This window comes from Mycobacterium sp. NPDC050041 (assembly GCF_049541695.1).
Lineage (GTDB): Bacteria > Actinomycetota > Actinomycetes > Mycobacteriales > Mycobacteriaceae > Mycobacterium.
On record NZ_JBMVDG010000003.1, the window covers coordinates 1 to 57055 of the forward strand.

Here is a 57055-nt window from a genome sequence, read left to right on the forward strand (position 1 = left end):
GTTGTTGATGACCGGTGTTGATGTTCCGGCTCAACCTCCGCTAAAACTGCTCTGATCTGCGGTTATAGGAGTGGAGCTAAGGGGATTCGAACCCCTGACCCCCACACTGCCAGTGTGGTGCGCTACCAACTGCGCCATAGCCCCTGAAGTTGTGCCCACCGAAGTTACACCACGCCCGGCAGCCGCTCAAAATCGCAGGTCACGGCACCTCGCCACCGGCTTCCGGGCCGAGCGGCCGGGCCGGCCCGTGTTCCCTCGTCGGCCGCGGCCGGGTCTCCGGAGCGAACGTCCAACTCACCGCCGCCACCACCAGGATTACCCCCGACACCACGAACGCCCAGCCGAAGGAGAAGTGCTGCGCGATCAGCCCCACCAGCAGCGACCCGCCGATCGAACCGACGTCGGCCATCATCTGGAACGTCGCCACCGCCGTCCCGCCACGCGCTTTGTTGCCGATGATGTCGGCCACCGCGGCCTGCTGCGGCGACGTGAAGATGCCGGTGGCGAATCCCGCGACGACGGCGCTGACCAGGAACAGCGGCAGCCCGTCGGTGAACCCGACGAGAGCGGTCGCCACCCCCGCCGCCGCCAGGCCCACGATCAGCAGCATCTTGCGGCCCACCCGGTCGGACAGGTAGCCGCTCGGGATCACGGCCGCGACGTTGCCGATCGCGAAGGTCGCCAGCGCGAGCCCGGCGACACCCGCCCCGCGGTGCAGCACGTCGGTGACGAACAGCGGTACCAGCGCGATGCGCAGCCCGAATGCCGACCACCCGGTGGCGAAGTTCGACAGCAGCGCGGCGCGGTAGGCCCGGTTGCGCCAGGCGACCCGCACCGTCACCTTCTCCGTGGCCTCCGCTTCGGGAGCGGCCAGCGAGGAGTTCCGCAGGCTGATGAAGACCACCGCCGCGGCGACCAGCAGCGCGCCGCCGTAGATGAGGAACGGCGCGCTCAGCCCCAGTCCCGCGGTCAGGCTGCCCAGCACCGGTCCGCCGACCGAGCCGACGAGGAACGCCGAGGAGAACATCCCCGCCACCCGGCCGCGGGCGTTCTCCGGGCTGATCCGGATCATCAAGCCGAGCGCGGAGACGAAGAACATGGTCGACCCGATGCCGCCGAGCGACCGGAAGATCAACAACTGCCAGTAGGTCTGCGCGAATGCGCACGCAGCGGTGGTGAGCGCGACGATGACCAGTCCGCTGGTGTAGATCCGCCGCTCCCCCAGCCGCTGGATCAGCAGTCCGGTCGGCCACGCGAAGCACAGCCGCGTCAACGCGAAGGCGGTGATCACGAAGGTCGCGGCGCTGATGCTGACGCCGAAGTGGCGGGCGTAGGCCGGCAGCACCGGCGCGACGACGCCGTAACCCAGTGCGATCACCGCGTTCGAGACGATGAGCACCCAGACTTCGCCCGGCAACTTCTCCTTGGCGACGGCTTGCGAACAGTCGCCCTCCGCAGAGGCACTCACGAGATGACTGTATTCACCACCTCGCGCGCGGCCTCCTGCACCTCCGCCAGATGCTCGGGCCCCTTGAACGACTCCGCGTAGATCTTGTAGACGTCCTCGGTGCCCGACGGCCGCGCGGCGAACCAGGCGTTCTCGGTGGTCACCTTGAGGCCACCGAGCGCAGCGCCGTTCCCGGGAGCGGTGGTCAGCTTCGCGGTGATCGGCTCCCCCGCCAGCTCGGTGGCGCTCACCTGTTCGGCCGACAACTTCGCCAGCCGCGCCTTCTGCTCACGGTCGGCGGGCGCGTCGATACGGGCGTAGGTCGGCGCGCCGTACTTCTCGGCCAGCGCCTGGTAGCGCTGCGACGGTGACTGCCCGGTCTTGGCCAGGATCTCCGACGCCAGCAGCGCCAGGATGATGCCGTCCTTGTCGGTGGACCAGACCGTGCCGTCCTGCCGCAGGAAGGACGCACCGGCGCTCTCCTCACCGCCGAAACCAATTGTCCCGCCGAGCAACCCGTCGACGAACCACTTGAAACCGACCGGCACCTCGAGGAGCTCGCGGCCCAGCCCGGCCACCACCCGGTCGATGATCGAGGAGCTGACCGCGGTCTTGCCGACGGCCGTCGAACCCGGCCAGTCCGGGCGGTGGGTGTAGAGGTACTCGATGGCCACGGCGAGGTAGTGGTTCGGGTTGAGCAGGCCGCCGTCGGGGGTGACGACGCCGTGCCGATCGGAGTCGGCGTCGTTGCCGGTGGCGATCTGGTAGTCGCCGATCTTGGAGATGAGCGAGGCCATCGCGTTGGGCGAGCTGCAGTCCATCCGGATCTTGCCGTCGGTGTCGAGGGTCATGAACCGCCACGTCGCGTCGACGAGCGGGTTGACCACCGTCAACTGCAGGTCGTGGCGTTCGGCGATCGCCGCCCAGTAGTCGACGCTGGCGCCGCCGAGCGGGTCGGCGCCGATCCGGATGCCCTCGGCGCGGATGGCGTGCACGTCGACGACGTTGGGCAGGTCGCTCACATACGCGTCGAGGTAGTCGTGCCGCTGCGCGGTCTGCAGCGCCCGGGTCAACGGGATCCTCTTCACCGCCCGCAGGCCGTCGCGCAGGATCTCGTTCGCGCGTTTGGCGATCACCCCGGTGGCGTCGGTGTCGGCGGGGCCGCCGTTGGGCGGGTTGTACTTGAAGCCGCCGTCGCGCGGTGGGTTGTGCGACGGCGTGACGACGATTCCGTCAGCGAGGTCGGCGTCCCGGCCGCGGTTGAACGCCAGGATCGCGTGGCTGACCGCGGGGGTCGGGGTGTAGCGGTCGGCCGAGTCGATCATCGCGACGACGTCGTTGGCGGCGAGCACCTCGATCGCCGACGCCCATGCCGGTTCGGACAGCGCGTGGGTGTCACGGCCGATGAACAGCGGTCCGGTGGTGCCCTGCGCCGCGCGGTACTCGACGATGGCCTGTGTGGTGGCCAGGATGTGCGCCTCGTTGAAGGCCGTGTCCAGGCTCGAACCGCGGTGCCCTGACGTGCCGAACACCACCTGCTGGGCCACGTCGTCGGGATCGGGTTGCTTGGTGTAGTACGCCGTGACCACCTGGGCCACGTCGATGAGATCGTCGGGTTGCGCCGGTTGACCGGCACGAGGGTTGGCGGCCATGGTTCGATTCTGCTCCCGGTGCGCGCGGCGTTGACGGGCGGCCGGGTGAACAGCCGCGATACTTTGCATCGTGCCCGGATTCGACCGCCGCGAACTGGCCGCCGTGTTCGTCGGCGGCGCGCTCGGCACGCTGGCCCGCGCGGGGCTGGAGACCCTCGCACCTGCGGATCCCGGCCGGTGGCCGTGGCCGACGTTCACGGTCAACATCGTCGGCGCGTTCCTGCTCGGCTACTTCACCACCCGCCTTCTCGAACGCCTCCCGGTCTCGGCCTACCGCCGCCCACTGTTGGGCACCGGTCTGTGCGGCGGGCTGACGACGTTCTCCACCATGCAGGTCGAGACGCTGCGCATGCTCGAACACGGTCACCTCGGCCTGGCCGCCGGCTACCTGGCCACCAGCATCGCCGCGGGCCTGCTGGCGGTGTACGTCGCCACGGCGCTGGTCCGCCGGGCCAGGCTGCGGTGACGACCGTCGCGGTGTGGGCGGGCGTCGTGCTGCTCGGCGGCGTGGGCGCGGTGCTGCGCTTCACGGTGGACCGCACCGTCTCGACCCGCGTCGGCCGCCCGTTTCCGTACGGCACCCTCGCGGTCAACCTGACCGGTGCCTGGCTGCTCGGCCTGCTCGGCGCGCTGGCCCTCGCGCCGCACCACGCCCTGCTGGCGGGCACCGCGTTCGTCGGCTCCTACACCACGTTCTCCACCTGGATGCTCGAGACGCAGCGCCTCGGCGAGGAGCGGCGGGGGTGGCCCGCCGTCGCCAACATCGTCGCCAGTCTGGTGCTGGGGCTCGCCGCGGTGTGGTCCGGCCACTGGCTCGGGGGGCGGCTGTGACTGAACTGCACCGGCTCACCGCCTTCTTCGGCGAACGGGCCCGTCACGACGGCCGGTTCGTCGCCGACGCCCTGCTCGAGGTCGGCGCCGTGGAGGCCGCGGTGGTCCTGCGCGGAGCCGCCGGATTCGGTCCGCGCCACGACATCCGGACCGATGTGACGCTGAGCCAGTCCGAGGATCTGCCGATCGCGCTCGTCGCCGTGGGCGACGCCGAGCGCATCGCCGCGTTCGCCGCACGGGCGACGGAGGTGGTTTCGCGGGGCACCCTGGCCGTGGAGCGGGTGCGGCATGCCGGTGACACCGTGACGGCGGATCACGTGGAGTTGAGGGTGCTCACCGGGCGTGCAGACCGGCTGAACGGGCGACCGGCCCACAACGCGGTGTGCGATGTGCTGCGACGGGGCGGATTCGTCTCGGCGACTTCGTTTCTCGGCGTCGACGGCGTCACCGCTGGACAGCGCCGCCGCGCCACCTTCTTCGGGCGCAACGCCGCGGTTCCGGTGCTGACGGTCGCGGTCGGATCCGCCTCGGCCGCCGGCGACGCGGTCCGCACTCTCCGGCCGCTGCTGCCGTCGGCCTTGATGACGGTCGCGCCGGTCCAACTGTGCAAGGGGGCGGGTGGTCCGGTGAGCCGTCCGGCGCCGGTGCCCGCGACCGACGACGTCGGACTGGCTCGGTGGCAGAAGCTGACGGTGTACACCTGCGAGGCGGACCTGCACCGCGGACTGCCCGTGCACCGGACTCTGCTACGCCGCCTACGGGAGTCGCCGACGACGGCCGGGGTGACGGTCCTGCGGGGCGTGTGGGGTTTCACCGGCGACGCAGAACCCGGTGGCGACAGGCTGTTTCAGCTCGGCCGCCACGTGCCGGTGACGACCGACTACGTCGACACACCGGATCGGATCGCGGCGTGCTTCGACCTCGTCGACGAGGTGACCGAGGGGCAGGGCGTGGTGACCTGCGCGGTGGTTCCGGCGGTCGTCTCGATCGACAGCGGCCTGCGGCGCGGCGGCATCCGGCCGGCGTCAGCGCCCGAGATGTAAGCCTAGCCTAAGTTTAGTACGCCGTGTACCGTCCCACGTCATGCAGCCGACTACCCCTGATGCCGTGAGCGCCGCGCTGTCCGAAATCCTGCGTGACGACATGAACGTCGATATCCGTCGTGTCACCCGAGATTCACGCCTCATCGACGACGTCGGCCTCGACTCCGTGGCGTTCGCGGTCGGCATGGTGGCCATCGAGGACAAGCTCGGCGTCGCACTGACCGAAGAGGATCTGCTGAGCTGCGACACCGTGGGTGACCTGGAAGCCGCGATCCTGGCGAAAGTCCCGGCGGCACAGAGCAACCAGTGAACCCTCTGGCGGCGGCCCTCGCCGAAGCCCTGACCTCCGCCGGTCACCACCTGGTCGTCTTCGACCATCCCAGTCAGACCTGGACCCCGCATCCGTGGGCCGAGGTCTATGCCCGCGCGGAGAATGTCGCGACCCGCATCCTCGACGACGACGCCCCGGCCGTCGGCCTCGTCGGTGACCCCACCGTCGAGCTCATCTCGGCCGTCTTCGGCGGGATGATCGCCGGCGCCGCGGTGTCGCTGCTGCCCGGCCCGGTCCGCGGCGCCGACACCGCGCAGTGGGCGCAGGCCACCTTGCGACGCTTGCGCGCCATCGGGGTGAGCACGGTGTTCAGCCACGGCGAACAGCTCGAACTGCTACGCGCGGTGGACAGTACGGTGGCCGTCCACGACGTCGCCGCCGTCGGCCATGCCCGTCGTTCCGTGACGTTCGTGGCTCCGTCCGGCCGCGGTGAGGTGGCGGTGTTGCAGGGCACGGCCGGATCGACCGGCTCGCCGCGCACCGCACAACTGTCGCCGCAGGCGGTGCTGGCCAACCTGCGCGGCCTGGTCACCCGGGTCGGCGTCACCCGCGCCGACGTCGGCTGCTCCTGGCTGCCGCTCTACCACGACATGGGACTGACGTTCCTGCTCACGATGGCCCTCGGCGGTGGCGATCTCTGGCAGGCGCCGACCACCTCGTTCTCGGCGTCGCCGTTCAGTTGGGTGCAGTGGCTCAGTGACAGCCGTTCGTCGATGACGGCGGCGCCCAACATGGCCTACAACCTGGTCGGCAAGTACGCCCGGCTGATCGACGGCGTCGACCTGGGGACGTTGCGGTTCGCGCTGAACGGAGGTGAACCCGTCGACTGCGACGGCACCCGGCGGTTCGCCGACGAGATGGCCCGCTTCGGCTTCGACGACGCGGCGCTGTGCCCCTCCTACGGTCTGGCCGAATCCAACTGTGCGGTCTCGGTTCCGGTGCCCGGAACGGGATTGCTCGTCGACGATATCCGCGTCACGACCCAGGGTAGGACGGTCGTGCGGAAGCAGGCCCTACTCGGTGAGGCGATCCCAGGCGTACAGATCCGGATCACCCCGCTCGAGCAGCGCAGCGACGGCATCGAGGACCGCGAGGTCGGCGAGGTCGAGGTCCGCGGCTCGTCGATGATGACCGGCTACCTCGGCGAGGCGCCGCTGTCGGCCGACAGCTGGTTCTCCACCGGCGATCTCGGCTACTTCGTCGACGGCGGGCTCGTGGTGTGTGGTCGCGCCAAGGAACTCATCACCGTCGCCGGGCGCAACATCTTCCCCACCGAGATCGAGCGGGTGGCCGCCCAGATCGACGGGGTCCGCGAAGGTGCCGTGGTGGCCGTCGGCACCGGCGAGACGTCGGTCCGGCCCGGTCTGGTCATCGCCGCGGAGTACAAGGGATCCGACGAAGCTGACGCCCGCAGTGCCCTGGTGCAGCGGGTGGCCACCGAATGTGGCGTCGTACCGTCCGACGTCGTGTTCATGGCGCCGGGCTCGCTGCCGAGGACCTCGTCGGGCAAGCTGCGCCGCCTGGAAGTCAAACGAAATCTGGAAGCGGTGACACCATGACCTTGTCCCTGACGACCGTCGAGGACTACCGCACGCTGCTCGACCGCGTCTTCGACGAGCAGGTCACGGCGTGGACGGCCGAGGCGGAGGAGACCGAGCGCTTCCCCCGTCAGCTGATCGAGCATCTCGGTCGTTCCGGGGTGTTCGCCGAGAAGTGGGGCGACGCAGCACAACCCGACGTGGCCAAGCTGGTCGCACTGGCCACCGCACTCGGCGGCCTCGGCTCGGCCGGCATCGGAGTCGGGGTCAGCCTGCACGACTCGGCCATCGCGCTGCTCCGCCGGTTCGGCCGTTCGGACTATCTGCGCGAGATCTGTGAGCAGGCCATCCGCGGTGAAGCGGTGCTGTGCATCGGCGCGTCGGAGGAGTCCGGCGGTTCCGACCTGCAGATCGTCCAGACCGAGGTGCGTTCCGCCCGAGACGGTTTCGAGGTCCGCGGCGTCAAGAAGTTCGTATCGCTGTCGCCGATCGCCGACCACATCATGGTGGTGGCGCGCGGCATGGACCAGGATCCGACCAGCAGGCACGGCAACGTCGTGGTGATCGCCGTACCGACCAGCCAGGTCGAGGTGCAGACCCCCTACCGCAAGGTCGGCGCAGGCCCGCTGGACACCGCCGCGGTCCACATCGACACCTGGGTGCCGGCCGATGCGCTGGTGGCCAGGGCCGGCACCGGGCTGGCCGCCATCTCGTGGGGACTGGCGCACGAGCGGTTGTCGATCGCCGGCCAGGTCGCCGCCGCCTGCCAGCGGATCATTGGAATCACGCTGGCGCGCATGATGAAACGTCGCCAGTTCGGGCAGACGCTGTACCAGCACCAGGCACTGCGCATGCGGATCGCCGACCTGCAGGCGCGCGTCGACATGCTGCGCTACGGGCTGGCCGGGATCGCCGCGGAAGGCCGGCTCGACCTCCGCGCGGCGGCCGCGATCAAGGTGAGCGCCGCCCGCCTCGGTGAAGAGGTGTTCTCCGAGTGCATGCACATCTTCGGCGGCGCAGGCTATCTCGTCGACGAGACCCCGCTGGGGCGGTGGTGGCGGGACATGAAGCTGGCCCGGGTCGGCGGCGGCACCGACGAGGTGCTGTGGGAGCTCGTCGCCGCCGCGATGAAGCCCGACTACGAGGGCTACGCCGAGCTGATCAACTCCCCCGACTGGGACTACTGACCCGGCACGTCCTCGGGCGTGCGGGGCAGGGCGTACAGCGCCATCCGGCGGTTCGACATCTGGTGCTCGCCGAGGAAGGCGCAGCCCGCGAATTCGCACAGCCGCCGGGCGCCGGAGTTGCGGTGGTCCGGGTCGAACATGATGCGCCGGCACCGCGGCTCGATGTCGAAGATGCTGGCGACGAGGCGCGGCAGCAGGATCGGGGCGAATCCGCGGTTGACGAACCGCAAATCGGCGATCGCCGCATGCAGGCCGAGATCGTAGGGGTCGGCGGCATAGCGCGGCGCGATGGAGTCCTTGGCCGCGCGATACACCTCGACGTAGGCGAGTTCGGTGCCGCGGAAGCTACCGATCAGCGGTCGGGAGTACTCGCCGTCCAGCTGGGCCTGAAGGTAACGCCGCCACCGATCGGGCGGCCACGGGTACTCCCAGGCCTCGACCAGGTGCGGCCGGTTCATCCACTCCGAGATCATCTCTGCGTCCCGATCGGCGTCCACGAGGCGGATGGAATACGGCTCGGCGAGCGTCGGCATCGGTGGCGCGGGCACCGCTCGGATCTCGTCGGCGATCGACGTCAGCTCACGGGGCAGGACGGGCTTGATCGCCTCATCGGTGTCGGTCATCGAGCGACGAGCCTACCGCAGCAGATGAGGGTAGGTTTACCTACCTAAAAGCCGTCCGCGGCTTCACTCCAGCAGGGTCACGCCCGCGGTGAGCAGCGCCACGACCTTGCCGATCTCCAGGCCGATGTAGAACCAGTGCGCCCGCGATCGCGGACCCTCCCCGCCCGCCAGCACCGCGTCGGAGCGCCGGGTCAGCGCAGGCCGTACCACCAGCACCTGCGCCAGGAGGGCCACCACCGCCGAGGCGACCGCGAGCGCCGGGACCATCGACGGGCGGTCGAATGCGAACGACGCCGTGACAACGGCGCTCAGCGCGAGTTCGCACACATTGAGGGCCCGGAACACCAACCGGCCGATGCCCAGCCCCACCTGCAGCGTGACGCCCGGGGCGCGAAACTTCAGCGGCGCCTCGAGGAATGAGATCGCCAGGACCATGCCGAGCCACACGAAGACCGCGGCCGCCGCGACCGCCTGCGCTGCACCCACGTCAGCAGACTATGACAGCGTGTCATCGTGGAGACATGACCCGCGCACCCGACGATCGAGACCGCGTGGCGGAACTGCGGCGCTGGCAGGATTCCGGCGCGGTGTGGCGGGTGGACGCCCGCACTCGAGACGCGGTGACGATCGCGCTGTTGCAGTGCGACGGCGGTGAGGAGGTCGAGCGGTTCCGGTCCGACGACCCGGATCTGCTGGCGTTCATCGGCAACCGCTTCAGCAGCGAGGAGGAACCCTGACCGTCGACGATGACCGAATCCAGCTGGGCACGCTGACGTTCGCCCCGGCGACGGGACGGCTGGACCTGTTGGCCGAACCGGTGCGCCGGCACATCGAACAGCACGGTGGCGCCGGTGTGTGGGTCGCCGAGATCGACGCGTCGCTGGCGGACACCGCCGCCTTCTGCGCGCATTACGAGGTGGCGCTGGAGGCTTCGGCCAACTGCGTGGTGGTGGAGGCCAAACGCGCCGACCGGGTGTGGCACGCCGCCTGCGTCGTGTTGGCCACCGCACGCGCCGACGTCAACGGCGTGGTCCGCAAGCACCTCGGCGCGCGGAAGATCTCGTTCGCCCCGATGGACACCGCGGTGCCGCGCACCGCGATGGAGTACGGCGGCATCACCCCCGTCGGACTGCCCACGGACTGGCCGATCCTCGTCGACTCCGCGGTCGCCACGCAGCCGCACCTGGTGGTGGGCAGCGGTATTCGCGGCTCGAAGCTGCTCGTCACACCCGATGTGCTGGCCGGCCTGCCCGGCGCGCAGACCATGGAGATCGCGTCGGCACCGTCCTGACCTCAGTCGAACAGGTCGTCGAGCGCGTTGCGCTCCAACTCCTGCCACCGGCCGACATGGCGGCGCACCTCGCCGATTTCGTCGTCGTCCAGATGGTGGGCGCCGTCGGGCGTGATGCGGCAGAGGTCCATCGGACCGCCCACGCTGGGCGAGGACAGGTCGAGCGCGTCGAGCACGCGTAACGCGGCCACCACCCCGTAGTCGACGCCGCGCTCCGTCATGCGGAAGTTGGCCAGCAGCGCATAGGCCTGCTGCGCCATCGGTGCGCCGCTGCCGACCGCCTGGAACCCGATGTCCTCGTAGTGACCGACGAGCCCGTGCGGGTCGACGTCGACGATGAACGGGTTCTCACCGGCGTAGCCCGCCGCCAGGACGTATGTGGCGGGAGTCGCACCGGGTTTGGCCTCGGGCACGTCGGAGATGAAGTTCGTGTAGTGGTGCTTGAAGATCGGCAGCACCCGTTCCTGCACGGCCCGGCCGACGTCCTGCGCCTCGACGACCGCGTCGGGTTCGGCGTCGAACAGCCGCTGGATGTCGTGGAGCACCGCCCGTGAGCCACTGCCGCCCCAGGCGGCGTGCGAACCGAGCGGGTGCAGTTTCTGCGCCGGGTAGGACAGTCCGCGACCGGGATCGGTGATCTGCGAATCGGAGGCGAGCACCAGGCCGTCGGCGCAGCGCAGGGCGAGGACGACGGTCACGGCACCAACGATAGAGACTCAGCCGAGCCGTGCGGGCTCGTCGCGCCGATCTTCACTGGTGCTGGTGAACAGATCGCCGCTGACCAGCGCCATCAGCGCATCGGTCTGCGCCTGGCGACGACCGTGGTCTCCGACCGCACCGACGCGGAACGCCATGCCGCTCAGCACCGCGTGCAGCGCGTCGACGACCGACGCGACGTCGACGTCGGCCCGCAGCTCGCCGTCCTCCAGCGCGGTGGCCACCGACGCGGACAGGAAGTCCCGCAGCGCCGAGGCGACGTCCCAGCCGTCGGCGCGCAGTTCGGGGTGCCGCTGACAGTCCAGTTCGGCGACGGTGAGGAAGCCCGTGGCGGCGCGCACGTCGGGGTCGGTGTCGGCGGAGATCATGAGCGTTCTCAACCGGCCGCGCAGGCTCCGCTCACCCGCCGCCTCGCCGATGGCCCGCCCGAGGATCGCGAGATTGGCCTCGACCACGGTGCGGAAGAGTTCCCGCTTACTGGTGAAGTGGTAGTTGATCGCGGGGCGGGTGAGACCCGCGTGCGTCGCGATCTTCATGTTCGTGGTGCCCTCGTAGCCGAGCTCACGGAAGACGTCGCGCGCCGAGCGCAGAATGCCCTCGCGGGTGTCGGTGCTGTCCGAGGCGCGGGGCCGGCCGCGAAGACGTGGCTGTCTCAGTTCGGTGTACACAACAGTTCTTCGTCACCGTGCGGCGACCGGATGGATGTGATCTGACTCACATGGCTGCGTGGCCGTCGGCATCGGCCGGCTGGTCGTGACGCAGCGGTCCGCATCGGATGTCGAAGCGTTCGCGGACGGTGTCCAGCGTGCGACGCTGATGCTCGCGTTCGCGGCGGTGGGTCAGCATGAACTCGACCATTCGGACCAGCCTGCGGTGCGGCGGATAGTGCCGGTCGAAGTCGAGACCACAGTCGGTGAACACCTTCGTGGGCAGCGCGTCGTACATCAGGCCCAGGTTGTACTGCGCCACTGTGAGCACCGCGTACGGGAATGCCGTCCGCGACCGGTGCACCATCTCCTGGAAGTCGAACTCATAGAGCGGCGTCTCGTCGAACTTGTCCAGCATCAGCAGATGGGTCATGAAGTAGCCCATATAGGTACTCAGGTGCAGGGTGGCCGACCGCGTCTGAATGGACACGACCGAGCCCCCGGGCGATACGTACGGTTCGTAGGGATGGTCGCTGCCGGTGACGTAGCCCGTGCAGTTCACGATCCAGGATCCGGCAGGCACCGTCGTGGTGTCACCGCTGCGGAACTGCAACTCGACGCCGCCGTCCCGGTCGACCGCGTCGACGAGGTAGTCCATCGCGACCCGGTTGAGCCCGTTCCTGATCGTGCGACTTTCGTCTTCGGACAGCACACCCAACAGGAAGCTGGCAGCGTCCGGGGTGACCCAGGTGCCGATCATCCCGCGTTGCCAGCGCCACACCTCGTCCTCGTTGGTGCCGTCGAACCGCCGGCACGCCTCACCGGCGAACGAACTGACCGGCGTGCCCCCGTACCAACGCCGCAATCCGTCCGGGAAGGCGCGATCCCGGATGGTGAACAGCGTGCCGCGGCCGGCGACCAGGTTGACCTCACGCCCGGGGCGCGCCGTGATCAAGGCATGCGCGGTGTCCATCGCCGTCTTGCCGCCCCCGATGATCCACACGGGTGCGTCGTCGGCGGCGAGGTCCCCCGTCCGCACATCACAGGTGTCCGGCGACACCGACCGCGCCCGGGTGCTCGACAATGGCAGCGGGTCGTTCGGGGTCACCCGGAAGCCGTAGGCCTTGACCACCTTGCGGGCCTCGACCACGAGTCGCTCCCCGGTCGACGAGCGACAGGTGACCTGCACGCGGCCCGGGTGTTCGTCGACCGATTCCACGTCGTGGCCGAAGAAGGTGTCGACGCGGACCGAACGGCGGATCTCGTCCAGGCAGTGCTCGAGGTGGTCGAGCACCTCGTCCTTGTTCGCGAGATACGAGCGTTCGCGTCCGAGCGTCCATTTGACATTGCCTGCGGTGAACATGCCGTGCGGCTGGTGCAGCCGGACGTAGGGATAGGTGTCGACCCACATGCCGCCGACGCGTCCGCGCCGGTCGACGAGGATGATCCGCTGGCCGCGGGACAGGTGGCGGCTGGCCGCGAACGCGGCGTTGAGCCCGGCGACTCCCGCTCCGACGATGCAGACGTCGCAACGCTGCACCGATGTCGAGCTCACCGGTTCGGTCATCTCTGAAGCGGTCATGCGCATCCCCCTCGAACCGTCCCATTATCGGACGGGACCCGACCAAGATCACGCTTTTTCGCGCTACGCCTCAGCCGGCGGTTGCAGGCGCAAGCAACTGTGGCGCGTTCAGCGTGGCGGCGCCGTCGTGCCGCGAACGATCAGCCGCGGTGCAACCACGTCGTCGCCCACTTGCGGCTGCGCGGCGTCCAGGCGGGCGACCAACCGGGACACGGCGAGATCGGCGAGGCGGGCGGTGTCCTGTCCGACAGTGGTCAGGTCGATGTGGGAGAACCCCGCCAGCGGGCTGTCGTCGAATCCGATGACGGACACGGCCTCGGGCACCGCGATGCCCGCGCGGATGAGCACGTCGAGCACGCCGAGCGCGCAGCGGTCGTTGAACGCGAACACCGCCGTGGGCAGCGCGTCCGATGCCACCAGCGTCGCGGCGGCCGCCGCTCCCTCACGCTCGGTCAGTCCCCCGGGCACCACGGTCGCCGACATCCCGCGACGACGGGCGGCCGCGCGGAATCCCCGCCGTCGGTCCGCGGCGCCGGGTGCACGGGCGGCGTCGACGTGAACGGCGGCCAGGTGGCCGAGATCGGCGAGATGATTCACGGCGATTCCCGCTCCCCCGGCGTCGTCGCTGCGCACCGACGCCACGCCGCGCACCCGGCGGGCGACCGACACCACCGGGATGTCGAGCGCGGTCAGCACCGATGCGGACAGCTCGGTGCCGATGAGTACGAGCCCCTCGCAGCGGTCGTCGAGGAGCGTTTGCACTGCGCGTTGCTCGTCGCGGTGCGGCGTCACACAGCTGAGCAGTACGTCGTACCCCTGCTCCTCGGCGGCCCGGTACACACCGTCGACGAGGCCGGCGTGGAATTCCTGGCCGGCGGTGAAGACGAGGCCGAGCAGCCGGGTGCGCTGCGAACGCAGCAGCCGCGCGCGCGAATCGGGCCGGTAACCGATCTCCTCGGCCGCCTTGCGCACGCGGGCCCTGGTGGCCGCGCTCGCGCCAGGGACGTCGCGCATGACGATCGAGACGAGCGCCCGGGACACCCCGGCTCGGACGGCGACGTCCTGCAGGGTGGTTCTGCGCGGCATGTCAGACAGCCTAGAACGTTCTAGTACCGCTCTTGACCGACACGCGCGCGAACCGGTTTACTGATGCGGCCTAGAACGTTCTAGTAGGGAGTCCGATGAGCCTGTTCGACCTCGCCGTCTGCGCGGAGATGGTGTTCGTCGATCTCGACATCGCCGACCGTGTGCGCCGCATCGACGAGCTCGGTTTCGCCGTCGAGATCTGGAGCTTCGACGACAAAGACCTCGACGCGCTGGCGGCGACGGGTGCGCGGTTCTCCTCGATGACGGGGTATCTGGCCGGCGACCTGTGGGACGCCGACGGGGCGGCAGAGGTGGTGCGCACCGCCGAGCAGGCCGCCAAAGCCGCTGCGGTGTTGGGTGTCCCGCGGCTGGTGGTACATCCGGGTCAGCTCGTCGCAGGACAGGCCGCGCGCCCGCGTCATCGTGTCGACGGCACGATGTGGGCGTCGGCGCTGCGCGGTCTCGAGGGACTCGGCCAACTCGGCGCCGCGGCCGGGGTGACCTTCTGCCTGGAGAATCTGAACACGATCGTCGACCACCCGGGCGTCCCGCTGGCACGCGCGAAGGACACGCTGGCGCTGGTCGAGGCCGTCGGCCATCCGAACGTGAAGATGATGCTCGACCTCTACCACGCGCAGATCGGCGAGGGGAATCTCATCGACCTGGTGCGCCGGTGCGGCGACGCCATCGGTGAGATCCAGGTGGCCGACGTGCCCGGCCGCTGCGAACCGGGAACGGGTGAGATCAACTACCGCGCGGTCGCAACCGCGCTGCGCGACAGCGGGTATCGCGGTCCTGTCGGCATGGAGGCCTACGCCGCGGGCGACGATGTCACGGCGCTGGAGTCGTTCCGCTCGGCGTTCACGTTCGAATGACCCGGCCGGTCCGGAAGCAACTGGTCCGTCAGACCCCGGAGGTCTGCCGCATCGACTCGAGCCGGCGTCTCGATGCCGGAGTCTGCACGCGCTGAGGCCACCAGAACCATCGGCCGAGCAGCGCCGCGATGGACGGCGTCATGAACGACCGGACGATCAGGGTGTCGAACAGCAGCCCGAGCGCGATGGTGCTGCCGACCTGCGCGATGCTCAGCAGGTCACCGAACACGAACGATGCCATGGTCGCTGCGAAGACCAGTCCGGCCGAGGTCACCACCGAACCGGAGCCGGCCATCGCCCGGATGATCGCGACCTTGAATCCGTGGTGGAGTTCTTCCTTGAAGCGGGAGACGAGCAACAGGTTGTAGTCAGAACCCACCGCCAACAGCAGGATCACCGACATCACCAGCACGATCCAGTGCAGGCGGATACCCAGGATGTGCTGCCAGACGAGGACGGACAGCCCGAACGAGGTGCCGAGCGAGAGCAGCACCGTGCCCACGATGACGGCCGACGCCACCACGCTGCGGGTGATGATCAGCATGATGATGAAAATCAGTGCCACAGCCGACAATCCAGCGATCAGCAGGTCGTAGTTGGAGCCGTCGCGCATGTCCTTGTAGGTGGCCGCCGTGCCGCCGAGATAGATCCGCGATCCCTCCAGCGGGGTGCCCTTGATGGCTTCCTTGGCCGCCAGCTTGATCGCGTCGATGTGCTCGATGCCCTCCGGCGTGGCGGGGTCGCCCTCGTGCTCGATGGTGAACCGCACCGACTTCCCGTCGGGCGAGATGAAATTCTCCATCCCCTTCTTGAAGTCGGCGTTGTCGAACACCTCGGGCGGCAGATAGAAGGAATCGTCGTTGCGGGACTTGTCGAACGCGTCGCCCATCGCGTTCGACTTGTCCTGCATCGCCGACTGCTGATCCTGCTGACCCTTCTGCGACGCATGCATCGTCAGCATCATGGTCTTCATCGACTTCATCGTCTCGATCTGCTGGGGCATCAGCGAGATGAGTTGCGGCATCAGCGAATCGAGCCGCTCCAGCTCGGGCACCAACTCCTGGATGTCGTCGGTCAGCGTGTCGATGCCGTCGAGGGTGTCGAAAACCGACCGCATCGACCAGCACAGCGGGATGTCGTAGCAGTGCGGTTCCCAGTACAGGTAGTTGCGCAGCGGCCGAAAGAAATCGTCGAAATCGGCGATGTGATCCCGGAGTTCGGCGACATCGATCGACATGTTCTTGGTCTTGGCCACCATCGAGTGGGTGACCTCGGACATCTGGCCCATCAGAGCCGACATCCGCTCCATGGTGTCGATCGTGCTCTGCATCTCGTCGGCCTGCACCAGCATGTCGGACATTCGGTCCTGCATGTACTTCTCGTTCATCTGCTGATTCGTGCCCTGCATGCTGAGCAGGAACGGGATCGTCGAGTGCTCGATCGGCTTCCCGTCGGGACGGGTGATGGCCTGCACCCGGGCGACCCCCGGCACGTGGAAGATGCCCTTGGCGATCTTGTCGATGACGAGGAAGTCGGCGGAGTTCCGCAGGTCGTGGTCGCTCTCGACCATCAGCAGTTCCGGGTTCATCCGGGCGGCGTCGAAGTGCCGGTCGGCGACGTCGTAGCCGATGTTGGCGGGGGTGTCGGCCGGCAAGAAGTGGCGTCCGTCGTAGTCGACCTTGTAGCCGCCCAGCGCCAGCAGCCCGACCAGCGACAGGGCGATCGTCGCGACCAGAACCGGTCCCGGCCAACGCACCACCACGACGCCCACCCGGCGCCACCCGCGGGAGTTGATCGCGCGCTTGGGTTCGAACAGGCCGAACCGGCTGCCCACCACGATCACCGCGGGGCCCAGCGTCAGCGCGGCGATGACGGCGACGAGGATGCCGACCGCGCACGGCACCGCCATCGTCTGGAACCACGGCAGCCGGGTGAACTTGAGGCACAGCAGTGCACCGGCGATCGTGAGACCCGAGCCGAGCACCACGTGGGCGGTGCCGTGGAACATCGTGTAGTACGCGGTCTCCCGGTCCTCGCCGTCTCCCCTGGCCTCCTGGTAGCGGCCGATCAGGAATATCGCGTAGTCGGTTCCTGCGGCGATGGCGATCAGCGTCAACAGGCTGGTGGCGAAGGTGGACAGGCCGATGACCCCGGTGTTGCCGAGGAAGGCGACGATCCCGCGGGAGGCGCCGAGTTCGATGAACACCATCAACAGGATCAGGACCATGGTGGCGATCGACCGGTAGACGATCAGCAGCATCACGGCGATGACGACGAGCGTGACCACCGTCGCCTTCATCGCACCCTTGTCGCCGGCGACGCGCTGGTCGGCGTTCAGCGCCGCCCCCCCGGTGGCATACGCCTTCACACCGGGCGGAGCCGGGGTCTCGGCGATGATGTCGCGCACGGCGGCGACCGATTCGTTGGCCAGCGTCTCGCCCATGTTGCCGCGCAGGTAGAGCTGTACGTACGCGGATTTGCCGTCGGCACTCTGGGCGCCCGAGGCGGTGAGCGGATCGCTCCAGAAGTCCGCGACGTGCTCGATGTGCGCAGGGTCGGCCCGGAACTTCTTGATCAGCTCGTCGTAGTAGTGGTGTGCGTCGGCGCCGAGGGGCTGCTCGCCCTCCATGATCACCATCGCGTTGCTGTCGGAGTCGAACTCCTCGAAGTTCGCCCCGACCCGCTGCATGGCGATGAACGCCGGCGCGTCGTGGGCGTTCATCGAGACGGTGTGAGCCTCGCCCACCTTCTCCAGCGACGGCACGAAGACGTTCGTCACGACCGTGAGCGCCACCCAGCCCAGCAGGATCGGAACCGCGAGGATCCGGATGGCGTGCGCGATCTTCGATCGCTGCGCCGGAGGGGAGCCGGCCGAACCGGTCCGCTCCACAGCGGGCAGGCTGCCGCTCATCCCAGCGTCCCCACTTCGCCCCCTCGATCAGGCCACACCCGGCCCGCTGGGGACCGCACGCGTGACACAGACAGTCGCGCGTGTCATATATCTAGCCTGTCAAACTGACCACTGTCAATCTGAGAGTTGCCAGCATCTTCACAGGTCGAGACCGCGAGGTTTCTCAGGATCCGAAGTCGACGATGTTCTGGTCGAGGATCAGCTGATCGGTGTGCTCAGCGCGATCCACGCCCGGCACGGTGACCAGCGGAACGCCCTCACCCTCGGCGGCGTCGAAGTCCGCGGTACTGGCCACCTGCCCGGACAGCGAGAACCGGTCGTAGAGATAGGGCAACCCCTGCGCGGCGAGCGGCGAGGGCCCATCCATCACGTGCAGGTGGAGGTGCGGCGCGACCGAATTGCCGGTGTTCCCGACGAGACCGATCACGTCGCCGCGGGCCACCCGCTCCCCGACCTCGGGCCGGACGCTGCCCGGTTGCATGTGCGCGTAGTTGACGTAGAAGCCGTCACCGATGTCCAGCACCACGAAATTGCCGTCGGCCTCCTCGATCGGGATCCCGGCGGGGTACACCCCGGGCGTCTGTTCCGGTAGGTCGTTGCGGGTGCCGACCACGGTGCCGTCGGCGACGGCCAGCACCTCTTCGCCGTAGATCGCGTAGCGGCCCGGGTCGCGCGGATTCCCGGTGAAGATCCGGTTCTGTGCGTCGGCCTGTTCGTAGTCGATCGCGTAGCGCTGCGCGAGGTACGGCCGCCCGTTGACGGGCAGCAGTGCGCGGGTGTGCCGGACGGCGTCGCAGCAGGCGTCGGCGGCGATGAACCGCTCGCCGCGCAACGGCGCCGACACCACCGGCAGTGTCCGCTCGTCGACCGCCGTGGTAGCGATCCGCTCAATGATCCGGTTCCCGTCGGTCGGTATCGCCGCGCCGGCGACCGCCACTTCGTGCGCGAGGGTGGTGTGAGCGGTGGCGTCGTCGAGGATCAGGTGGATGAAGATCGTTGCGGCCTGACCTGGTTCCAGGTGATCGGCGCCCTCGCGGCTGCCCGCCGGCTGCATCCGGTCCCGCAGCGTGGCGGTATCGAGGTCACCCAACACAGCGCCCGTGGAATCGTCGAGCACCCTCAGTCGGTCCACCGTCAGCCGAGCACCGGTGAAATTCGTGACGGCCAGCTCGTAGACCATGTGCGTCTTGCCGTCCGAGCCGGCGAACGGAACAGGCGCGAAGGGCACCGATCCCACCAGCGGCGTGATCGCGTCAGGACGCGGCGCCGCCGCGGTGGTCTGCTGCGGGCTCTGCGGTTCGGCGGCCGGGGCGGCCTCGGGGCCGGCGCAGCCGACGGAGGCGACGATGAGGACGGCGCCCATCGCCGGCGCCAACGATCGGCGGAGGGTGGTACGCACGTTGTACATCCGGTCAGCCTGGCAGACGCCGGCCGGGCGGGCAGCCGAACGCGGGCAGCGTCAGGCGGATTCGTCAGCGGATCACAGAGAGAAGTGGTCCTCGATGACGCCGAGCCACACCTGGGCCGCGTCGATCGCGACCTTCTCACTGATGAAGGCGTGCTGGGTCCCGGTGTAGATGTCGCGGAATCCGCGTTCGAGTCGGCTGCCCTCCCGGATCGAGGTGGTGCCCGCCGCGAGGTGCGCCCACTCCGCCGCGGCCCTGGCGACGCCGGTGGCGTACACCGCCGCCACCCGCATGTCCGCGCGATGCGTCGGCGTCAACTCCCCGCCCGCGTCGACGGCCGCCTCAGCCGTGCTGAAGGTGTCGAGCACGAGAAGGCGGGCGGCGCGCCACGCCGCGACATGGTGGGCGAGATCCTTTTGGAACGTGGGGCGGCTGGCGAGCGAAGCCATGTCCGACATCCGGAACTTGGTGGCCGCCAGCGACTCGACGTCGTCGAGCGTGCTCTTCGCGACGCCGAGCGCCCAAGCGGCATGCCCGGCCGCCGTCACCGGCATCATCCCCATCCGGCCCGCGGCGAAGGTACCGCGCAACGGTTCCCGGGTGAACAGCCGGAACGTTCGCGACGCCGGCACGAACAGGTCGGCGACGTTGTAGTCGTAGGAGCCGGTGCCCTTGAGTCCCTGCACGTGCCACCCATCGGTGAAGTTCACCTCCTCGCGGGGGACGACGGCCACCATGAGCTCCGGCTCGCCTTCCCGGATCCACCGCATCTCGCCGTTCTCCATCGGGATGAAGCCCGCGGCGATGTAGGCGGAATGCCCGGTGCCGGAGCCGAAGTTCCACGCTCCCGTCAGCCGGTAACCGCCGTCGGTGACGATGCCCTGGCCGTTGGGCGCGAACTGCCCGCCCATCGTCACGCGGTTGCCGTTGGCCGTGAAAACCTCGGCGAAGCCCGCGTCCGGCAGATAGGCCGCCGCGGCGAACGACGACGGCAGGTTGGCGATCCCGATCCAGCCGAACGACCCGTCCTGCCAGGCCATCTCGATCCAGGTCTCGATCATCTCGGCGACAGACGGCTCGACGCCCCCCGCGGCCGCCGGATTGAACGCCGTCATCAGCCCGCTGTCCCACATCGCCTCGACGACGGGTGGTGACAGGGTGCGGGCCCGCTCGCAGGCGGCCGCTTCCCCGGCGACGAGGTCTCTCATGCCCCTGGCCAGATCGACGGGATTCACCCGCACCGGCGTCGTCGTCATCGGAACTCCTCTACCTCGTCAGCTGTCGTGAGCGCACGGTTGTCGTACGCGTCGATCGGGAAAGTGCGCGAACTTGCGTGCGCTCGCCGTATGTTGGCCGCTGTGAATAGATTCGAAGCCAAGGGTGTCCTCGTCACCGGCGCGGCGTCGGGAATCGGGAAGGCCACCGTCGAACGGCTGCTCGCCGAGGGCGCCGGCGTCGTCGGTGTCGACATCGCCGAGGGGACCGATGTCGCGAACGACCGGTATGCGTACCGGCAGGCCGACGTACGTGACGGTGACGCCGTCGGCGCGGCGGTGAGTGCGGTGGTGGACGCAGTCGGCCGCCTCGACGGGGTGGTGCACGCGGCGGGCGTGGCCGGTGGTGGCCCGGTGCACCTCGTGCCCGACGAGGAGTGGGACCGGGTGGTCGACGTCAACCTCAAGGGCACGTTCGTCGTCACCCGCGCCGCGCTGCGGCAGATGATCGCGCAGGACAGGGTCGGCGGCGAACGCGGTGCCCTCGTGCACCTGTCCAGCGTCGAAGGGCTGGAGGGCACCGCGGGGGGCAGCTCGTACAACGCGGCCAAGGGTGGAGTCGTGCTGCTCACCAAGAACGTCGCGATCGACTACGGGCCGAGCGGGATCCGGGCCAACGCCATCTGCCCCGGCTTCATCGAGACGCCGCTGTTCGACTCCGTGGTGGGCATGCCGGGTATGGAACAGGCCCGCGAAGGGCTCCGCCACGAACACAAACTGCGCCGCTTCGGGCAGCCCCACGAGATCGCCTCCGTCGCAGCCTTTCTGCTGTCTGCAGACGCGAGCTTCGTCAGCGGACAGGCGATCGCGGTGGACGGCGGCTACACCGCGGGGCGCGACCACGGCGTCACCGAGTTGATGGGGCTGGGCGAGCAATAGCGAAGCGGCTCACGTGATCCACTCCGGCTGCGGCTCGGTCTCCACCGTTGCGAAGTCCTTGTGGCCCAGCCCGGCGATGCATCCGCCGTCGACGACGAACTCCGAGCCCGTCGAGTAACTCGACTCGTCGCTGGCGAGATAGACGACGAGGTTGGACACCTCCACCGGCTCAGCGGCGCGCCCCAGCGCGGTCTGGAAGATGTCGTCGGGCACCCAGTCGGTCATCGGCGTCTTGATCAGCCCGGGATGGATCGAGTTCACCCGGATTCCGCTGGGCCCCAGTTCCAGTGCGCACGACTTGGTCAGCCCGCGGACCGCGAACTTCGTGGCGGTGTACCCGTGGCAGGCGGCGGTGCCCGCCATTCCCTCGATGGACGAGATGTTGATGATCGAGCCCCGACCGGCACGCTTCATCTGCGGCGTGACAGCGCGGATCCCGAGGAACACGCCGGTCAGGTTCACATCGATGATTCGCTGCCATTCCGACAGCGGATAGTCCTCGATGAGTCCGATGTTCAGGATGCCCGCGTTGTTGACCAGGATGTCGACCGATCCGAAGTGCTCGACCGCGGCGGCCACGACGGCATCCCAGTCATCGGGTCGGGTGACGTCGAGGTGGACGTAGCGGGCGTGGTCGCCGACATCGCGGGCGACCTGTTCGCCGTCGTCGTCGAGGATGTCGCCGAACACCACCTTGGCGCCCTCGGCCACCAGCGCCCGTACGTGCGACGCACCCATCCCCCGGGCTCCGCCACTGACCACGGCCACCTTGCCGGCCAGACGTCCTGCCATCTATTCCTCCTGTTTCCAGTAGTTTTCAGCGTGCGCCGCGCACCAGCCGACCGGGGCGGGCCCCGGTGTCGGCACCGTCACGTCGGGTCACCACGCCGCTGACGACGGTGGCGCGATATCCGGACGCGCCCTGCACGAGCCTGTGCCCGCCTGCGGGCAGGTCGTAGGCCATCCTCGGCGCGTGCAACGTGAGCGCGTTCATGTCGATCACGTTCAGGTCGGCCTTCTTCCCGACCTGGATGACGCCGCGGTCGGTGAGCCCGAAAAGTGTTGCAGTGTCGTGGGACTGCTTGCGCACGACGTACTCCAGCGGCAGCCGCTCCCCGCGGTGCCGATCGCGCGCCCAGTGGGTCAGCAGGAAGGTCGGATACGACGCATCGCAGATCATGCTGCAATGCGCACCGCCGTCGGACAGTCCCAGGACGCCTGCGGGATGGGTCATCATCTCGCGGATCGCGTCGTGGTTGCCGTCGGAGTAGTTGAACATCGGCAGCATCAGCATCGTGGCGGCATCGCCCTCGAGCATCAGGTCGTACATGGTGGTCAGGACGTCCTCGCCGCGGTCGCGGGCGATCGCGGCGACCGTCCGGTCGGCGGTCGGCTCGTAGTCGGGCGGCTCTCCGATGGCGTACAGCCGGTCCGCTGAGTACTGCGCCAGGGCGAACATGCCGTCGAACAACACGTCCGGATTGATCGGCAGATCCTCTTCGACCAGGATCGCCGCGCGCACAGCGGGTTCGGCCAACCGGGCGGCCAGCTCCTCGCGCGTGCACTGGGCCTCGAGCCGCCGGTAGGTCGGCCGGTGGGTGAAGGCGTGGTGGCCGGGGAACCCGAGGAGCATCCCGAACGGCCGGGCGGCGACCTGCGGGTGCAGCCGGCTGCCGGCCTCGTGCGCGGCCGCCGACATGTCGAGTTGCTCACGCCACAGATTGGGGTCGGCGTCGACCTGGATGAGCGCGAAGCTCAGCGCGCAGTCGATCTCGCCGCCGAGGCGCCGCATCCACTCGAGTTCCTTCTTGGGCGCGACGATGTCCTCGCCCGCCGCCCCCTGCGGCGCCAGTTCGAACACCGCTCCTCCGCCGGCCGCCATCGCCCGGCCGAGCGCGAAGAGTTCGTCCTCGGCCGCGAACGTGCCGGGCACCGGCTCACCGTCCATGGCGCGGTGGGCCAGCGTCCGCGACGACGAGAAGCCCAGCGCCCCCGCCTCGGCCGCCTCCCGCACCAGCCGGCTCATCGCCTCGATGTCCTCGGGAGTGGCGGCCTCGTTGCGAGCGCCGCGTTCGCCCATCGCGTAGGCGCGCACGGTGCCGTGTGCGACCTGGCTGCCGACATCGACCGCCAGGTCGCGCCTGCCGATGACGTCGAGGTACTCGGCGTAGCTCTCCCAGCCCCACGTGATGCCCTCGGTGAGCGCCGACCCCGGGATGTCCTCGACGCCTTCCATCAGTTCGATGAGCCACTGCTCCTGGCCCGGGCGCACGGGTGCGAACCCGACACCGCAGTTGCCGGTGACGACCGTGGTCACCCCGTGATTGCTCGACGGCTCCAGCAGGCTGTCCCAGGTGACCTGACCGTCGTAGTGGGTGTGGATGTCCACGAACCCGGGGGCGACGACGGTTCCCGTCGCGTCGATGGTCTCGGCCGCCTCGCCTGCCAGCGTCGGGTCGTTGGGACCGCGGCGGCGAACCTCGACGATCTTGCCGTCACGGACGGCCACATCCGCCAGATAGCGGTCTGCGCCCGTGCCGTCCACCACGGTTCCACCGGTGATCTTGAGGTCGAACACGAATCACTCCCTCGCGAGGCTGCCAGCCGTTACCGTGGCGAATGTAACACCGTTACAGAGCGGGGAAAGGCGAATCGTGGCGGACAAGAAACGGGAATCGGTCAACGCCGACGCGATCCTCGACGCCGCCGCGCACCTCATCGAATTGCACGGCGTCGGGGCGTTCACCATGCGCAGCCTCGCCGAGGCGCTGGGAGTCGCGGTCACATCGATCTACTGGCACGTCGGCGGCCGGGACAAGGTGTTCGACAGCCTGGTGGAGGGACTGCTGGGCCAGATGGCGAACCTGCCGACAGAGGGCCGGAGTCCGGTCGATCGCATTGCCTCCCTTGCCCGTTCGCAACGCCGGGTACTCATCGAGCGCCAGCATCTACTGAGCATCGCCCACGAGCGCGACCGCACGCCCGCACTGTTCCTGCCGGTGCAGCAGACGCTCGCAGCGCAGCTGGCCGAACTGGGCGTGACCGGGGCGGACGCGGCCCTGGTGCTGCGTGCGATCCAGGTCCACGTCATCTCCTCGGCGGTCATGCAGTTCTCCGCCGTGCGTGGGGCCAAGCACGACGAAGAGGACCCGTCGCTGTGGACCGACGACTGGCCGGACCGGGCGCTCGTCGAGGCGTTGCAGTCACCCACCGACTACGACGCGGTGTTCGAATACGGGCTCGACGCGCTGCTGGCACCGCTGCGCGCAGGCACCGCGACCATCGGTCGGTGAGCCGGCCTCAATTCGGGGTCAGCGGTCCGACCGGTCGCGTGGCGGTCGCCGCGACCAGCAGTTGCGCCAGATCGCCCGGCCGGCTGAGGAACGGCGAGTGCGACGCGTCGATGGTCAGCGGTTCGACGCCGAGGCGGTGCGCGACAGTGTCGGCCAGCCACCGTGGCATCGCCCGATCCTGTTCGCAGCGAATGAAACTGCGGGGCAGATCAGCCGCCCAGAAGCCGGGCGTCGACACCGGGGCGACCGTCGTCTCGCCGAACCGTTCCGGGCCCAGCCGGTCGAAGGCCCATCGCGCCGTCGGCTCGTCGCAGTCGTGGTAGAAGTATTTCCACGCACCCTCGAAGTCCGCGAACGTCATCGCGCCGTCCTCGTCGAAGTGCAGGTAGCTCAACATCTCTCCGACGTCGCCGTCGAGATCGCCGTCCTCGGCGTTGGTCATCGTCATGGCCTCGGTGTAGCTGCGGCCCTCGCGCGGCAGGGCGGCAGCGAGGTAGATGACGTGGCTCACCTTGTCCGGCACCGAGTCGACACCCAGCGTGGCGTCGAATCCTCCGCCGGAGTGGCCGACCACGACGTCGCCGCGCTCGATGACCGTCGCGACCGCCTCGCGCCGATTCGCCAGCGTGGACTCCTCGTCGACGCGCGAGCCGTGGCCGGGCAGATCCACGGCCACCGCGTCATGGCCGAGCGCACGGAGTTCGTCGATGGTGTGCGACCAACACCATGCGGCGTGAAATCCCCCGTGTACGAGTACGAAACGCACGTCGTCCTCCCTTGGGTGCATCGTGCGGTTGCGCCGAGGCGGCGGGGCCGAAGATTACGCGAGGCGGCCCGTCGGTGGTGAGCTTTCGGGTCAGGTCGCGACACGGTCACGGATGCGCATCCATTGACCCTCGGATGCCAGTAGTTGTCACTCCAGTCACTATCGTCACAGTGTCTACTGCTGACGTCATCGCGGCGTCCCGCCCCTCGAGAGGTGTGACATGTCGCTGCGTCGTCGATTGTCCACGGTGTCAACCGCATCCATGGCGTCCGCAGCAGTGGTCGGACTGACACTGGCGATCGGCGTCGCCCCGACCGCATCCGCCGAGCCCTGCACCGGGGCCGCGGCGGCAGCCAAGCCGCCACCGACTCCCAGCGGCGCCGCGGCGCCCGCCCTGCCCGGCTCCGACATTCCGCCCCGGGGACACCGGCCCGCAGGCACCGATGACGACGCCCCACTGCCGAGGATGGGCCAGTTCTCCCGGGCGATGCTCGACGCGGTGTCGCCCCAGCCCGGCCGGCTCGAGCAGCAGGCGCGAGCGGTGCCTGCGCCCGCCCCCGCACCGGGCACGGCGAATTCGCCGTCGGCGCAGACCGACACGCCGGCCCAGGCGGCCGCTCCCCCCGCACCACCACCGGCGCCACCCGGGACCTCGCTCGTGGGCTGGGTGACCGGACCGGACAGCCCGAACCAGACCGTCAACCGGTTCGCCATCACCGGCACCGACCTCGGGATCATGTGGGACAACGGCGATTCCTCGAACCGCCAGGTGCTGATGGCATTCGGCGACACCTATGGCTACTGCAGTGTCCGCGGTCAGCAGTGGCGGTACAACACCCTGTTCCGCAGCCAGGACGGTGCACTGTCGAAGACCGTGGCCGTGCCCAACGCGGGCTTGTCGAACCGGTATTCCGGCGCACCGATCTGGCCGTCGGGGATGGCCAAGCAGGTCGTCAACAGCCCGAAGTGGGCGGAGACCGAACGTGGCATCATCCCCACCGCCGGGGTCGCGATCGGTAACACCCAGGTGATGAACCTGATGTCGATCCGGAGCTGGGACAGTGACGGCCGCTGGACCACGAACTTCTCGGCGATCGCGGCGTCCTCGGACAACGGTGAGAACTGGACGGTGCACCCGGGCACGGTGAGAGCGGCGCGAGCGGACGGCGTGCCCGGCGCCCGATTCGCGCCGGGCAACGAGAATTTCCAGCAGGGCGCATTCCTCAAGCCCGGTCCGGGTGACCCGTACCTCTACTCCTTCGGCACCCCGGCCGGCCGCGGCGGTGCGGCGTACATCTCCCGGGTCGCCCAGAACCAGGTGCTCGACCTCGGCAGGTACGAGTACTTCAACGCGGGGCAGAACGCGTGGGTGCCGGGCAACCCCGCGGCCGCCACGCCCATCATCCCGGGCCCGGTCTCGGAGATGTCGGCGCAGTACAACACCTATCTCAAGCAGTACCTCGTGCTGTACGGCAACGGCGCTGACGACATCGTGGCCCGGACGGCGCCGGCACCGCAGGGCCCCTGGGGACCCGAACAACTGCTCGTCCGGTCCGCCGACATCCCCGGCGGCATCTACGCCCCCTATCTGCACCCGTGGTCGGTGGGCAAGGAGTTGTACTTCACCCTGTCGCTGTGGTCGGCGTACAACGTGATGTTGATGCGCACCGTCCTGCCGTAACCGCGTTCCGAAGTCGCCAGCAATTTGTGCGACCTTGTGCCCACGGCGCGCTCATGCAGCTACAGTCGGTCCAAACGATGAGCTGCACCGGGCTGAGCAACGTCGCCGGAGGGTACGAGTGTCACGACTGAGGACGTGGTGGACTCAACCCGACCCGTTCGACTGGATCACCAGTTTCCTTCGGCAGCGCCGACTCCTGCGATCGGCTCAGCTCATCATGGGCGTGGTCACCACGTCCTCGGCACTGGTGCCGCTCAGTGTGCTCGCCAGCGGCCAGCGAACAATCAACGAGTCGCTCGTCTGGGGCGCCGTCACGGCCGTGTTCACCGCCGGGGTCACTGCGTTGTGGTTGACGCGCTGGCCGACCCGCAGGCAGTCCGAACTCGTCTGTGTCGTGGGCGCCCTCTCGACGGCCGCCTGGAGCCTGACACAACCGAACCCCACCCTGACCGGTCTCGGCGGCGCGGGCATGGCCGTGATCGCCGGCTACATCGCGTTCTTCCACACCACGAGGCTGTTGCTGGTCAACTTCGTGCTGGCCCTCATGATCGCCGTCGCCGCAGCAGTGCGCCTCGGCCGGGACGCCGGCCTCGTCACCGCGATGGGAGCGTTCTGGCTGATCTGGTTCCTCAACGTCTCGGTGTCGATCGGCGTGTGGGCGATGTCGCGGGCCCTCGTCCGGTACGCGGCCCGGTCCGACGAGGACCCGCTGACCGGGCTGCTGAACCGGCGAGGGTTCATCGACACCCTCGACCGCCAGCTCGCCACGATGCAGGCCACCGGCAACCATCTGTCGTTGTTGATGATCGACCTCGACGACTTCAAGCGCATCAACGACACCGACGGCCATGCGGCGGGCGACACCGTCCTGATCGCCGTCTCCGATCTGCTGCGCTCGCACGCCCCGCCCGGTGCCGCGATCTGCCGTGCCGGTGGCGAGGAATTCCTGGTCGCCGACATCTCCACCCGCAGCGACGTCTCGATGCTGGCCACGGACCTGTGCGCCGCCATCGCGGCACTGCCGCAGCGGATCACGGCCAGCATCGGTTCCACCACCGCCGAGATCACCGACGCGGACGCCTCGACGAGGCACATCGAGCACCTGATCGCCGTCGCCGACGCGGCGATGTACGCCGCGAAACGAGATGGCGGGAACCAGCCGCGGCACACCTACGCAACCATCTGCTGACACGGACAACTCTGGAGGAAACATGAGCGACTACAAGACCATCGTCGTCGGCACCGACGGCTCGGATTCGTCGTTGCGCGCGGTGGACAAAGCCGCCGCCATCGCCGCCGAGTCCGGCGCGAAGCTCATCGTCGCCACCGCGTATCTGCCTGAGCAAGAACATCATTCCGGCGAACCCGACCAACCGACCGGTGAGGGCTATCGAACCCACGGCGGTGCGCCGACCTACGCGATGCTGCGCGAGGCCAGCAACCGGGCGCGGGAGGCGGGAGCCAAGGACGTCGACGAACGGGCCATCGTCGGCGCGCCGATCGACGTACTCGTCGACCTGGTCGCCGACGTGAACGCCGACCTGCTGGTGGTCGGCAGCGTCGGGCTCAAGTCGATCGCCGGGCGCCTGCTCGGATCCGTTCCGAGCGCGGTACGACGTCGCGCGAAGACCGAGGTGCTGGTCGTCGACACCAAGGACTGACGTCCGTCACGTTCGAGCAGCCCACGTCGTCGGCGAAGTTGTGATCGGTAGGCACCAGAACCGAGTTCACTGATCGCAGGTGACGCCCTCGGCGCTCCACACGGCGTGAGGAACGACCATGAACCGAATCGCACGAATCGCGCCGCCGTACCCAGACAGCCGCCGAACGTGTGCTGGAGCCTCTTCATCGCGCGTCCGTGCTGATCCACCACTCACCCCAGGGAGACCATGATGATGAGAACTGTCGTCCGTGCCGCAGCGACGGCCCTCGCGATGGCCGGTGCCGCAATCGGCCTCGCCGGTCCCGCACACGCCGACGATCTCAGCGGTACCTACACCCTGCTGAGCGACCAGAGTCAGCGGGCGGTCAACGGCACGCTGAATCCGTACCCGAGTTCCTCGGCGACCTGGATCATCACGCCCTGCGGTGCGGGCTGTGCCCGTGTCGCCTCCGCCACCGGGTGGACCGCCGACGCCCGACTGGTCAACGGCCGGTGGGAATTCAGCCGCGAGGCCGTGTGGTCGTGCCCCGACGGCAGGCAGCTGCCGAACACCATCGGCTACTCGTTCGATGCGGCGACCCTGACGGGCACGTCGACCGGCCGGATCCCGGTCGGCTGCGAGGGTTTCCCGGTGAACGTCGAAGGCATCCGGGTCTCGCTGACCCGCAGGTAGCGACCAACGCGCAGCGCGCATCGGCCGGCTCGGTGACGAGCCGGCCGTTGCCTGTCGCCCGCCGGCTCTGACGTTTCTTGGGATCGGTAGCCCCCGGCACTCGCTTGACTCATCGCATCGACGACGCCACCGAGGCGCGCACGAGCAGGCGACACGAAAGGAGCCGGCCATGAACACGTCCGCCCCCACCCACACCCCCGCCGCGGTGGCACCACGCCGGGCCCGGATGTCCGGCCTCTACGCGCTCAAGCCGTGGTTCACCCGGCAGCTGACGCCGATCCTGGACGCCGCGGTCGATCGGCAGATCTCCCCCGACGCCTTCACCGCCGCAGGCGTTGCGGCCGCAGCGGCCGGCGGCGTCGCCGTCGCCTACGGCTGCTGGCCGCTCGCGGCGCTGTTCATGGTGCTGCGGCTGGCCGGGGCGAACCTCGACGGCGCGGTGGCCCGTGCCCGCGGCGTGAGCCGTCCGTGGGGCTTCGTCGTCAACGAGATCGGCGACCGCGCCGCGGACCTGCTGGCCTTCGCCGGCCTCGCGGTGTGGGCGGCGCGCCAGGGCGGCCCCGGGCTGGACTGGCTGTCCTGGCCGGTGCTGCAGGTGCTCCTGGCCGCACTCGCCGCGACACTGCCGACGTTCGCGTCGCTGGCGGCGGCGGCAGCCGGCGGCACCCGCCGCAACGGCGGCCCGCTCGGCAAGACCGAACGGTGCCTGCTCGTGGTGCTGGCCACCGCGTTCCCGGTCATCATGCCCGTGCTGCTGGCTCAGCTGGTGAACGGTTCACTCATCACCACGGTGCTTCGACTGCGCGCCGCGCACCGCGAGCTGAAGACCCAGCGTAGGTCCGAACCCGAGCCGGTGGCCGAGATCCTGCCCATCACCCGGCCCCTCACGGTGCCGTTGGGGGTGCTGACTTCGGCGGCCTGATCGAAGGCGCCGGCCACCACGGCTGCCCAGACGGCGGCGACGAACCTCTGTGGAGGTCGTCGCCGCCAGTCGGCGTTGCAGCCTGCGCGATTTCTTGGGATCGGTAGCCCGCCGGCCCCTATCTACTCATGGCATGAACACGCACCGCACCGGCATGTCACTCACCTCCCGCAGCACGTTGCGCGACGCAGGAAGCGTCCTGCGGCACTGGCTCTGGCGGACCGTCTGCGGCGTCTCGGGCGGACTGACGGTGACCGGCCGCTGGCAGGCCCGGGGCGGCTGCGTGGTCGTGGCCAACCACGCGTCGCACGCCGACACCGCGGCACTCCTCGCGGCGCTTCCGCCAACGGCCCGCCCGGTGTTCGGCGCAGCCGCCGACTACTGGTTCGACGTACCGGTGCGGCGTTTCGTCGCCACCTCACTCGCAGGCATCCTCCCGGTCCGGCGAACCGGTGACGGTGGCTACGCCGCACTGCTGGCGGCCGCCGGGCCGGCGCTGAGGGCCGGACGCACCGTCGTGCTCTACCCCGAGGGAACGCGGTCGACCGACGGCACAATCGGCGGATTCCGCTCCGGCGCGGTGCGCTTGGCGCGTGAATGCGGCGTGCCGATCGTTCCGGTGGCCATCGCCGGCACGGCCGACGTGCTGCCCAAGGACGGCCGATACTCCCCCGCTCCGATGCGGGTGCGTCTCGGCGCGCCACTGGATCCCCACGACACGTCGGCAGCGCAACTGCGGGCACATGTGTCGGCCCTGCGGGAAGATTTCGAGGGCCGGGCCGGTGACCGATACGCGCTCGCATCCTGAGACAGGCGCCTGATGACGATCTTCGACCAGTACAGCTCATTCCTCCACCTCGATCGGCGGATGGCGCTCGACGTCGACCTGGGCCCGCTGCACGTGCATCTCTTCGGCCGGTCGGTGTTCCTGATGTGGATCACGGTCGCCATCCTCGCGGCGGCCGGCATCGCAGTCCTGGTCTCCCGCAGGCCGGAGCTGATCCAGAAGTGGCGGACCTGGGTGCTGATCGCTCCCGCCGTCGGGTTGCCGGTGTGGTTCGGCCACGGCACCACCGCAGTACTCGCGGCGGTGCTCGCGGTCGTCGCGGTGATCGAATACGCGCGGCTGGTCCGGCTCGCACGGGCCGACACCTACGTCCTGCTGGCGCTGGCGGTGCTGTATCCCCTTGCCGCCTGGCTGCGCCCGTCGCTGCTGCAACTGGCACCGGTCGTCCTGCTGCTGTGCGCGCTGCCCTCGGTCCTCGGCGGCGATGTCGAGAACGGCGCCAGGCGCACCGCTTTCACCGCCTTCGGGTCCGTGTGGATCTGCTGGTCGCTGTCCCATCTCGTGATGGTCCTGCCGGACACGTATCTGCTGTGCTTCGCCGTGGCGGCCACCGATGTGGCCGCCTGGTGCGGTGGAAAGGGGTTGCGCCGCATGGCCTGGGCGCGCCGGCCGCTGTCGCCGTTGAGCCCGAACAAGACGGTCGGCGGCCTCGTCGGCGCGATCATCGGCGCGTTCGTCATCCTCAGCCTGCTCGGCAGCATGTCGATCGGGCTGCTCATCGCCGTCTCCGTCGGCGGCGTCTTCGGCGACCTGCTCGAGTCGATGCTCAAGCGGCAGGCTCAGGTCAAGGACGCCGGCGACTGGCTGCCCGGATTCGGCGGCCTGCTCGACCGTATCGATTCGCTGTTACTCGTCCTCCCACTGGCGTACTTCCTAGGATGAACGGACACATGAGCCCTTCCGCGGTTCCCACGCTGACGCCCACGATCACCATCTGCTCGGCACATGGGCGACACACCTTCACGCCCGGACAGGACGTCGTCATCGGACGCGATGTGCGGGCCGACGTCCGCATCCCGCACCCGAAGGTGTCTCGGTCACACGTGATCCTGCGCCATCTCGACGACAGATGGGTCGCCGTCGACGACACGAGCCTGCACGGCATCTACGCCGACGGGCGACGCGTGCAGTCCGTCGATGTGCGCGCCGGCCAGACCATCCATCTCGTCGCGCCCGACGGTCCGCAGCTGCGATTCGAACTCGGCGCAACGACTCCTCCGGCCGACGCGGAGACCAAGCGGATGTCGCGGCAGCCCGACCGGCAGGGTTCCCTCACGATCGGACGCACACCCGACAACGACATCGTGGTCCCCGATGTGTTGGCGTCACGCCACCACGCCACTCTGATCACCACCGACCGCGGCGTGCAGCTGTCGAGCACCGACGGCCGCAACGGCACATTCGTCAACGGTGAGCGCATCACCGACACTCCCCTCGCCGACGACGACATCGTGACGATCGGCAACGTCGACTTCGTCTTCACCGCAGGTGCGTTGGTGCGCCGTACCCAGCCGGCCGCCACCACCGGCGGTCTCGAGGTCAACGAAGTGAGTCTGGCGATCGAGCGCGACACCGTTCTCTTGGACCGCATCTCGTTCACCGCCCGGCCGGGCACGCTGACGGCGGTGATCGGCCCGTCCGGCTCGGGCAAGTCCACGCTGGCGAAGACGATCGTCGGCGCCGGGCGGCCGACCAGCGGCGCGGTGTCGTTCGAGGGGCGCGACCTCCACACCCGCTACGCGGCGTTGCGCAGCCGCATCGGCATGGTGCCCCAGGACGACATCGTGCACGGTCGGCTCACCGTCGCTCAGGCACTGGACTTCGCCGCCGAGCTCCGGATGCCCGCCGACACCGCGGCCGAGGACCGCCGGCAGGTGATCGCCGCGGTGCTCGAGGAACTCGAGCTGGCCGGCCATGCCGATACCCGGATCGACACGCTGTCGGGCGGTCAGCGCAAACGGGTGTCGGTCGCGCTCGAACTGCTGACCGGTCCGTCGCTGTTGGTGCTCGACGAGCCGACCACCGGGCTGGACCCCGCGCTGGACCGGGCGGTGATGGGAATGCTGCGCAGGCTCGCCGACGCGGGCCGGGTGATCGTGGTGGTGACCCATTCGCTGTCGTTCCTGGACGTCTGCGACCAGGTGCTGCTGCTGGCGCCGGGCGGCAAGACCGCTTTCTGCGGCCCACCCGACGAGCTCGGGTCGGCGATGGGATCGACCGACTGGGCGGACATCTTCACCGGCGTCTGCGCCGATCCCGACGGTGCCCAGCGCCGGTTCCTGGCGGGTAGAGCGCCCGCACCCGCACCCGCCGCCGTCGACGACGCGCCCGAGCCGCCCGTGACCGCGGCGGCGCCGTCGTTCACCGGGGTGCGCCGCCAGGTGTCGACGATCGCCCGACGTGAGGTCCGGCTGCTGATGGCCAACCGCGGCTATCTGGTCTTCCTGGCGGTGCTGCCGTTCATCGTCGGCCTGCTGCCGCTGACGGTGGCCGGCGACGCCGGCCTCGGCGGGCCCCCGCCGGGCGGGGCGCCACCCTTCGAGGCGAAACACGTCATCGCGCTGACCAGCTTCGCCGCCATCCTCATGGGTGTCACGCTCACCGTGCGCGACCTGGTCGGTGAACGTGCCATCTTCCAGCGCGAGCAGGCCGCGGGGTTGTCAGCCACCGCGTACCTGCTGGCCAAGATCGCGGTGTTCGGCGCGGTGGCGGTGGTCCAGTCGGCGATCCTCGTCCTCGTCGTCACGGCACCCGGTTTCGGCAAGCCCGCCCCGTCGCGCGCCGTGGTCCTGGGCAGCCCGATGCTGGAGTTCTTCGCAGGCATCGCGGCGACGGCCGTCGCGGCAGCGGTGCTTGGACTGGCGGTCTCGGCGCTGGCACGGACGGGTGACCAGGTGATCGTGCTGCTGGCGGCGACCTTGATGGCGCAGCTGGTGCTCGCAGGCGGCTTCATCCCGGTGACGGGCAGGCCGCTGTTCGAGACGCTGGCCTGGGTCACGCCCGGCCGGTGGGGATTCGCCGCCACCGCGTCGACAGCCGATCTGAGCTCGCTGGTCGCCGGGATCGCGGACGACCCGCACTGGCAGCACACCCCGTCGCGTTGGCTGTTCGACATGGCCATGCTGGCGGTGCTGACCGTGCTCTTCGCCGCGATCGCCCGCTGGCGGCTCCGGCTCAAGGTCGCCTAGGACCGCCGCGCGGCGCGCCGTTTGCCGCCCATGCCCGCGGGTATGGCTCAGGCGCCGGACGCTTTCTGAAACGTGTGAGCAACCTCGCATCCTCGTTGGCAGCACCCTGCGCCATTCGGCTCCGAATACCGGACAGCCGCTGCCGACACCCCGTTCAGGAGGCACCACATGCGCGTTGTCGTCACCGGCGCATCCGGCAACGTCGGCGCCGGCGTGCTGCGGGCGCTACACGAACGGTTGCCCGACGCGCAGGTGGTGGGGGTCTGCAGGCGCCCACCGACGACGGGTGAGAAGTACGAACGAGTGCGGTGGCACGCCGTGGACCTGGCGTCGCCCACCGCCGCGACCGACCTCGAACCGGCGATGCGAGACGCCGACGTGGTGATCCACCTCGCGCTGGCGATTCAGCCGCTGCGCGATACGGACTATCTGTATCGGGCCAATGTGATTGGCACGCAATCCCTTCTGTCTGCGATGACCGCAGCCGGGGTCCGGCAGCTGGTGTATGCCTCCAGCCTCGGCATCTATGCCCCCGGCCGGGGCGAGCCCGTCTCGGAGGACTGGCCGGACACCGGCCAGCCCGCCTCGACGTACAGCCGGCACAAGGTGATGGTGGAACGGATTCTCGACCGGTTCGTCGAGGAACATCCCGATACGGTGGTGGCCCGATTCCGTCCCACTGTCGTGGTGCAGCGCGAAGCGGCCTGGCTGATTCGTTCGCTCTACCTCGGCCCCCTCGTGCCCCGCGCCGCCCTCGAACTCCTCCGCCGCGGCGCGATTCGTGTGCTTCCGCTACCCAGAGGCATTGCGCTGCAATTCGTGCACGCCGACGACGTCGGTGACGCGGTGATCCGGATGATGCAGCAGCGCGCCCACGGCTCCTACAACATCGCGGCGAACGTGCTGGACAGCACCGCGCTCGCCGCCGTGGTCGGGGCGCGGGCCGTCGGCGTCAACCCGAAGCTGATGCGCATTGTGGTCAGCGCGCTCAGCGTGAGCCGCGTGGTCGCGCTGACCCCGGGCTGGTACGACGTGGCCACCAACTCACCTGTCATGGACACGTCGAAGGCGCGCCGCGAACTCGGGTGGGCACCCACCCGGACGTCGGCCGAGAGCGCGATCGAACTCCTCGACGGGATGGCCGACGGCGCCGCAGGCACGAGTGCGGCGATGGGATGGAACACGGAGGAGAAACGCATGTCGTCGCGCACGATTCAGTACGTCCACGATGCTTCCCTGCTCACATGGAGCGGCTTGGCTCTCGCCCGCGCGCTGGGTGTCGGCCGGGCCGGCGCTCCGGACGCGGCGGTCGTCGCGCTCAACCTCGCGTCCGGCACACCGATGGCACTGGACCGCGTCCTCGCCCGACGTCGCGATCCCGCCGCTCTTCTCGCGCCTCTCGCCGTGGTCACCGCCGTGGCCACCAGCCTCCGTGGTGGGTGGGCGCCGGTCGCCGCCACCACGGTCCTCAGCCTGCTCGCCGCGAGCGAACGCCGCCGGGCCAAGAGAAGTGGACAACGATGAACACACAACACAATGGCACCCAGGTGGTCGTCGTCATCGGCGCTTCGAGCGGGATAGGACGGGAGACCGCGTTGCACTACGCCAGACGCAACGCCGCCCTGGTGCTCGCGTCGCGCTCGAAGGACGCTCTGAACGACGTCGCAAACGAATGCCGATCGGTCGGCGCCACCTACGTGGTGGTGCAGGCGACGGATATCGCCGCCGCCGACCAGGTCCAGGAACTGTTCGACGTCACGATCGCGCGATTCGGGCGGGCGGACGTCGTTGCCCAGTGCGCGGCCATCACCGCCTTCGGCCGCTTCGAGGACGTTCCCACCGAGGTCTTCGACGACGTCGTGAAGACCAATCTCCTCGGCGCCGCCAATGTTGCGCGCTCTGCGCTGCACCACTTCCAGGAACGGCGCTCGGGGCACCTGGTGCTTGTCGGTTCACTGCTGGGAACGATCGCGGTCCCATACCAATCTCCCTACGTCCTCAGCAAATTCGCTTTGAGCGCGCTCGTTCGGGTGCTGCGTCAGGAGAATCGTCATCTGCCGGAAGTCAGGATCCACGGGATCTACCCGGGACCGGTCGACACCCCGGTGTACGGGACGGCGGGGAATTACTCCGGCCTCACCCCACGGGTGCCGCCGACCGCAGACGCCCCCGCCATCGTCGCGGCCGCCATCGTGCGCGCCACTGACAGGCGGCGCTCCAGCGAGCGTCAAGTCGGTCTGCTGAACTGGCCGGCGATCGCCGCCTTCCGGTTACTGCCTGCGGTATTCGACGCCGTGGTCGGGCCGTTCGTCCGCGCCACCTCATTCGGTTCGGAACCCAGCGACGCCAGCGCCGGGAACGTGCGGTACGAGTCGGTCGAACCCGCGCGAATCAACCGGTACGGCGCCGACCTCGCGTAAGCAATCGCACCAGTCCGGTCGCAGGAGGAGAGATCCCGACCGCGGGCGCGAGGAACAACCACGCCCATAGCCATCCCGGTGCGATGCCCCTCTCGTCCGCGGTCGCCAGCACGGTGAGCACCGCCTGCGCGATCCAGAACGGACCCAGGAAGATCATCGCGGTGAAGCCGACAGCGACGCCGCCCTCCCATCGCATCGACTTGTCCTCGGAGTCACCCACCCCCTGAGCGAGGATGGCGGCCACGATTGCGATGCCCAGACCCAGCAGCAGCGCGCACGTGTCTTTCACCGGCATCGCTCGATTGTCCCCGCCGATGTCGGTCAGGATGGACACATGGAGGAACTCGCGCGGTACCAGGAGGGTTACGCTGCGGTGACCGCCTTTCGCGACGAGTCAGATCTCGTGTTCCACACGGATTTCGACGACAACGGCAGGTCGATCCTCTCGGAGATGCGCATTCCCATCGACGATTACATCGCGAAGGGCGAAGGCCCCTGGCCCTGGTACGACCTGGGTGACCGGCGGCCGGGCGCGCTGCAGATCTTCGCCGCCCTGGGGGTGCAACCCCCGCCCTGGACCGAACTTCTACCGGTGGAGGTGCTCGCCGCGTTCGACCGGGCACGCAACGGCTGGGCCTCAGTGGGCGACCTCATCGCGGGCGGCGTCGACGCCGACGTGCTCGACCCGTGCGGGGCGTCACCGCTCTGGTATGCCGTGCGTTCGCTTCAACCGGATGCCGCGCTCGTGCTCATCGACGCGGGCGCCGACGCCGGCCGGCGAATCGAATTGTCACCGCGCGGTGATCTGTTCACGACCATCCTGCATGAGATCGTGGCGCTCGGTCGGTCGGCGGCGTTGAGCCGGGCGCTGGCCCGCGGTGTTGACGCGTCGGTGCGGGATGCCGACGGCGCCACGCCGCTGCACCGCCTGGGCGAGCGTCACGACCACGTCAATCCCGAATTGGTCCGTCTGCTCGCCGAATCGGGGGCCGACGTTGACGCCACGACGACGAGCGGGCAGCGGCCGATCGAGGCGGCGGCCACGCGGCTCCTCCCTGCGACGGTGGCGACGCTGCTGGATCTGGGCGCCGAACCCGCTCGCGCGCTGACCACGACGCTGGCGTGGTGGGCGGCGAACATGCGCTGGTTCGGTTACCGCGCAGGCGAGGTCGTCGACGTCGTCGATATCCTGCTCGCCGGCGGTGCGGCCATCACCGACCGCGACCGCGAATTGGCCGCGCGGGCAGGCGATCCCGCCGTGGTGGCGGCCTTGGATCCGTAGAGGTTGTGCCGCAACAGATCGCGCCCGGACCGTGGTGTCACGGTCCGGGCGGATCGGTCGATGCCCGGCGACTCAGAAGTAGGTCGTCGTCGTCGTGCTGGTGCCGTTGTCGCAGGCGATGGTGACCGTCCAGTTCCGGAACCGCGGAACAGCGGGCACGACCTTCATGTCGTACCTGGAATTGGCCGGCAGTGCGAAGGCGCGGTTGAAGTTCTCCGCCGTGTAGGTGCACTGCGACGACACTCCACTGCGGTCGGTGATGTGAGCCACGAAGCCACCCAGCACGGTGTCGAACGAGACCGTCGGCCCCTGCTTGGGCGCCGGCGGAGGCGGCGGTGGTTCGTTGGGCGGCGGCGGGGTGGACCCGTTCGCGCACCCGGACACGATGACCTTGGCGCCCTGCTGGTTCTGCAGCTTCGCCCTGGCCTTGCTCTGCGCGCCGGACAGCGACGGGTCGGACGCGCCGGTCATCTCGCCGTAGTCGTTCGAGGCCGCCGCTGCACACTCGTTGGTCGCGATCACCTGGGTGACACAGTGGCTGCCGCCATTGCTCACACAGTTGGACAGCGCCCCCTGCCCGGCCTGCTCCTGGCCTGCGCCGATCGCCGATCCGCCGGCCATCGTGACGGGGGGATTCTCGCTGACGAAGCCGATGGCCAGTGCGATGTACTGGTCCGCAGCGCTCGCCGGTGCGGCGGCACTGACCATTCCGACACCAGATGCGAACGCGGCCAGGAAGATCAGTGCTGCGGTTCGGCTGCGTCGGCCTGCTGCACTTGCTGAGATGGTCATGAGGTCCTCCGTTGGTGAGTGAGCCGTTGATGCGGACCCTCGTGGGCTACTCGAATACTCGGCTTCACGGAGCGGCCGGGTAATCGCCGGCAAGCCAGACTTCACCGAGCCGTGGAAAGGCTTTCCTGTCTGCTGGGTAAGGGCGGCGGCGGGCAATAGCCGCTGCCGACGAGATCAGCGTGTCGCCGCGTTCCCCGTGTCGAGTCCGAACACCTCGACGGCAGCCGACTTTCCCTTCAGTGCGAAGGACCCTCGGTCGACGAGTTCTGCGGGCCGGACATCAAGGGCATCGACGGTCTGCCGGGTCAGAAGTATCGCGTCACCGGTGGCTTTGGTGAGCTGCTCGACCCGGGCTGCGACGTTGACGGTGTCACCGATCAGCGTGAACTCGAGCTTGCCACCCCCGCCGATGGTGCCGGCGATGACGACACCGGTGTTGATCCCGATGCCGATTCGGAGCGCGCTGCCGAACCGCTCTGCCACGTAACGGTGAATCAGCACTGCGGCTTTCACGGCGGCGTCGGCATGGTCGGCAAGATCGTTCGGGGCACCGAAGACGGCCAGGGCGCCGTCGCCGAGGAATTTGTTCACATGTCCGCCGGCGTCGACGACCGCAGGCACCACGATCCCGAAGAGTGCGTTGAGGCGGGCGACGGTGTCCTCGGCGGTGTGGGTTTCGGCGAAAGGGGTGAAGTCGCGGATGTCGACGAACATCACGCTCACCTGGCGGCGCTCGCCGGTGAACACATCGTCCCCCTGCTCGAGCAACCGCGCCGCCAGGATGGGGTCCACGTAAGTCCCGAAGGCCGCGTGGAGTCGCTGACGCTCAGCCAATCCCGCCTGCATGCGGTTGAACGACGCCGCCAGCGCGCCGAGATCGTCGTCTTGAACCACTGGCAGCCGTTGGCCGTAGTCCCCCGCCGCAACGCGTTCAGTCCCTTCGGCGAGATCGCGAACGGGCTGCAGGGACGGCGAGAACGCGGCGCCGACGGTGATCGGCACTCCGTAGCCAAGCGTCACCGCAGCGCCGATCACAAGGGCAAGCACCGGGACCGCGGTGGCTCCATCGAGCACGGTGGCCAGCATCGCGCCCGCGGTGGCGAACGCGAAGGCGGTCGCGAGGATGCAAACGTTCGACCACGCGGCAAAGCTGGGGCGGGAGCGGGGCAGGGACTCACCGATGCCCGTGTCACCGGCAATGGCGACCCGGGCCGGCCGCAACGCTGCCTCCGAAAAGCTGTGCACGGCAATCAGCTGGACGGCAGTTGCGAACGCGGCGCCTAGGAGTCCGTACTGGACGAGGCGCCACCCGCTCGCCCCGGCGATCGCGCCGACGACGACCAAGAGGAGGCTGACTCCCACAGCGTTGGCGGCCATGGTCCGGGCAACGATCGCCCGGCCCCAAGCGTAGGTGGCGTCCAGCGCCCTCCCCCGACCGACCTCCTGACCGGCTGCCCACCGATCGACCAGGCGGCTCGGACCCTGGCCGGGAAGAACCATCACGTACACCATCACCAGCACCGCGATCACGGTGACGCCGGCCGCCTGGACGTAACGATGAGAATCCTCGGCCGCGACGACAACGAACGAGGGGAGGAGGTAGATCGGCAATATCACGGGAAACGTCATCAGGTAGACCGCCCACGCGTATCTCGCTCGGTACCTGTCCCACGCCCACTGCCAGATGCGGTTCATGCCGGGAGACTAGAGAACCGCGGCGTTCGGGCGTGGGTGTTGACGCAGAACGGCCACGAGTCCGGGCGAGGTCGTGGACGTCACCCGGCGCTACCTCTACCAGCTGCTCGGCGAGTAGTCCTTCAGGAAGCAGCCGTGCAGATCCTCGCCGGCCTCGCCGCGGACGATGGGGTCGTACACGCGGGCGGCACCGTCCACGAGGTCGAGCGGGGCGTGGAAACCCTCCTCGGCGAGCCGCAGTTTCGTCGGGTGCGGCCGCTCGTCGGTGATCCACCCCGTGTCGACGGCGGTCATGAGAATGCCGTCCTGCTCCAGCATTTCGGCGGCACTGGTGCGAGTGAGCATGTTCAACGCGGCCTTGGCCATGTTGGTGTGCGGATGCCCCGGGCCCTTGTACGCGCGGCTGAACTGCCCCTCCATCGCGGACACGTTCACGACGTAGGTGCGGCGGGCGGGTGAGGCGGCCATCGCCGGGCGCAGGCGGCTCACCAGAATGAACGGCGCGGTCTGGTTGCACAGCTGGACCTCGAGCAGTTCCATCGCGTCGACCTCGTGTACGCGTTGGGTCCAGCTGTTGACGGGCGCGGTGTCGGGCAGCAGCCCGCCCGCATCGATGGCGGTGCCCGCGGCGATCCGCTCGGGCGAGGCGCTTCGGGCGGCGAGGGCGAGTTCCGTGACCGCATGCGGGGCTGGGTGCTCGGAGAGGCTCCCGGCCAGTGCGGCCGGGTGGGCGTCGCTGACGCGGTCGAACGTGATGACGTCGACCAGTGAAGGCGCCGGGGTGCGTTCCGCCTCGACGAGCGCCGCATAGGAGCCGGGGGCTCGCCGCACGGTCTGGGCGGCGTTGTTGATCAGGATGTCGAGCGGGCCCTGGGCGGCGACGCTGTCCGCGAGCGCGACGACCTGAGCGGGGTCGCGGAGGTCGATGCCCACGACGCGTAGTCGGTGCAACCAGTCGGCGCTGTCGGGCATCGCGGTGAAGCGGCGCACGGCGTCGTTCGGGAAGCGGGTGGTGATGGTGGTGTGCGCCCCGTCGCGAAGCAGTCGCAACGCGATGTACATACCGATCTTGGCGCGGCCACCGGTGAGCAGGGCGCTTCTGCCTTCGAGGTCGGTGCGAGCGTCGCGCTTGGCACGGTTGAGCGCGGCGCATCCCGGGCAGAGTTGGTGGTAGAAGGCGTCGACCACCGTGTAGCGGTTCTTGCACGTGTAGCAGGCCCGCGACCGGAGCAACGTGCCCGCGGTGGCGCCGACCGCGGTCGACACCAGCGGCAAGCCTTGCGTCTCGTCGTCGATCCGACCGGGCGCACCGGTTGCGGTGGCGGCAGTGACTGCCTGGTCGGCGGCCGCCACCGCGTCGCGCTTGGCGTGCCGGCGAGCCTTCCTGACCGACTTGAAGATGCCCGCGGTCGCGCGGCGCACGGCCACGGCGTCGGGATGCTCAGGAGGCAGGGACTCGATGTCGGCCAGCACCTGCAGGCACATGTCGAGTTTGTCCGGGTCGATCGCGTTCACCAACAAAGAGTACTGGGCAGAAACCGCGAGTTCCGCACCCACGCGACGTGGCCGGATGGCCCGTCACCCGTCAGGTCACCTGGGCCGAGTAGATCCGTGCGTCCCAGCCGGCGAGTTCGAGGCACGACGACGTCGTGTTCACCGGGGTGTCGGGCAGGTTCCCGAGCAGCAGTTCGGCCGCATTCCATTCGGGACCGACATCGACGGTCCGCCGATCGCGCCCGCAGTTCGCGATCACGAGGAGCTTCGTGGCCGGGGTGGTTCTGGTGTACGCCCAGACCTGTGGATCCTCCGCCATCAACGGGGTGAAGTCGCCGTCGACCAGGACCGCCGACTCGTGACGAAGCCGAATGAGAGCCTGGTAGTGCGCAAACACCGAATCAGCCGAATCGACCTGGTTCTCGGCATTCAGCCAGACGTGGTTGGGGTTGACCGGCAGCCAGGGATCACCGTCACTGAAGCCGGCGTTGCGTTCCGCGCTCCACTGCATCGGTGTCCGGGCGTTGTCCCGACTGACCTCGGCCACCCCGGCAAGCGCAACCGCCTCGTCGTTGCCGAGTTCGAGCACAGTCCTCAGATAGTTGACGGCCTCGATGTCCCTGTACTCCCGGGCCGTTCGGAATGGATAGTTCGTCATCCCGAGTTCCTCGCCCTGATACACGAAGGGGGTGCCCCGCATCCCGTGCAGAACAGTCGCGAGCGCCTTCGCCGACGCGGCCCAGTGGACCGGGTCGTCGTCGCCGAACCGGGACACCACGCGCGGCTGGTCGTGGTTGTTCCAGTACAGACTGTTCCAGCCGGTCTCGGCCAGGGCCGCCTGCCATCGATGCAGCGATCGCTTGAGGACGACGAGATCGAGACCGATGTAGTCGAACTTGTCCGACGGGCTCTGGTCGACCGACATGTGTTCGAACTGGAAGACCATGTCGAGCTCGCACCGAGCCGGATCGGTGTACAGCCGTGCTTGTTCCGGCGTCACGGCCGGCATCTCTCCGACAGTCAGGAACTCGCCGTCGCGGCTTCCGAAGACCTCGCGGGTCATCTCGGCCAGATAGTCGTGCACGTGCGGCCCGTCGGCGAAGAGGGTTATCGCACCGGCGAACCTGCGACCCGGCGCGGGTGCGGCGTCGGGCAGTCCCTCGGCCTTGGAGATGAAGTTGATGACATCCATGCGGAAGCCGTCGACTCCCCGGTCGAGCCACCAGCCCATGACCTCGTGCACGGCACTCCGAACTTCGGAATTCGTCCAGTTGAGGTCGGGTTGGCTTCGGTCGAACAGATGCAGGTAGTACTCACCGGTGGAGTCGTTCAGCTCCCACGCCGAACCTCCGAAGACCGACGCCCAGTTGTTGGGCTCTGCGCCGTCGCGGGGCTCGCGCCAGATGTACCAATCCCGTTTCGGATGGTCCCGTGACGACCGCGACTCGACGAACCATGGGTGCTGGTCGGAGGTGTGGTTCACCACCAGATCCATCACGAGCTTCATGCCGCGTTCGTGCACCTCGGCGAGCAGGGTGTCGAAATCGCTGAGCGTGCCGAACATCGGATCGATGTCGAGGTAGTCGCTGATGTCGTAGCCGTTGTCCGCCTGCGGCGAACGGTATACCGGCGACAGCCAGATCACGTCCACCCCGAGCTTTCGCAGATAGTCGAGCCGCGCGACGATACCGCCCAGATCACCTACCCCGTCATCGTTCGAATCGGCGAAGCTGCGCGGGTAGATCTGGTAGACGACGGCGGACTTCCACCACGCGGTTGACGTCATGACCGTTCGCCGATCACGTTGCGATACACCGATACATACTTGTCGACCATGCCCGTGACCGTGAAACGCCGCGATGCGTGTCCGGCGATTCCGTGCCGATCGAGCGCACCTGCGGTTGCCACTGCGGTCACCGCAGAATCGATGTCGTCGACCAGGAAGCCGGTGACGCCGTCGACGATCAGCTCGCCCATCGACCCTCGCGAGTTCGCGATGACCGGTGTGCCACAGGCCATCGACTCGACGACGCTGTAACCGAACGGCTCGTCGAAGTCGATCAGGTGGAGGAGGGCATGCGCTGCCCCCAGCACCTCGGCGCGCTCGGATGCATCGACAGCACCGAGGTAGCGCACACGTTCACCGTCGATGTGCGGAGCGACTTCGTCACGAAAGTACTTTTCGTCCTGAATGATTCCGGCGATGTCGAGCCGACGGCCACAGCGGCGGGCGACCTCGATCGCGTGCGCGGTGCCCTTGTCGGGGTGGATCCGTCCGAAGAACAGCAGGTGGTCGCCGGGGCTCGAGTGCACCGCGAACTCGTCGATGTCGATGCCGTGATGGATGGTCGCGGCGTAGCGCAGATTCGGGTGTCGATCGGCGTCGCTGATCGACACGTAGGCGGTGGTCCGGTTGTAGCGCTCGTACACGGGGAGGATCCGGTGCGAGGAGAACCCGTGGACGGTGGTGACCACCGGTGTCGCGACGAGATCACTGAAAGTCAGCGGCAGGAAGTCGAAACCGTTGTGGATGATGTCGAACTGGTCTGCGCGCTCGAACACCGACGCGATGTGCAGGCATTCTGCGACCTTCGGTTCGATCGTCTCATCTTCGGACCAGCCGGATCGCACGGTGGCGTGCAGGCGCGCCGTCGTGACCGAGTCGGCGGTGGCGAACAGCGTCACCTCGTGGCCGGCCGCGACAAGACCTTCGGTGAGCAGCGAGGCGAACTGCTCCCACGGTCCGTAGTGACGAGGGGGTGTCCGCCACGCGATGGGTGAGAGCACAGCTATTCGCAGGGGACCGCCGGCACTGGTCTGGGTAGGAATGCGACCAGGCTACGCGGACTTCTGCCGGTGAGCCGCGACGTGCTGTTGGCGCCGCGTCACCGATTCCGTCGGCCGCGCGCGCGTTTGGCCTCGTACATTGCCAGGTCGGCGTCGCGCAGCAGCTCGTCAGCCGTTCGACGATCTGACCGGTCGACCTCGACGACACCGATGCTGGCGCCGATCGGGCCCTGCACACCGGGGACGGCGAGCGCCGCGTGCAGCCGGTCCACCAGGTCGTCGATCTCGGCGGACGTCACGGCGCGGCAGACGAGAACCACGAATTCGTCACCGCCCCAACGCCCTACGACGTCGTCAGCAGCTACGGTGCGGCGCAGCCGTTCTGCGGTGGTTCGCAGCACGTGATCTCCGGCATCATGACCGTGCGTGTCGTTCGTCGTCTTGAGGTGGTCGACGTCGATGAAGAGCACCGCCCGCAGCCGGACGTCGCCCGAGTTCCCGCTCAGCGCATCATTGATCCGCAGGAGCACCGCGGCGCGGTTGGGAAGGGACGTCAGACCGTCGTGAGTGGCGAGGAACTTCATCTCCTCGGCCTCGGCACGTTGCGCGGTGACGTCGGTGAAGGTGACGAGCATGTCCGACAGTCCCGGCTTGTCGGGGTTGAGCAGTCGACAGCTCGACAGGATCCACCCCCTGCCCTCCGGGCGGTCCCACCCGTACACCAGCTTGTCGAACGACACACCGGTGCGCAGTACCGCGAGAGCGGGACGGTCCTCTGGCGCGATGTTCACGCCGTTCTCGTCGTAGAACGGGGACTTCTCGGTCGCCTCGAAGAAGTTGACACCCACGAGGTTCGCCCCTTCCGGAGCACCCAGGATTCGCAGGCCGGCGGGGTTGATGGACTTGATGGTGCCATGCATGTCGGTCACGATCAGACCCTCGATCATCGACGTGACGACGGCTTCGAAGTGCTGCTCGGCGCGGTGCAGTGCAGTCAGGTCACAGCACACCAGGACGTAACCCTCGGCCATCGTCGCGGCAGAGACCCGCACATCGAGGATGTGGCCGCCGGCGGAGCAGTGTTGATCCGCGACGACGCCACCGGACGCGACGATCCGGGCGGGCCTGAGATCTGCGCCTACCGCGACCGCGACGGGCAGTCCCACCGCGTCGGCCGCGGAGCGCCCGTAGATGGCCTCGGCCGCTGGGTTCCAGCTGGTCACAGTGCCGTCTGCGGTGGTGCCGATGATGGCGTCGCTGACATGGTCGACCAGCTCGGCCTGATTCCTCAGCACCGACTGGGCGGCGTGCCGCACACTCACGTCCCGGGTGATGATCTGCCAGGAGTCGGTGCCCGTCGGGCCCAGCTTGACCGCGACGACCTCGACAGCGAGCGTGGTTCCGTCGCTCCGAATCATCTCGGCCGGAAGGTGGGGCGAGCAGTCGCCGGGCCTCGCCACCTCGGCGAGGTCGGCGAGCATCGGCCCCAGCGACTCGCCTGTGACGAAGTCGCTGATCGGGCGGCCGACGAGCTCAGCACTCGTCTCGGCTCCCATGAGTCGCACGCCGGCCGCGTTGACATAGGTGACGCGCCCGGCTGCGGTCACGCAGATCCCGTCGGGGCTCTGTTCGACCAGTTGCCGGTACCAAGACTCACCCGACGACTCACCCGACCGCAGCAGCTCCCCGTCGGCCCCTGGCGCGAGCGTGGGCGAGGGCGGCGGGTCGGACATAGATCACCAACGTACCTGCCCATCTTTTGCCGAGATAGGCGTGGGCGAAGCCCGGTAAGACAATTCTTCGCTGCTGAGCAGCATTTCCGCGGCGATCGCAGGCAGCCGTGATCAATTGCTCACGGCAGTGTGTCCGTCAGCCAGCGAAGAACCGGCGGAGCGACCCGGTCGACCGCCGACGCGGCGACGATCCAATGCGGCAGATCGGGATGCACCTGATGCTCGGCGCCGTAGCGCTTCGCGATCCGACGGGAGAGCCACGGCGCTACGTTGCGGTCGGCCCCGCCGCTGACGCACAACACGGGGCAGGTGACATCCGCCGCGCTCACCCGTGTCGGAGCCGTGCCGAACGACATCTGGCGGAAGACGCGCCCGGAGTCGCGAACCAGCTCGCGGATGAGCTGATCCTGCTCGGCCGGCGGGAGCGTCACCAGCGGCACGTTGCGCATCGTGCGCGGACCGGGCAGGAACGGGCGGTCACGCAGCATCGGCGGCAGGATCGGCACGAGATGCGGAGTCATCCGCGGCTGAACCCACAGGATCCCCGGCGGCACCGATGCGAGGAGCACGACCGCGACCGGTTCGCGCTCAGCGGCGATCTTCTGGGCGAGGAGACCGCCCATGCTGTGCCCGATGACGATCGCAGGTTCGCCGAGTGCGTCGTAGGCCGCCGACGCGACGGCGAAGCACTCTTCGATGCCCGTCCGCATCAGCGTCGCGTCGTCGGAGGGTTCCCGTCCGGGCAGCGTCGGCGTGGCCACGCGGTAGCCGGCGGACTGTAGGACGTCGATCCACGGTCGCATGAGTGCCGGCTTGCCGAATACACCGTGTAACAACAGAATCGGTGGCTTCGTGATCTTCGGCGTGTCACCCTGGTGCTCCGCGTTCTCCTGCACATGCCGAGTGTCGCGGATCGAGGTGCGCCGCGCGATTACCTATGAGGTAATGGCGGTCGCCCCTGGGTCGACGTCGCCGTCGCTATTGCGCCAGGTATCCGCCGTCGACGGGCAGCACGGCGCCGGTGATGAACGAGGCGTCGTCGGAAGCGAGAAAGACGATGGCGCTCGCGACTTCGTCCGGTTCTCCGAGACGGCCCATCGGGTGCATGCGTTCGATCGCCGCCAGATATTCCGCGCCACCCGGCTCGTCCGGAATCCGCCTGACGGCGTCGGTTCGGATCGTTCCGGGAGCGACGGCGTTGACTCTGATCCCCCGGTCGGCCCATTCGACCGCGAGGTGTTTGGTCAGCCCGGTGGCGACGAACTTGGCGGGCCCGTAGGCCGCCTGCCGCTTCTGTCCGGCCAGCCCGGAGATCGAGGAGAGGCAGACGATGGCCCCGCCTCCGGTCGGCAGCATCGTTTCGATCGCGAACTTGCAGGTGAGGAACATGCCGCGGCCGTCGATCGCCATCACGGCGTCCCAGTCGGCGGCGGTCATCTCCAGCACGTCGCCGAGCGGGATGACACCGGCGTTGGCCACCAGCACATCGAGCCGCCCGAAGCGCTCGGCCGCCGCCCCGATCATCCGCCGCGCGTCCTCCTCGATCGAGACGTCGCCGATGACGGTCTCGACCTCCGCGCCGGCGTGCCGCAGCTCGTCGGCGAACGCCAGCAACGGCTCACCCTGAATATCGGTCACCACCAGGCGGGCGCCCTCGCGCGCGAACAGCTCGGCGGTCGCCCGACCGATGCCGAAGGCCGCGCCGGTGATCACCGCGGACTTCCCGACGAGGCGGCCTCGTCCCTGGGCCGTGTCCGGATCGCTGATGGTCACGCCCGAAGCGTACGGGGGTGTTCGGCGCCAAAGCCCGCGAATCTGCGGTGAGACCGTCACTATGCAGGGACGGCATCGGGTCCCTGCCGATGCACCCACGTCCGCGGAGAGGTTTGGTCGACATGCGTGTTGTCGTCATCGGAGGTGGCCCCGCCGGTGTGTCCGCCGCACTTCACGCCGCCGGGCTGGGCGCGGAGGTCACGCTCATCGAGCGGGACCGAGTCGGCGGAACCGCCCTGAACAGCGGTCCTGCGCCGGTGCGCACCCTGGCTCGCGCCGCAAGGCTGGTGCGGGACTGGAGCTCGTGGGAGAGGTTCGGTCTGAACGGGCCGCGACCCGAGGTCGACCTCGCCGCGACCCTCGGCAACGCGCAGCGGGTGGCCGACTACCTGTATGAACGCAAGCGGCTCGCCGACCACATCCGCTCCGCCGGAGTCGATCTCGTCGAGGAGGCCGGCGACGCCCGGTTCCTCGACGCCGAAACCGTCGCCGTGGCCGACGGGCGCATATGGACCGCCGACCGGGTGATCATCGCCGCCGGCGGCAGGGCCGGGCGACTGCCGATTCCCGGAGCCGAGCTCGGCCTGACCTATGAGGACGTCCGCAGCCTGACCGCCCTACCCGACCGGGTCTGCGTCATCGGCGCCGCCGACACCGGCTGTCAGCTCACGTCGATCCTCGCGGACTTCGGCTGCGACGTCACACTCGTCGAGTACGCGCCGCGGATCGTGCCGCGGGCCGATGTGGACGTCTCGGCCGCGCTGGAACATGCCTATCGCGGACGCGGGATCAACGTCGTCACCGGCGCTGCCGTGTACCGGATCGACGCGCTCGCCTCCGGTGTCCGCGTCCTCTACCGCGTCGGCGACGAGGAAGGGACGGCCGACGTGGACGCGACGTTCTTCGCGGTCGGCTGGCCCGGGAACGCCGACCGGGTCGACGCCGCCGCAGCCGGCCTGGCCACTGAGCGCGGCTACGTGGTGGTCGACGAGTACACGGCGACGAACGTGCCGCACATCTTCGCCGCCGGCGACGTCGACGGGAACAGCATGGTCATCAGCAGCGCAACCCTCGAAGGCCGGGTCGCGGCCGAGAACGCGGTGCTCGGCCGGCGTCGCAAGGTGGTGCACGAGATCGTTCCCGGCGGCAGTTTCACCAATCCCGAATACGGCAGCGTCGGGCTGACCGAGGAGCTGGCCCGCGCGCGCTACGACTGCACTGTCGCCGTCGCCCGCTATGAGGACATGTTGCGGCCCGTCGCCGACGGACACCCGGAGGGGTTCTGCAAGTTGATCGTCGAGACCGCGGGCCGGCAGATCGTCGGCGCGCACGTGCTCGGCGAGTACTCCGCCGAGGTCATCCAGATGGTCGCGGCCTGCATGGCGGCAGGCATGCGTGTCGAGGACGTCGCCGAGCTCCAGTTCGCGTTCCCCACGTTCACCGAAGGAGTCAGCCAGGCCGCGCAGATGGTGGTCAGCCAGCTCGGCGTCCGTCCGGTCCCCCATCTGTGGACTCGCTTGAATTCCATGCCGTCGAACCTGGAGTAGCTGCTCCGCCTCGAAATGTTCAGCGTCGCACTCTGGTGCTGCACACCGGCCAGGCGCCCCAGCCCTGCTTCGCCCGAGTGACCTCGGCGATCGCGATCTGCTCTTCTCGAGTGGCGAGGTCGGCCCGCGGCGCATAACGCAGTCCGCCGTGGCCCTCCCAGGTGCTCTGCGTGAACTGCACGCCGCCGTAGAAGCCGTTGCCGGTGTTGATGGCCCAGTTGCCGCTGGACTCGCAGGACGCGAGCGCATCCCACGCGGCGCTGTTGCTCACCCGCGGCACCTGGGTGCCCGGCTTGGCACCGACCCGCTGCACCTGCGCCCGGGCGGGTGTCACGACATCGTGAGCGACGAGCCGTCGGCCGATCTCGCGCCCGTTGACAGTCGAGACGGCATAGGTGACGTTCTGGGTGCCGGCCCTTCCGCGGTCCTCGACGACGCGGCGGCTGATGTTCATCGTCGGGTCGTGAATGCGCCGCAGCGGCGCCTGCAGGGGCATGCGGGCGGCGACCTCATGTGTCCTGATGCGGGTCACCACGATCCGCATGCCCCCGCTGACCGGCGTAGAAGGCGAGGGCACCACCGTGTCGTCCTGCTGGAGCGGCGTGCCGGCCGCTGCCAGCAGACTGCCCACGGTGGGTGCAGCCAGGCGTCGATCGCCGGCCACGCCGCCGTCGTTGATGTGCACCTGTTTAGGGCTCACCACCGGCAGCGTCATGCCGGCCAACGGCAGGCGGTCGGCGCGGGAAACCCCAACGGGCGCAACGTCGCTCATCGACAGCTGCTCGAGGGCCTCATCAACCGTCATGGCAGTCGTCCACACCTGCTTGTTCGGTCGGCCGTCGATCGACACCTGCAGCGGGCGACCGCGTCGCAGCACGATGGTGTCGGACTGGTGGATCCGCTGATCGGCGCCTGGATGGAGGTCGTCGTGCTCGCCGACGGCGACGCCGTTGTCCCGCAACACGTCGATCACCCGCGACTTCATCGTCGACACCGTCATCGAGACGTCGTCAACGGACAGAATGACGCGCTTGTGTACCGCCACGGCATAGCCGCCCGCGAACACCAACGACACCAAGAGTGCGCCGACCAGCGCACGCTGCACTTTCGATGTCGCGGTGGCGGTTCCACTCCGGGTCGGTCGCCACGTCGCGTGCTCGGCGGTATCGGTGCGTTCGGCGTCGGCCAACAGGGTCAGGGCCTTCTCGGCCAGTGTGTTCGTCGTCCCGTCCAGCGCGATCCGGCCCAACCGAAGGACACCCGCGGCCTGGCACAACAGAAATGCCTGCACGAAAAGCGGCGTCAGCACCTCCAGGTGCCGCCTACGGAACCGTGCGATCGCCCCATGGTCCGGGACCTGTCCTGCGGCCAACCACCGGAAACACGCATCATCGACACACCTGCGTTCGATCTCCCGCGACGAGCGCACGCCGGTGGTGTAGCCGTACAACAGGATTCCGACCAGCAGACGCGGATCACATGGCGGCGTGTCGCGCCCGTCGGCGTAGGCGGCCCGAATGGGGGCGAGTTCCAAGTGCTCGTCGACCAATACCGCAATCAACCGGGCCAGCTGCTCGGCCGGCATCCCGCCGTCCGGCGACGGCGATCTCCGAAGATGGGCGGTCACCCGAAACAGCTTCGTCAGCACGGGGTTTCGACCCCGCGAGACACGCATCTGCCCGCTGACCACGACTAGCTCGAACAATCCACCGTCACGGGGTTCATCAGCAACAATCATGCCCCCGAACCAATTCGGAGCCGATCAACCCGCCCGGCGTGTTGAGCCCCGATGGCGCATGGTCGCTACGACGACGGCGCAGGAGAAGATGCAAAACGCGAGCGCCAACACCCAGTCCCCGAACCGTTGGAACACGGTTTTGTGTGAATCGAGCGGGACGTCGACCACGATCGCGCCATGTTCGGTGGCGGGGTACCAGGCGAGCTGCCGGCCTCGTGCGTCGAAGGCGGCGCTGACGCCTGACAAACCGGTGTGCACCGCTGGGTGGCCCACCTCAGCGGCGTGAATCGCGGCCTGGCTGGCCAACTGCGCCTGCGCCCAGGTTCCTTGATAGGTCGAGGTGGAACTCTGATACACCAGCAACTGCGCACCACGCTGCACCTCCCGGCGGGGAAGATCGGAGAACGTCGTCTCGAAACTGATCAGCGGTCCGATGGCGAGCCCTCCGACGGGCTTTTCCGAGTCGGCGCCCGACGGACCGGTGTGCAAGGCGACCTGTCCGCTGCCGCGCCGTCTGTCCTCGGCCGCCGCCTCGGTGTGCCGGGTGGCCCAACCGAGCAGCGGCCGCAGCGGCACGTATTCGCCGAAGGGGACGAGCCGCGTCTTCGTATACGCGCCGCGCGATCCGTTCGGTCCGATGAGGACCGACGACTTGGAGATTCCGCCGGTGCGGTCACGGGCGTCGACGTTGACGAGCAGGTCCGCTCCGACCCGTCGGGACAGGGCCGCCAGGCGCGTCATCGCCTCCGGCCGGCTGGTGAGATCGACGCCCACGCTGCTCTCCCCCCACACGACCACGTGGAGCCGCCGTCCCGCCAGATCCGCAGTCAGCGCTTCGCCGGCCGCCTGACGAGCGCGAGAGTCCTCGATGTTGCCTGGCTGAACGAGCGCCACCCGTGCCGTCGCTCCGGCCGAAGGCGCCGGTCCCAGCCAGAACCACACCGGACCGAGTCCCGCACACGCCAGTGCCACCACTGCCGCCGTGACGCGGACGGGCATGCGCGAATGCAGGATCACACCGGCGATCGCGGTGTTCGCACCGACGATCACGAAACTGGTGAGCCACACCCCGCCGAGCGATGCCGAGGCGAGTGTGGCCGGCTGGTTCCACTGCGACGCGCCGAGCAATGCCCATGGACCGCCGAGAACCGGCCAGGATCGCACCGCTTCGGCCATCACCCATGCACTCGGCAGCACCACCATGGCCGCGAGCGTCCCGCGGCCCGTGATGGGTTCGCGCAGAAGCAGATACGCGGCCACACCCCACGGCACCCACAACGCGGCCAGTCCGATGGCCAGCATGATCAGCAGCGGCCCGGCACTCGGCAGCAGCCAGTACTGGGTGGCCAGCACGTAGCCGGCCATTCCGCAGCACGCCCGCAGAGCGGCAGCGCGGACGGTAGCCGCCGCACGCACCACCAACAGCAGGGGGACGATGCCGAACCAGGCCAGCCACCACCACGACGGCGCGGGGAACGCAAGCGCCGGCAGCGCTCCGGCGAGCGCTGCCGCCGTGAGGCCTGACCACGTTCGGCTCAAAACACGCACCGCCTATGCGTCGCTCAACGTGTCCGGTCCCACCGGCTGGTCGGTCACCCAACCCCAGTCTGCCGGTGCTTTGCGCGCTACGGTGGATCGACCATGCAGGTCTTGACCGCTCCTGCGAGTTTCGGTCACTCGGACTGCGAGCGCATCCTCGGCGCCGCGCTGGCGCAGCCCGTCCTGGCCGTCACCAGCCTGGCGTACGTCGCCGCCGGGATGACCGTGCTGGGCTGGGCCGTGCGGTGGAGGGCGCCACTTGCCGGTGCCGCCGGAGTGGCGCTCATAGCGGTCGGGGCCGGCAGCGTCGCCTACCACGGGCCCCAGCCGTCCTGGGCCGAGCCCGCGCACGACTGGCCGATCGTCGCCGCAGTAGCGGTGTACGCCGCCGTTCTTGCCCGTAGCCGGCGCCCGGGATGCCGGTCGGCCTGGGCGGGAGCGGCCGGGGTCTTCGCGCTGGGGTTGGCCGCCTACGCCGCAGGACGCTCGGGATCACCGCTCTGCCGACCCGACAGCGTCTGGCAGTACCACGGCGCCTGGCACGTTCTCTCCGGCGCTGCGGCCGTATTGGCCGCCCGTGCGATGGCGCCGGGGCGGGCACCGTCGGACATGTCGCCGTGACGTCGAACCGGGCCTCGGCGGCGCGGGACGAAGCAGCATGCCGGCGGCCGGCCGCCGAAGTGCGCCACCCACGATTTGTCGAAATTGCGATCGGCAGCAACCTCGGCGGGGTCTAATTACTTCGGCCAAGCAGGTAAATTATCTGACGCGTCAAATATCAGCAAACGCGAGATATTCGCAGCCCGGTGGCCGCGGCGGACAAAGGACACAATATGCACACCACCAAGATGATGGCGCACACGGTCGCCGGGGCCTTGATCTCAGGCGCCATCGCGGCGGCCGGGCTGGGACTGGGCGCAGGTTTCGCCGCCGCCGAGAATCCGACCGGAACGTGGTGCCCCGGCCAACCGGTGCCCTTGGGTCCGTTGGCCGACTTCGGCTGGGACGACAACGTCTGCCACGACTACTGGTACGTCCCGTTCGGGGAAGGCAACGTCCCCATCACGAACATTCCCACCGGCGAACCGGTGAAGAGCCATATCTGGATCGGTTCCCCACCCGGGCGGACGCCGCCTCCACCGCCCGCACCACCGGCACCGGGTTCTTACTGCGCGACCAACCCGGTTGGATGCCATTTCTTCGGCCCATATGGACCGGGCTCATAACCGCTTGAAGAGCGCGAATGGCTCTCGGATGCTGGCGTTTCAGGCTTCGATAGGTGCGGTGACGTTCAAGGTGACCGTGGCAGTCGGGCTTTCGAGTCTGCCGTCGCTGACCTTGTAGGTGAATGAGTCCTCACCGACGAAGTCGGTGTTGGGCCTGTAGGAAAACGTCCGCTGGACGCCGTCGAAGGTCAGCGTTCCGTGCGTGGTGCCGCTGATCAGGGTTGCGGTCAGGGTGTCGCCATCGACGTCAGAGGATCTGTTCTGCAGGCTGAAGCCGATGAATCCGTTCTTGGGGAAGGGGATCGTGTCGTTGTTTATCGTCGGTGCGTCGTTGACCGGGGTGACGGTGATGTTGACCGTCGTGGGCGCCGACTTGTCGATGCCGTCGGAGACTTGGTAGCTGAAGGAGTCGGGGCCGTTGTAGTTGAGCGACGGGGTGTAGGTGAAGGAGCCATCTGGGTTGATGCCGAGGGTTCCGTGCGCTGGGGCGATGGCATCGGTGATGAACAACTGTTGGGCGTTGGCGTCGGTGTCGTTGCTGAGCAGTCCGGGGGCGGGGATGTTCAGCGTGGTGTCCTCGGCGGTGGTGTAAGCGTCGGTGTTGCCCACCGGGGGGGCGTTGTCGGGGTCGTCGACGGGGGTGATGGTGAAGTTCACCGTGATCGGCGCCGAGGTCACGGTGCCGTCGGACACGCGGTAGGTGAAGGAGTCGGTGCCGTTGTAGTTGGCCGTCGGCGTGTAGGTGAACGCACCGTTCGACAAGACTTCGATCGTGCCATGCGAAACCGTTGTGCGGTTGCTGATGACCAGGGGGCCTTCGGCGTCGAAGTCGTTGGTGAGCAGTCCTGGAGCGGGGACGGTCAGCGTGGTGTCCTCGGCGAGGGTATAGGAGTCGTTGGTCCCGACCGGGGCGTCGTTGACCGGGTTGACGGTGACGGTCACGGTGGCCACGTTGCTGTCCAGGACGTTGTCTCTGACCTTGTAGGTGAATGAGTCCTGCCCGTTGTAGTTGGCGTTGGGGGTGTAGGTGAACGATCCGTTCGCGTTGAGCGTGACGGTTCCGTGGGCGGGGTCGCTGACCTTCACCGCGGTCAACGGGTTGCCCTCGGCATCGGTGTCGTTGCTCAGCACGCCGGATACGTTGATGACGAGCGCGGTGTCCTCGTTGGTGGTGTAGGCGTCGTTGGTCGCGGTCGGCGCGTCGTTGACCGCATTGACCGTCAGGTTCACGGTGGCCGTGTTGCTGTCGAGGGCACCGTCGTTGACCTTGTAGGTGAACGAGTCGGGTCCGTTGTAGTTGGCGTTGGGGGTGTAGGTGAAGGATCCGTTGGGGTTGACCGTGACGGTTCCGTGGGCGGGGTTGGTGACCTTGACCGCGGTCAACGGGTTGCCATCGGGATCGGTGTCGTTGAGTAGTACACCTGCGGGCGCCGGCACCGTCAGCGAGGTGTCCTCGTTGGTGCCATAGCTGTCGTTGGTCGCTGTCGGGGCGACGTTGACCGGGCTGACCGTGATGTTGACGGTGGCCGTGTTGCTGGTGACCGTGCCGTCACTGACCCTGTAGGTGAAGCTGTCCGGTCCGGTGTAGTTAGCGGTCGGCCTATAGGAGAACGAGCCGTTCGAGTTGAGGCTCAGGGTGCCGTGGGCCGGAACTGTCACCATCCAGGCGGCCAGCGAATCAGCCTCGGCGTCACTGTCATTGGACAACATGCCCGGCGCGGCCACCGTCAACACGGTGTTCGCATTCGTCGAATAGGCGTCGTTGACTGCCACCGGGGCGTCGTTGACCGGGGTGATGGTGACCGTGACTGTGGCTTCGTTGCTGGTGGCGCCGGTGTTGTCGTTGACCCGGTAGGTGAAGCTGTCGGTGGTCACCTCGGAGCCGTTGGAGGTGTAGGTGACGGTGCCGTTGGGGTTGACGGTGACGCTTCCGGCGGTGGGCTGTCCGGTGATGACGACCGTGGCCGCGTTGATGGTGCCGTCGGCGTCGGTGTCGTTGGCGATGACCGTGATGGTGGCGGTGGCGCCTTCGGCGACGGTTGCCGTGTCGTTGGTAGCCACCGGGTGAGCGTTGAAAGGGGTTGGCGTGGTGGAAGACATCAAGACGGTGTGCCTGTAGCCGACGGCGACCTGGGTGTAGGTGACACCGGCCGGCAACACCGGAATGTTGAACTGCCCGTAGTCGTTTTCGCCGATGGCGACGGCGGTGCCGTCGGAGCGCAGCAACACCGTACCGTAGCGGCTGGCGTCGACTTGGGTGTAGGTGACCCCGGACGGCAGCGCCGGGATGTTGAGCTGCCCGTAGTCGTTTCTGCCGACGGCGACGGCGGTGCCGTCGGAACGCAGCAACACCGTGAGATATTGGCCGGCGTCGACTTGGGTGTAGGTGACCCCGGTCGGCAGCGCCGGGATGTTGAGCTGCCCGTACAGGTTGTCTCCGATGGCGACGGCGGTCCCGTCGGAACGCAACAGCACCGTGTGATAAGCGCCGGCGTCGGCTTGGGTGTAGGTGACCCCGGTCGGCAACGCCGGGATGTTGAGCTGCCCGGCGACGTCGTAACCGGCGGCGACGGCGGAGCCGTCGGAGCGCAGTAGCACCGTGTGAAAGTACTCGGCGGCGACCTTGGTGTAGGTGACCCCGGCCGGCAACGCCGGGATGCTGACCTGCCCGTAATC

General features: G+C 68.7%; 51 protein-coding genes, 1 tRNA gene and 1 pseudogene (1 of these 53 cut by a window edge). 25 read left to right on the forward strand and 28 right to left on the reverse strand.

Translation table 11 applies throughout. From position 1 onward, the window contains the following. Window positions 1-71 precede the first annotated feature (71 nt). The 3 genes from ACPCHZ_RS10455 to pgm form a co-directional block, all read right to left on the reverse strand. Window positions 72-144 (reverse strand) — tRNA-Ala (locus tag ACPCHZ_RS10455). A gap of 55 nt (window positions 145-199) precedes the next feature. Next, complete coding sequence (locus ACPCHZ_RS10460; protein ID WP_423484709.1) at window positions 200-1468, reverse strand: MFS transporter; 1269 nt, start codon at window positions 1466-1468, stop codon at window positions 200-202. Further along, entirely contained in the window at window positions 1465-3099 is a 1635-nt protein-coding gene (pgm, locus tag ACPCHZ_RS10465; RefSeq protein ID WP_364971589.1) for a phosphoglucomutase (alpha-D-glucose-1,6-bisphosphate-dependent), read from the reverse strand. The genes ACPCHZ_RS10460 and pgm overlap by 4 nt, the downstream gene beginning before the upstream one ends. A 70-nt stretch (window positions 3100-3169) precedes the next feature. Between pgm and crcB (ACPCHZ_RS10470) the strand changes: the two genes are divergently transcribed. From crcB (ACPCHZ_RS10470) to mbtN, 6 genes are read left to right on the forward strand one after another with little or no spacing between them, the layout of a single operon-like run. Then, window positions 3170-3565, forward strand: a complete 396-nt coding sequence (crcB, locus tag ACPCHZ_RS10470) for a fluoride efflux transporter CrcB (RefSeq protein WP_423484710.1) — start codon at window positions 3170-3172, stop codon at window positions 3563-3565. After that, window positions 3562-3930, forward strand: a complete 369-nt coding sequence (gene crcB / locus ACPCHZ_RS10475; protein ID WP_423484711.1) for a fluoride efflux transporter CrcB — start codon at window positions 3562-3564, stop codon at window positions 3928-3930. The genes crcB (ACPCHZ_RS10470) and crcB (ACPCHZ_RS10475) overlap by 4 nt, the downstream gene beginning before the upstream one ends. Next, on the forward strand, window positions 3927-4973 hold the full coding sequence (locus ACPCHZ_RS10480) for a DUF190 domain-containing protein (RefSeq protein WP_423484712.1): 1047 nt from the start codon (window positions 3927-3929) through the stop codon (window positions 4971-4973). Before crcB (ACPCHZ_RS10475) ends, ACPCHZ_RS10480 begins: the two co-directional genes overlap by 4 nt. A gap of 40 nt (window positions 4974-5013) precedes the next feature. Next, entirely contained in the window at window positions 5014-5283 is a 270-nt protein-coding gene (locus ACPCHZ_RS10485) for an acyl carrier protein (protein WP_423484713.1), read from the forward strand. A gap of 5 nt (window positions 5284-5288) precedes the next feature. After that, a complete protein-coding gene (mbtM, locus tag ACPCHZ_RS10490; RefSeq protein ID WP_423485338.1) occupies window positions 5289-6863 on the forward strand; it encodes a long-chain-fatty acid--ACP ligase MbtM in 1575 nt (524 codons plus the stop codon). Beyond that, complete coding sequence (mbtN, locus tag ACPCHZ_RS10495; protein WP_423484714.1) at window positions 6860-8029, forward strand: mycobactin biosynthesis acyl-ACP dehydrogenase MbtN; 1170 nt, start codon at window positions 6860-6862, stop codon at window positions 8027-8029. Before mbtM ends, mbtN begins: the two co-directional genes overlap by 4 nt. Here the strand turns inward: mbtN and ACPCHZ_RS10500 are convergent. Further along, window positions 8023-8652, reverse strand: coding sequence for a GNAT family N-acetyltransferase (locus ACPCHZ_RS10500; RefSeq protein WP_423484715.1), 630 nt, complete (start codon window positions 8650-8652; stop codon window positions 8023-8025). The genes mbtN and ACPCHZ_RS10500 overlap by 7 nt on opposite strands. A gap of 63 nt (window positions 8653-8715) precedes the next feature. Continuing rightward, entirely contained in the window at window positions 8716-9087 is a 372-nt protein-coding gene (locus ACPCHZ_RS10505) for a hypothetical protein (protein ID WP_423485339.1), read from the reverse strand. 86 nt (window positions 9088-9173) lie between these two features. On the opposite strand from ACPCHZ_RS10505, the gene ACPCHZ_RS10510 reads away from it, so the two are divergent. Beyond that, a complete protein-coding gene (locus tag ACPCHZ_RS10510; protein WP_423484716.1) occupies window positions 9174-9389 on the forward strand; it encodes a hypothetical protein in 216 nt (71 codons plus the stop codon). Between the two features lie 68 nt (window positions 9390-9457). Beyond that, a complete protein-coding gene (locus ACPCHZ_RS10515) occupies window positions 9458-9943 on the forward strand; it encodes a YbaK/EbsC family protein (protein ID WP_423484717.1) in 486 nt (161 codons plus the stop codon). A gap of 2 nt (window positions 9944-9945) precedes the next feature. Here the strand turns inward: ACPCHZ_RS10515 and ACPCHZ_RS10520 are convergent, their stop codons facing one another. The 4 genes from ACPCHZ_RS10520 to ACPCHZ_RS10535 all read right to left on the reverse strand — a co-directional run bounded on the left by ACPCHZ_RS10520 (window position 9946) and on the right by ACPCHZ_RS10535 (window position 13975). Continuing rightward, on the reverse strand, window positions 9946-10641 hold the full coding sequence (locus ACPCHZ_RS10520) for a proteasome protein (RefSeq protein ID WP_423484718.1): 696 nt from the start codon (window positions 10639-10641) through the stop codon (window positions 9946-9948). 18 nt (window positions 10642-10659) lie between these two features. Next, entirely contained in the window at window positions 10660-11328 is a 669-nt protein-coding gene (locus tag ACPCHZ_RS10525; RefSeq protein ID WP_423484719.1) for a TetR/AcrR family transcriptional regulator, read from the reverse strand. 46 nt (window positions 11329-11374) lie between these two features. After that, window positions 11375-12895, reverse strand: coding sequence for an FAD-dependent oxidoreductase (locus ACPCHZ_RS10530; RefSeq protein WP_423484720.1), 1521 nt, complete (start codon window positions 12893-12895; stop codon window positions 11375-11377). A 102-nt stretch (window positions 12896-12997) separates the two neighbouring features. After that, window positions 12998-13975, reverse strand: a complete 978-nt coding sequence (locus tag ACPCHZ_RS10535) for a LacI family DNA-binding transcriptional regulator (protein WP_423484721.1) — start codon at window positions 13973-13975, stop codon at window positions 12998-13000. A gap of 95 nt (window positions 13976-14070) precedes the next feature. On the opposite strand from ACPCHZ_RS10535, the gene ACPCHZ_RS10540 reads away from it, so the two are divergent. Then, on the forward strand, window positions 14071-14850 hold the full coding sequence (locus ACPCHZ_RS10540; RefSeq protein WP_423484722.1) for a TIM barrel protein: 780 nt from the start codon (window positions 14071-14073) through the stop codon (window positions 14848-14850). Between the two features lie 28 nt (window positions 14851-14878). Here ACPCHZ_RS10540 and ACPCHZ_RS10545 read toward each other — a convergent pair whose 3' ends face one another. The 3 genes from ACPCHZ_RS10545 to ACPCHZ_RS10555 all read right to left on the reverse strand — a co-directional run bounded on the left by ACPCHZ_RS10545 (window position 14879) and on the right by ACPCHZ_RS10555 (window position 20423). Further along, window positions 14879-17761, reverse strand: coding sequence for an RND family transporter (locus ACPCHZ_RS10545; protein WP_423484723.1), 2883 nt, complete (start codon window positions 17759-17761; stop codon window positions 14879-14881). Window positions 17762-17924: 163 nt separating this feature from the next. Next, window positions 17925-19169 (reverse strand): M23 family metallopeptidase, encoded by a 1245-nt coding sequence (locus ACPCHZ_RS10550; protein WP_423484724.1) that lies wholly within the window; start codon window positions 19167-19169, stop codon window positions 17925-17927. A 72-nt stretch (window positions 19170-19241) separates the two neighbouring features. After that, window positions 19242-20423, reverse strand: a complete 1182-nt coding sequence (locus tag ACPCHZ_RS10555; protein ID WP_423484725.1) for an acyl-CoA dehydrogenase family protein — start codon at window positions 20421-20423, stop codon at window positions 19242-19244. Between the two features lie 90 nt (window positions 20424-20513). On the opposite strand from ACPCHZ_RS10555, the gene ACPCHZ_RS10560 reads away from it, so the two are divergent. Next, entirely contained in the window at window positions 20514-21320 is an 807-nt protein-coding gene (locus ACPCHZ_RS10560; protein WP_423484726.1) for an SDR family NAD(P)-dependent oxidoreductase, read from the forward strand. A 9-nt stretch (window positions 21321-21329) separates the two neighbouring features. Here the strand turns inward: ACPCHZ_RS10560 and ACPCHZ_RS10565 are convergent, their stop codons facing one another. Together ACPCHZ_RS10565 and ACPCHZ_RS10570 are read right to left on the reverse strand one after the other, a co-directional pair. Next, entirely contained in the window at window positions 21330-22112 is a 783-nt protein-coding gene (locus ACPCHZ_RS10565; protein WP_423484727.1) for an SDR family oxidoreductase, read from the reverse strand. Window positions 22113-22137: 25 nt separating this feature from the next. Next, window positions 22138-23898 carry an N-acyl-D-amino-acid deacylase family protein gene (locus ACPCHZ_RS10570; RefSeq protein WP_423484728.1) on the reverse strand — a complete coding sequence of 587 codons (1761 nt, stop codon included), beginning with the start codon at window positions 23896-23898 and terminating at the stop codon, window positions 22138-22140. Window positions 23899-23974: 76 nt separating this feature from the next. Between ACPCHZ_RS10570 and ACPCHZ_RS10575 the strand changes: the two genes are divergently transcribed. Further along, window positions 23975-24613: a TetR/AcrR family transcriptional regulator gene (locus ACPCHZ_RS10575; RefSeq protein ID WP_423484729.1), complete on the forward strand. Its 639-nt coding sequence runs from the start codon at window positions 23975-23977 to the stop codon at window positions 24611-24613. Window positions 24614-24620: 7 nt separating this feature from the next. On the opposite strand, the gene ACPCHZ_RS10580 is transcribed toward ACPCHZ_RS10575, so the two are convergent. Beyond that, window positions 24621-25379 (reverse strand): alpha/beta fold hydrolase, encoded by a 759-nt coding sequence (locus ACPCHZ_RS10580; RefSeq protein WP_423484730.1) that lies wholly within the window; start codon window positions 25377-25379, stop codon window positions 24621-24623. 220 nt (window positions 25380-25599) lie between these two features. Between ACPCHZ_RS10580 and ACPCHZ_RS10585 the strand changes: the two genes are divergently transcribed. The 10 genes from ACPCHZ_RS10585 (at window position 25600) to ACPCHZ_RS10630 (ending at window position 36773) form a co-directional block, all read left to right on the forward strand. Beyond that, a complete protein-coding gene (locus tag ACPCHZ_RS10585) occupies window positions 25600-27060 on the forward strand; it encodes a DUF4185 domain-containing protein (RefSeq protein WP_423484731.1) in 1461 nt (486 codons plus the stop codon). Window positions 27061-27178: 118 nt separating this feature from the next. Then, a complete protein-coding gene (locus ACPCHZ_RS10590; protein ID WP_423484732.1) occupies window positions 27179-28249 on the forward strand; it encodes a diguanylate cyclase domain-containing protein in 1071 nt (356 codons plus the stop codon). Between the two features lie 22 nt (window positions 28250-28271). Next, window positions 28272-28721: a universal stress protein gene (locus ACPCHZ_RS10595; RefSeq protein WP_423484733.1), complete on the forward strand. Its 450-nt coding sequence runs from the start codon at window positions 28272-28274 to the stop codon at window positions 28719-28721. Between the two features lie 228 nt (window positions 28722-28949). Next, window positions 28950-29396 carry a hypothetical protein gene (locus tag ACPCHZ_RS10600; RefSeq protein ID WP_423484734.1) on the forward strand — a complete coding sequence of 149 codons (447 nt, stop codon included), beginning with the start codon at window positions 28950-28952 and terminating at the stop codon, window positions 29394-29396. 169 nt (window positions 29397-29565) lie between these two features. Next, on the forward strand, window positions 29566-30318 hold the full coding sequence (locus ACPCHZ_RS10605) for a CDP-alcohol phosphatidyltransferase family protein (protein ID WP_423484735.1): 753 nt from the start codon (window positions 29566-29568) through the stop codon (window positions 30316-30318). Between the two features lie 133 nt (window positions 30319-30451). Beyond that, window positions 30452-31126, forward strand: coding sequence for a lysophospholipid acyltransferase family protein (locus tag ACPCHZ_RS10610; protein ID WP_423484736.1), 675 nt, complete (start codon window positions 30452-30454; stop codon window positions 31124-31126). Between the two features lie 12 nt (window positions 31127-31138). Beyond that, window positions 31139-32047 (forward strand): phosphatidate cytidylyltransferase, encoded by a 909-nt coding sequence (locus ACPCHZ_RS10615; protein WP_423484737.1) that lies wholly within the window; start codon window positions 31139-31141, stop codon window positions 32045-32047. A gap of 8 nt (window positions 32048-32055) precedes the next feature. Then, entirely contained in the window at window positions 32056-34353 is a 2298-nt protein-coding gene (locus ACPCHZ_RS10620) for an ATP-binding cassette domain-containing protein (protein ID WP_423484738.1), read from the forward strand. Between the two features lie 168 nt (window positions 34354-34521). Further along, the gene (locus ACPCHZ_RS10625; protein WP_423484739.1) at window positions 34522-35877 is read left to right on the forward strand and encodes an NAD-dependent epimerase/dehydratase family protein; all 1356 of its coding nucleotides are present in this window, start codon (window positions 34522-34524) and stop codon (window positions 35875-35877) included. A gap of 23 nt (window positions 35878-35900) precedes the next feature. Next, the gene (locus ACPCHZ_RS10630; protein ID WP_423484740.1) at window positions 35901-36773 is read left to right on the forward strand and encodes an SDR family NAD(P)-dependent oxidoreductase; all 873 of its coding nucleotides are present in this window, start codon (window positions 35901-35903) and stop codon (window positions 36771-36773) included. Here ACPCHZ_RS10630 and ACPCHZ_RS10635 read toward each other — a convergent pair. Beyond that, complete coding sequence (locus ACPCHZ_RS10635) at window positions 36745-37068, reverse strand: hypothetical protein (protein ID WP_423484741.1); 324 nt, start codon at window positions 37066-37068, stop codon at window positions 36745-36747. The two genes, ACPCHZ_RS10630 and ACPCHZ_RS10635, sit on opposite strands and share 29 nt — an antisense overlap. 39 nt (window positions 37069-37107) lie before the next feature. Here ACPCHZ_RS10635 and ACPCHZ_RS10640 point away from each other — a divergent pair, with 39 nt between their 5' ends. Continuing rightward, the gene (locus tag ACPCHZ_RS10640) at window positions 37108-38055 is read left to right on the forward strand and encodes an ankyrin repeat domain-containing protein (RefSeq protein ID WP_423484742.1); all 948 of its coding nucleotides are present in this window, start codon (window positions 37108-37110) and stop codon (window positions 38053-38055) included. A gap of 72 nt (window positions 38056-38127) precedes the next feature. On the opposite strand, the gene ACPCHZ_RS10645 is transcribed toward ACPCHZ_RS10640, so the two are convergent. The 8 genes from ACPCHZ_RS10645 to ACPCHZ_RS10680 form a co-directional block, all read right to left on the reverse strand. Further along, window positions 38128-38847: a DUF4189 domain-containing protein gene (locus ACPCHZ_RS10645; protein ID WP_423484743.1), complete on the reverse strand. Its 720-nt coding sequence runs from the start codon at window positions 38845-38847 to the stop codon at window positions 38128-38130. A gap of 174 nt (window positions 38848-39021) precedes the next feature. After that, complete coding sequence (locus tag ACPCHZ_RS10650; RefSeq protein WP_423484744.1) at window positions 39022-40542, reverse strand: adenylate/guanylate cyclase domain-containing protein; 1521 nt, start codon at window positions 40540-40542, stop codon at window positions 39022-39024. A gap of 96 nt (window positions 40543-40638) precedes the next feature. Beyond that, a complete protein-coding gene (locus tag ACPCHZ_RS10655) occupies window positions 40639-42057 on the reverse strand; it encodes an SDR family NAD(P)-dependent oxidoreductase (protein WP_423484745.1) in 1419 nt (472 codons plus the stop codon). Window positions 42058-42127: 70 nt separating this feature from the next. Continuing rightward, on the reverse strand, window positions 42128-43822 hold the full coding sequence (locus ACPCHZ_RS10660; protein WP_423484746.1) for a glycoside hydrolase family 13 protein: 1695 nt from the start codon (window positions 43820-43822) through the stop codon (window positions 42128-42130). Further along, the gene (locus ACPCHZ_RS10665; protein WP_423484747.1) at window positions 43819-44823 is read right to left on the reverse strand and encodes a glycosyltransferase family 4 protein; all 1005 of its coding nucleotides are present in this window, start codon (window positions 44821-44823) and stop codon (window positions 43819-43821) included. The genes ACPCHZ_RS10660 and ACPCHZ_RS10665 overlap by 4 nt, the downstream gene beginning before the upstream one ends. Before the next feature lie 98 nt (window positions 44824-44921). After that, on the reverse strand, window positions 44922-46556 hold the full coding sequence (locus ACPCHZ_RS10670; protein WP_423484748.1) for a diguanylate cyclase domain-containing protein: 1635 nt from the start codon (window positions 46554-46556) through the stop codon (window positions 44922-44924). Window positions 46557-46675: 119 nt separating this feature from the next. Then, window positions 46676-47452, reverse strand: a complete 777-nt coding sequence (locus ACPCHZ_RS10675; protein WP_423484749.1) for an alpha/beta hydrolase — start codon at window positions 47450-47452, stop codon at window positions 46676-46678. 82 nt (window positions 47453-47534) lie between these two features. Next, window positions 47535-48329 carry an SDR family NAD(P)-dependent oxidoreductase gene (locus ACPCHZ_RS10680; protein ID WP_423484750.1) on the reverse strand — a complete coding sequence of 265 codons (795 nt, stop codon included), beginning with the start codon at window positions 48327-48329 and terminating at the stop codon, window positions 47535-47537. A gap of 122 nt (window positions 48330-48451) precedes the next feature. On the opposite strand from ACPCHZ_RS10680, the gene ACPCHZ_RS10685 reads away from it, so the two are divergent. Next, window positions 48452-49876, forward strand: coding sequence for a dihydrolipoyl dehydrogenase family protein (locus ACPCHZ_RS10685; RefSeq protein ID WP_423484751.1), 1425 nt, complete (start codon window positions 48452-48454; stop codon window positions 49874-49876). Window positions 49877-49895: 19 nt separating this feature from the next. Here ACPCHZ_RS10685 and ACPCHZ_RS10690 read toward each other — a convergent pair whose 3' ends face one another. The 3 genes and pseudogenes from ACPCHZ_RS10690 to lnt form a co-directional block, all read right to left on the reverse strand. Beyond that, window positions 49896-50981 (reverse strand): transglycosylase family protein, encoded by a 1086-nt coding sequence (locus ACPCHZ_RS10690; RefSeq protein WP_423485340.1) that lies wholly within the window; start codon window positions 50979-50981, stop codon window positions 49896-49898. 195 nt (window positions 50982-51176) lie between these two features. Further along, a pseudogene (locus ACPCHZ_RS10695) lies at window positions 51177-51614 on the reverse strand (transposase); the annotation flags it as partial. A 24-nt stretch (window positions 51615-51638) separates the two neighbouring features. Beyond that, window positions 51639-53162 carry an apolipoprotein N-acyltransferase gene (lnt, locus tag ACPCHZ_RS10700; RefSeq protein ID WP_423484752.1) on the reverse strand — a complete coding sequence of 508 codons (1524 nt, stop codon included), beginning with the start codon at window positions 53160-53162 and terminating at the stop codon, window positions 51639-51641. Between the two features lie 93 nt (window positions 53163-53255). Here lnt and ACPCHZ_RS10705 point away from each other — a divergent pair, with 93 nt between their 5' ends. Continuing rightward, a complete protein-coding gene (locus ACPCHZ_RS10705; protein ID WP_423484753.1) occupies window positions 53256-53774 on the forward strand; it encodes a hypothetical protein in 519 nt (172 codons plus the stop codon). Window positions 53775-53986: 212 nt separating this feature from the next. Further along, window positions 53987-54379 carry a hypothetical protein gene (locus ACPCHZ_RS10710; RefSeq protein ID WP_423484754.1) on the forward strand — a complete coding sequence of 131 codons (393 nt, stop codon included), beginning with the start codon at window positions 53987-53989 and terminating at the stop codon, window positions 54377-54379. Window positions 54380-54418: 39 nt separating this feature from the next. Here ACPCHZ_RS10710 and ACPCHZ_RS10715 read toward each other — a convergent pair whose 3' ends face one another. Further along, window positions 54419-57055, reverse strand: partial view of a tandem-95 repeat protein gene (locus ACPCHZ_RS10715; RefSeq protein WP_423484755.1) — the end only. 3291 nt of this gene lie beyond the right edge of the window; 2637 of the gene's 5928 nt are visible here — the last part of the coding sequence; the start codon falls outside the window, past its right edge — the gene reads right to left on this strand; its stop codon occupies window positions 54419-54421.

What these genes read in the sequence shown, in the direction of transcription:
- ACPCHZ_RS10505 (WP_423485339.1), bottom strand. Translation starts at nt 9,087, where the DNA reads ATGGTCCTGGCGATCTCATTCCTCGAGGCGCCGCTGAAGTTTCGCGCC.
- ACPCHZ_RS10635 (WP_423484741.1), bottom strand. Translation starts at nt 37,068, where the DNA reads ATGCCGGTGAAAGACACGTGCGCGCTGCTGCTGGGTCTGGGCATCGCA.
- ACPCHZ_RS10640 (WP_423484742.1), top strand. Translation starts at nt 37,108, where the DNA reads ATGGAGGAACTCGCGCGGTACCAGGAGGGTTACGCTGCGGTGACCGCC.
- ACPCHZ_RS10535 (WP_423484721.1), bottom strand. Translation starts at nt 13,975, where the DNA reads ATGCCGCGCAGAACCACCCTGCAGGACGTCGCCGTCCGAGCCGGGGTG.
- ACPCHZ_RS10565 (WP_423484727.1), bottom strand. Translation starts at nt 22,112, where the DNA reads ATGGCAGGACGTCTGGCCGGCAAGGTGGCCGTGGTCAGTGGCGGAGCC.
- ACPCHZ_RS10685 (WP_423484751.1), top strand. Translation starts at nt 48,452, where the DNA reads ATGCGTGTTGTCGTCATCGGAGGTGGCCCCGCCGGTGTGTCCGCCGCA.
- ACPCHZ_RS10610 (WP_423484736.1), top strand. Translation starts at nt 30,452, where the DNA reads ATGAACACGCACCGCACCGGCATGTCACTCACCTCCCGCAGCACGTTG.
- ACPCHZ_RS10670 (WP_423484748.1), bottom strand. Translation starts at nt 46,556, where the DNA reads ATGTCCGACCCGCCGCCCTCGCCCACGCTCGCGCCAGGGGCCGACGGG.
- ACPCHZ_RS10645 (WP_423484743.1), bottom strand. Translation starts at nt 38,847, where the DNA reads ATGACCATCTCAGCAAGTGCAGCAGGCCGACGCAGCCGAACCGCAGCA.
- ACPCHZ_RS10560 (WP_423484726.1), top strand. Translation starts at nt 20,514, where the DNA reads ATGTTGGCCGCTGTGAATAGATTCGAAGCCAAGGGTGTCCTCGTCACC.
- ACPCHZ_RS10605 (WP_423484735.1), top strand. Translation starts at nt 29,566, where the DNA reads ATGAACACGTCCGCCCCCACCCACACCCCCGCCGCGGTGGCACCACGC.
- ACPCHZ_RS10540 (WP_423484722.1), top strand. Translation starts at nt 14,071, where the DNA reads ATGAGCCTGTTCGACCTCGCCGTCTGCGCGGAGATGGTGTTCGTCGAT.
- ACPCHZ_RS10625 (WP_423484739.1), top strand. Translation starts at nt 34,522, where the DNA reads ATGCGCGTTGTCGTCACCGGCGCATCCGGCAACGTCGGCGCCGGCGTG.
- ACPCHZ_RS10615 (WP_423484737.1), top strand. Translation starts at nt 31,139, where the DNA reads ATGACGATCTTCGACCAGTACAGCTCATTCCTCCACCTCGATCGGCGG.
- ACPCHZ_RS10710 (WP_423484754.1), top strand. Translation starts at nt 53,987, where the DNA reads ATGCACACCACCAAGATGATGGCGCACACGGTCGCCGGGGCCTTGATC.
- mbtN (WP_423484714.1), top strand. Translation starts at nt 6,860, where the DNA reads ATGACCTTGTCCCTGACGACCGTCGAGGACTACCGCACGCTGCTCGAC.
- ACPCHZ_RS10500 (WP_423484715.1), bottom strand. Translation starts at nt 8,652, where the DNA reads ATGACCGACACCGATGAGGCGATCAAGCCCGTCCTGCCCCGTGAGCTG.
- ACPCHZ_RS10550 (WP_423484724.1), bottom strand. Translation starts at nt 19,169, where the DNA reads ATGTACAACGTGCGTACCACCCTCCGCCGATCGTTGGCGCCGGCGATG.
- ACPCHZ_RS10600 (WP_423484734.1), top strand. Translation starts at nt 28,950, where the DNA reads ATGATGATGAGAACTGTCGTCCGTGCCGCAGCGACGGCCCTCGCGATG.
- ACPCHZ_RS10530 (WP_423484720.1), bottom strand. Translation starts at nt 12,895, where the DNA reads ATGCGCATGACCGCTTCAGAGATGACCGAACCGGTGAGCTCGACATCG.
- ACPCHZ_RS10585 (WP_423484731.1), top strand. Translation starts at nt 25,600, where the DNA reads ATGTCGCTGCGTCGTCGATTGTCCACGGTGTCAACCGCATCCATGGCG.
- ACPCHZ_RS10595 (WP_423484733.1), top strand. Translation starts at nt 28,272, where the DNA reads ATGAGCGACTACAAGACCATCGTCGTCGGCACCGACGGCTCGGATTCG.
- ACPCHZ_RS10555 (WP_423484725.1), bottom strand. Translation starts at nt 20,423, where the DNA reads ATGACGACGACGCCGGTGCGGGTGAATCCCGTCGATCTGGCCAGGGGC.
- ACPCHZ_RS10660 (WP_423484746.1), bottom strand. Translation starts at nt 43,822, where the DNA reads ATGACGTCAACCGCGTGGTGGAAGTCCGCCGTCGTCTACCAGATCTAC.
- ACPCHZ_RS10650 (WP_423484744.1), bottom strand. Translation starts at nt 40,542, where the DNA reads ATGAACCGCATCTGGCAGTGGGCGTGGGACAGGTACCGAGCGAGATAC.
- ACPCHZ_RS10705 (WP_423484753.1), top strand. Translation starts at nt 53,256, where the DNA reads ATGCAGGTCTTGACCGCTCCTGCGAGTTTCGGTCACTCGGACTGCGAG.
- ACPCHZ_RS10510 (WP_423484716.1), top strand. Translation starts at nt 9,174, where the DNA reads ATGACCCGCGCACCCGACGATCGAGACCGCGTGGCGGAACTGCGGCGC.
- ACPCHZ_RS10620 (WP_423484738.1), top strand. Translation starts at nt 32,056, where the DNA reads ATGAGCCCTTCCGCGGTTCCCACGCTGACGCCCACGATCACCATCTGC.
- ACPCHZ_RS10485 (WP_423484713.1), top strand. Translation starts at nt 5,014, where the DNA reads ATGCAGCCGACTACCCCTGATGCCGTGAGCGCCGCGCTGTCCGAAATC.
- ACPCHZ_RS10545 (WP_423484723.1), bottom strand. Translation starts at nt 17,761, where the DNA reads ATGAGCGGCAGCCTGCCCGCTGTGGAGCGGACCGGTTCGGCCGGCTCC.
- pgm (WP_364971589.1), bottom strand. Translation starts at nt 3,099, where the DNA reads ATGGCCGCCAACCCTCGTGCCGGTCAACCGGCGCAACCCGACGATCTC.